The organism is Paenibacillus sp. FSL F4-0100, assembly GCF_037993005.1.
In the GTDB taxonomy this organism is placed as follows: domain Bacteria; phylum Bacillota; class Bacilli; order Paenibacillales; family Paenibacillaceae; genus Paenibacillus_AQ.
Genome location: NZ_CP150303.1, coordinates 4490040 through 4547710 on the forward strand (window position 1 = coordinate 4490040; position 57671 = coordinate 4547710).

Annotated in this window: 52 protein-coding genes and 2 riboswitches (2 of these 54 cut by a window edge); of the genes, 18 read left to right on the forward strand and 34 right to left on the reverse strand. The window is 50.2% G+C overall.

Annotation, left to right across the window (positions count from 1 at the left end; translation table 11 throughout):
* A protein-coding gene (locus MHH48_RS20215) for an S-layer homology domain-containing protein (protein ID WP_076321709.1) crosses the window boundary here: on the forward strand, positions 1-835 show its 3' portion. The gene continues 134 nt to the left of window position 1, outside the view; 835 of the gene's 969 nt are visible here — the last part of the coding sequence; the start codon falls outside the window, past its left edge; its stop codon occupies positions 833-835.
* A 103-nt stretch (positions 836-938) separates the two neighbouring features.
* Here MHH48_RS20215 and MHH48_RS20220 read toward each other — a convergent pair whose 3' ends face one another.
* From MHH48_RS20220 to MHH48_RS20230, 3 genes are all read right to left on the reverse strand, one after another.
* The gene (locus MHH48_RS20220; RefSeq protein WP_076321710.1) at positions 939-1214 is read right to left on the reverse strand and encodes a CD3324 family protein; all 276 of its coding nucleotides are present in this window, start codon (positions 1212-1214) and stop codon (positions 939-941) included.
* Between the two features lie 219 nt (positions 1215-1433).
* Entirely contained in the window at positions 1434-1994 is a 561-nt protein-coding gene (locus tag MHH48_RS20225; protein ID WP_076321711.1) for a DUF3471 domain-containing protein, read from the reverse strand.
* A 23-nt stretch (positions 1995-2017) separates the two neighbouring features.
* Positions 2018-2338, reverse strand: a complete 321-nt coding sequence (locus MHH48_RS20230; protein WP_076321712.1) for a serine hydrolase domain-containing protein — start codon at positions 2336-2338, stop codon at positions 2018-2020.
* Positions 2339-2574: 236 nt separating this feature from the next.
* On the opposite strand from MHH48_RS20230, the gene MHH48_RS20235 reads away from it, so the two are divergent.
* Together MHH48_RS20235 and MHH48_RS20240 are read left to right on the forward strand one after the other, a co-directional pair.
* Positions 2575-3855 (forward strand): transcriptional regulator, encoded by a 1281-nt coding sequence (locus MHH48_RS20235; protein ID WP_076321713.1) that lies wholly within the window; start codon positions 2575-2577, stop codon positions 3853-3855.
* 249 nt (positions 3856-4104) lie between these two features.
* Positions 4105-4518, forward strand: coding sequence for a hypothetical protein (locus tag MHH48_RS20240; RefSeq protein WP_076321714.1), 414 nt, complete (start codon positions 4105-4107; stop codon positions 4516-4518).
* Positions 4519-4558: 40 nt separating this feature from the next.
* On the opposite strand, the gene MHH48_RS20245 is transcribed toward MHH48_RS20240, so the two are convergent.
* Positions 4559-5662 (reverse strand): beta-eliminating lyase-related protein, encoded by a 1104-nt coding sequence (locus MHH48_RS20245; RefSeq protein ID WP_076321715.1) that lies wholly within the window; start codon positions 5660-5662, stop codon positions 4559-4561.
* A 262-nt stretch (positions 5663-5924) separates the two neighbouring features.
* Here MHH48_RS20245 and MHH48_RS20250 point away from each other — a divergent pair, with 262 nt between their 5' ends.
* Both MHH48_RS20250 and MHH48_RS20255 read left to right on the forward strand, forming a co-directional pair.
* Complete coding sequence (locus MHH48_RS20250; protein ID WP_076321716.1) at positions 5925-6848, forward strand: cation diffusion facilitator family transporter; 924 nt, start codon at positions 5925-5927, stop codon at positions 6846-6848.
* A 155-nt stretch (positions 6849-7003) separates the two neighbouring features.
* On the forward strand, positions 7004-7210 hold the full coding sequence (locus MHH48_RS20255; protein ID WP_076321717.1) for a hypothetical protein: 207 nt from the start codon (positions 7004-7006) through the stop codon (positions 7208-7210).
* Between the two features lie 51 nt (positions 7211-7261).
* On the opposite strand, the gene MHH48_RS20260 is transcribed toward MHH48_RS20255, so the two are convergent.
* From MHH48_RS20260 to MHH48_RS20275, 4 genes are all read right to left on the reverse strand, one after another.
* Complete coding sequence (locus MHH48_RS20260; RefSeq protein WP_076321718.1) at positions 7262-9049, reverse strand: ABC transporter substrate-binding protein; 1788 nt, start codon at positions 9047-9049, stop codon at positions 7262-7264.
* 116 nt (positions 9050-9165) lie between these two features.
* The gene (locus MHH48_RS20265) at positions 9166-10449 is read right to left on the reverse strand and encodes a histidine--tRNA ligase (RefSeq protein WP_076321719.1); all 1284 of its coding nucleotides are present in this window, start codon (positions 10447-10449) and stop codon (positions 9166-9168) included.
* A 258-nt stretch (positions 10450-10707) separates the two neighbouring features.
* A complete protein-coding gene (locus MHH48_RS20270; RefSeq protein WP_076321720.1) occupies positions 10708-12777 on the reverse strand; it encodes a catalase in 2070 nt (689 codons plus the stop codon).
* Positions 12778-13013: 236 nt separating this feature from the next.
* Positions 13014-14495, reverse strand: coding sequence for a PLP-dependent aminotransferase family protein (locus MHH48_RS20275; protein ID WP_076321721.1), 1482 nt, complete (start codon positions 14493-14495; stop codon positions 13014-13016).
* A 97-nt stretch (positions 14496-14592) separates the two neighbouring features.
* Between MHH48_RS20275 and MHH48_RS20280 the strand changes: the two genes are divergently transcribed.
* Positions 14593-15507 carry an EamA family transporter gene (locus MHH48_RS20280; RefSeq protein ID WP_076321722.1) on the forward strand — a complete coding sequence of 305 codons (915 nt, stop codon included), beginning with the start codon at positions 14593-14595 and terminating at the stop codon, positions 15505-15507.
* A 115-nt stretch (positions 15508-15622) separates the two neighbouring features.
* Here MHH48_RS20280 and gcvH read toward each other — a convergent pair whose 3' ends face one another.
* A complete protein-coding gene (gene gcvH / locus MHH48_RS20285; RefSeq protein ID WP_076321723.1) occupies positions 15623-16012 on the reverse strand; it encodes a glycine cleavage system protein GcvH in 390 nt (129 codons plus the stop codon).
* Between the two features lie 177 nt (positions 16013-16189).
* A riboswitch (glycine riboswitch) is annotated at positions 16190-16311 on the reverse strand.
* Between the two features lie 186 nt (positions 16312-16497).
* A riboswitch (glycine riboswitch) is annotated at positions 16498-16599 on the forward strand.
* Between the two features lie 220 nt (positions 16600-16819).
* Between gcvH and gcvT the strand changes: the two genes are divergently transcribed.
* The 4 genes from gcvT (at position 16820) to MHH48_RS20305 (ending at position 21878) form a co-directional block, all read left to right on the forward strand.
* Entirely contained in the window at positions 16820-17932 is a 1113-nt protein-coding gene (gcvT, locus tag MHH48_RS20290; protein ID WP_076321724.1) for a glycine cleavage system aminomethyltransferase GcvT, read from the forward strand.
* Positions 17929-19278: an aminomethyl-transferring glycine dehydrogenase subunit GcvPA gene (gene gcvPA, locus MHH48_RS20295; protein WP_076321725.1), complete on the forward strand. Its 1350-nt coding sequence runs from the start codon at positions 17929-17931 to the stop codon at positions 19276-19278. The genes gcvT and gcvPA overlap by 4 nt, the downstream gene beginning before the upstream one ends.
* Positions 19275-20732, forward strand: coding sequence for an aminomethyl-transferring glycine dehydrogenase subunit GcvPB (gene gcvPB / locus MHH48_RS20300; RefSeq protein ID WP_076321726.1), 1458 nt, complete (start codon positions 19275-19277; stop codon positions 20730-20732). The genes gcvPA and gcvPB overlap by 4 nt, the downstream gene beginning before the upstream one ends.
* A gap of 363 nt (positions 20733-21095) precedes the next feature.
* Positions 21096-21878 (forward strand): arylamine N-acetyltransferase, encoded by a 783-nt coding sequence (locus MHH48_RS20305; protein WP_076321727.1) that lies wholly within the window; start codon positions 21096-21098, stop codon positions 21876-21878.
* Positions 21879-21920: 42 nt separating this feature from the next.
* On the opposite strand, the gene MHH48_RS20310 is transcribed toward MHH48_RS20305, so the two are convergent.
* Positions 21921-22373: a nucleoside deaminase gene (locus MHH48_RS20310; RefSeq protein ID WP_340390706.1), complete on the reverse strand. Its 453-nt coding sequence runs from the start codon at positions 22371-22373 to the stop codon at positions 21921-21923.
* A 254-nt stretch (positions 22374-22627) separates the two neighbouring features.
* Between MHH48_RS20310 and MHH48_RS20315 the strand changes: the two genes are divergently transcribed.
* The 3 genes from MHH48_RS20315 (at position 22628) to MHH48_RS20325 (ending at position 25287) form a co-directional block, all read left to right on the forward strand.
* Positions 22628-22957 (forward strand): hypothetical protein, encoded by a 330-nt coding sequence (locus MHH48_RS20315; RefSeq protein WP_076321728.1) that lies wholly within the window; start codon positions 22628-22630, stop codon positions 22955-22957.
* A gap of 63 nt (positions 22958-23020) precedes the next feature.
* Positions 23021-24727: an ABC transporter ATP-binding protein gene (locus MHH48_RS20320; protein WP_076321729.1), complete on the forward strand. Its 1707-nt coding sequence runs from the start codon at positions 23021-23023 to the stop codon at positions 24725-24727.
* 212 nt (positions 24728-24939) lie between these two features.
* Positions 24940-25287, forward strand: a complete 348-nt coding sequence (locus tag MHH48_RS20325; protein WP_076321730.1) for a hypothetical protein — start codon at positions 24940-24942, stop codon at positions 25285-25287.
* 91 nt (positions 25288-25378) lie between these two features.
* On the opposite strand, the gene MHH48_RS20330 is transcribed toward MHH48_RS20325, so the two are convergent.
* Complete coding sequence (locus MHH48_RS20330) at positions 25379-26032, reverse strand: response regulator transcription factor (RefSeq protein ID WP_076321731.1); 654 nt, start codon at positions 26030-26032, stop codon at positions 25379-25381.
* Positions 26029-26856 (reverse strand): histidine kinase, encoded by an 828-nt coding sequence (locus MHH48_RS20335; protein WP_076321732.1) that lies wholly within the window; start codon positions 26854-26856, stop codon positions 26029-26031. The genes MHH48_RS20330 and MHH48_RS20335 overlap by 4 nt, the downstream gene beginning before the upstream one ends.
* A gap of 240 nt (positions 26857-27096) precedes the next feature.
* Here MHH48_RS20335 and MHH48_RS20340 point away from each other — a divergent pair, with 240 nt between their 5' ends.
* Positions 27097-27942 carry a chemotaxis protein gene (locus tag MHH48_RS20340; RefSeq protein WP_076321733.1) on the forward strand — a complete coding sequence of 282 codons (846 nt, stop codon included), beginning with the start codon at positions 27097-27099 and terminating at the stop codon, positions 27940-27942.
* Positions 27943-27984: 42 nt separating this feature from the next.
* Here the strand turns inward: MHH48_RS20340 and MHH48_RS20345 are convergent, their stop codons facing one another.
* From MHH48_RS20345 to MHH48_RS20380, 8 genes are all read right to left on the reverse strand, one after another.
* Positions 27985-28461, reverse strand: a complete 477-nt coding sequence (locus tag MHH48_RS20345) for a GNAT family N-acetyltransferase (RefSeq protein WP_076321734.1) — start codon at positions 28459-28461, stop codon at positions 27985-27987.
* A 75-nt stretch (positions 28462-28536) separates the two neighbouring features.
* Positions 28537-30399, reverse strand: a complete 1863-nt coding sequence (locus MHH48_RS20350) for an ABC transporter ATP-binding protein (RefSeq protein ID WP_076321735.1) — start codon at positions 30397-30399, stop codon at positions 28537-28539.
* Positions 30396-32180: an ABC transporter ATP-binding protein gene (locus tag MHH48_RS20355; protein ID WP_076321736.1), complete on the reverse strand. Its 1785-nt coding sequence runs from the start codon at positions 32178-32180 to the stop codon at positions 30396-30398. The genes MHH48_RS20350 and MHH48_RS20355 overlap by 4 nt, the downstream gene beginning before the upstream one ends.
* Positions 32181-32418: 238 nt before the next feature.
* A complete protein-coding gene (locus tag MHH48_RS20360) occupies positions 32419-32664 on the reverse strand; it encodes a hypothetical protein (protein ID WP_076321737.1) in 246 nt (81 codons plus the stop codon).
* Between the two features lie 443 nt (positions 32665-33107).
* On the reverse strand, positions 33108-33743 hold the full coding sequence (locus tag MHH48_RS20365; protein WP_076321738.1) for a nitroreductase family protein: 636 nt from the start codon (positions 33741-33743) through the stop codon (positions 33108-33110).
* A gap of 123 nt (positions 33744-33866) precedes the next feature.
* Positions 33867-34316, reverse strand: coding sequence for an Rrf2 family transcriptional regulator (locus MHH48_RS20370; protein WP_076321739.1), 450 nt, complete (start codon positions 34314-34316; stop codon positions 33867-33869).
* Positions 34317-34456: 140 nt separating this feature from the next.
* Positions 34457-36460: a Na+/H+ antiporter gene (locus MHH48_RS20375; protein WP_076321740.1), complete on the reverse strand. Its 2004-nt coding sequence runs from the start codon at positions 36458-36460 to the stop codon at positions 34457-34459.
* Between the two features lie 195 nt (positions 36461-36655).
* Complete coding sequence (locus tag MHH48_RS20380) at positions 36656-37414, reverse strand: SDR family oxidoreductase (RefSeq protein ID WP_076321741.1); 759 nt, start codon at positions 37412-37414, stop codon at positions 36656-36658.
* Between the two features lie 225 nt (positions 37415-37639).
* On the opposite strand from MHH48_RS20380, the gene MHH48_RS20385 reads away from it, so the two are divergent.
* Positions 37640-38248 (forward strand): TetR/AcrR family transcriptional regulator, encoded by a 609-nt coding sequence (locus MHH48_RS20385; protein WP_076321742.1) that lies wholly within the window; start codon positions 37640-37642, stop codon positions 38246-38248.
* Between the two features lie 173 nt (positions 38249-38421).
* Here the strand turns inward: MHH48_RS20385 and MHH48_RS20390 are convergent, their stop codons facing one another.
* Positions 38422-38835, reverse strand: coding sequence for an Lrp/AsnC family transcriptional regulator (locus tag MHH48_RS20390; RefSeq protein ID WP_076321743.1), 414 nt, complete (start codon positions 38833-38835; stop codon positions 38422-38424).
* A gap of 170 nt (positions 38836-39005) precedes the next feature.
* Between MHH48_RS20390 and MHH48_RS20395 the strand changes: the two genes are divergently transcribed.
* A complete protein-coding gene (locus MHH48_RS20395) occupies positions 39006-39986 on the forward strand; it encodes an NADH:flavin oxidoreductase (protein ID WP_076321744.1) in 981 nt (326 codons plus the stop codon).
* 140 nt (positions 39987-40126) lie between these two features.
* Here MHH48_RS20395 and MHH48_RS20400 read toward each other — a convergent pair whose 3' ends face one another.
* Positions 40127-40717, reverse strand: a complete 591-nt coding sequence (locus tag MHH48_RS20400; protein ID WP_076321745.1) for a TetR/AcrR family transcriptional regulator — start codon at positions 40715-40717, stop codon at positions 40127-40129.
* Between the two features lie 416 nt (positions 40718-41133).
* Here MHH48_RS20400 and MHH48_RS20405 point away from each other — a divergent pair, with 416 nt between their 5' ends.
* The gene (locus tag MHH48_RS20405) at positions 41134-41355 is read left to right on the forward strand and encodes a helix-turn-helix transcriptional regulator (RefSeq protein ID WP_076321746.1); all 222 of its coding nucleotides are present in this window, start codon (positions 41134-41136) and stop codon (positions 41353-41355) included.
* A 42-nt stretch (positions 41356-41397) separates the two neighbouring features.
* Here the strand turns inward: MHH48_RS20405 and MHH48_RS20410 are convergent, their stop codons facing one another.
* The 10 genes from MHH48_RS20410 to MHH48_RS20455 form a co-directional block, all read right to left on the reverse strand.
* Positions 41398-42408 carry a LacI family DNA-binding transcriptional regulator gene (locus MHH48_RS20410; protein WP_179090608.1) on the reverse strand — a complete coding sequence of 337 codons (1011 nt, stop codon included), beginning with the start codon at positions 42406-42408 and terminating at the stop codon, positions 41398-41400.
* A 149-nt stretch (positions 42409-42557) separates the two neighbouring features.
* Positions 42558-43358, reverse strand: coding sequence for a 5-deoxy-glucuronate isomerase (iolB, locus tag MHH48_RS20415; protein WP_076321747.1), 801 nt, complete (start codon positions 43356-43358; stop codon positions 42558-42560).
* 213 nt (positions 43359-43571) lie between these two features.
* Positions 43572-44603, reverse strand: coding sequence for an inositol 2-dehydrogenase (gene iolG / locus MHH48_RS20420; protein ID WP_076321748.1), 1032 nt, complete (start codon positions 44601-44603; stop codon positions 43572-43574).
* Positions 44604-44627: 24 nt separating this feature from the next.
* Positions 44628-46073 (reverse strand): CoA-acylating methylmalonate-semialdehyde dehydrogenase, encoded by a 1446-nt coding sequence (locus MHH48_RS20425; protein WP_076321749.1) that lies wholly within the window; start codon positions 46071-46073, stop codon positions 44628-44630.
* A gap of 252 nt (positions 46074-46325) precedes the next feature.
* A complete protein-coding gene (gene iolC, locus MHH48_RS20430; protein WP_076321750.1) occupies positions 46326-47339 on the reverse strand; it encodes a 5-dehydro-2-deoxygluconokinase in 1014 nt (337 codons plus the stop codon).
* A 269-nt stretch (positions 47340-47608) separates the two neighbouring features.
* Complete coding sequence (iolE, locus tag MHH48_RS20435; RefSeq protein ID WP_076321751.1) at positions 47609-48505, reverse strand: myo-inosose-2 dehydratase; 897 nt, start codon at positions 48503-48505, stop codon at positions 47609-47611.
* Positions 48506-48694: 189 nt separating this feature from the next.
* Entirely contained in the window at positions 48695-50560 is a 1866-nt protein-coding gene (gene iolD, locus MHH48_RS20440; protein ID WP_076321752.1) for a 3D-(3,5/4)-trihydroxycyclohexane-1,2-dione acylhydrolase (decyclizing), read from the reverse strand.
* A gap of 210 nt (positions 50561-50770) precedes the next feature.
* On the reverse strand, positions 50771-51202 hold the full coding sequence (locus MHH48_RS20445) for a hypothetical protein (protein ID WP_256720462.1): 432 nt from the start codon (positions 51200-51202) through the stop codon (positions 50771-50773).
* The gene (locus MHH48_RS20450; RefSeq protein WP_256720463.1) at positions 51196-51567 is read right to left on the reverse strand and encodes a hypothetical protein; all 372 of its coding nucleotides are present in this window, start codon (positions 51565-51567) and stop codon (positions 51196-51198) included. Before MHH48_RS20450 ends, MHH48_RS20445 begins: the two co-directional genes overlap by 7 nt.
* Positions 51568-52000: 433 nt before the next feature.
* Positions 52001-53041 (reverse strand): Gfo/Idh/MocA family oxidoreductase, encoded by a 1041-nt coding sequence (locus tag MHH48_RS20455; RefSeq protein ID WP_076321753.1) that lies wholly within the window; start codon positions 53039-53041, stop codon positions 52001-52003.
* A gap of 187 nt (positions 53042-53228) precedes the next feature.
* Here MHH48_RS20455 and MHH48_RS20460 point away from each other — a divergent pair, with 187 nt between their 5' ends.
* A complete protein-coding gene (locus MHH48_RS20460; protein WP_076321754.1) occupies positions 53229-54116 on the forward strand; it encodes an AraC family transcriptional regulator in 888 nt (295 codons plus the stop codon).
* 172 nt (positions 54117-54288) lie between these two features.
* On the opposite strand, the gene MHH48_RS20465 is transcribed toward MHH48_RS20460, so the two are convergent.
* The gene (locus MHH48_RS20465; RefSeq protein WP_076321755.1) at positions 54289-56658 is read right to left on the reverse strand and encodes a DUF4962 domain-containing protein; all 2370 of its coding nucleotides are present in this window, start codon (positions 56656-56658) and stop codon (positions 54289-54291) included.
* Positions 56642-57671, reverse strand: the final stretch of a protein-coding gene (locus MHH48_RS20470; RefSeq protein ID WP_076321756.1) for a heparinase II/III family protein. The gene runs 1214 nt beyond the window's last position; only the last 1030 of its 2244 coding nucleotides appear in the window; its start codon lies beyond the right edge, outside the window; the stop codon is at positions 56642-56644. The genes MHH48_RS20465 and MHH48_RS20470 overlap by 17 nt, the downstream gene beginning before the upstream one ends.

Here is a 57671-nt window from a genome sequence, read left to right on the forward strand (position 1 = left end):
TCAATGGGCCGTGGAGCAAGACGTGGTTGACGGGTATCCGGATGGAACCTTCAAGCCGAAACGGACCGTGACGCAAAGCGAATTTTTGACGATGCTCATTCGAGCTGCCAATCCGAAGGTTATCCCTGATGACTCCTCAACGAAAACATGGGAAGAACCCTATATCATGTATGCCCGGAAGTTAGGCTGGAAGGCTACGTCACCGAAGAAGAAGCTTACGCGCGGTTTGGCAGCTCAGTTGTTGGCTAACGCCACCGGCAAAAATTACGATCTAAAGGACTCTATCCAATACATGCTTGACTTAGGCCTTGCACAAGGGATATCAGGAAAAAACATCGAGGGCTATCAAGCAAATCAAGAAATCACACGTGCTGAGGCCGTGACCCTAATCGAGAGGTACTCAATGAAATACAATGAGCTCCATACCGTATCATCAAGCTTGGAGATCTACTCTCATGCTGATTTATTCCACAAGTATACAAACAGCACCTATCACTTTCGACTCGAGATTCCCAAGAGCTGGGACACGCGCTATGAAGTCCGTGACCAATCCATCGGAAACGGCCATCATCTGAACTTCGTCAATACAATGACTCAGGGCACACTGTTCACCATCTCCGTCTGGTCCAAGAGTGACTGGGCTGAGCAGGAGGAAGAAATCAAGGGGCAAATACCGGCAGTACAGGTCGGGGAACGAGGCAATCAGGTGTATGTATTTCACACACCTACTGATGTCCAATACGATCCATCGAATGATAACGCCAAGAACGAGTATCAAGGCATGTTTTTAGACGTACAAAATATCAAAAGTTCGTTCCAAATTTCCGATAAGTAACTTTTCTTAATTTAAAAGCGGCCAGGACAAGTGTCCTAGCCGCTCTTTCCTTCTGATAACTAATGCTATATAACAGTCTTACTAAAATGATCTATGATCTCGCCTATTCTTTCATTCGTTCTGCCCGAATAATTCTACGGATCGATTGCTCTGTTAAATAATATCGTTCTGACAATGTACGGATGGAGTCGCCATGCATATAACATTTGAAAATGTTCTGATTCCGAATATCCAGATCCTTCTTTACCCCGGTTTGCTCTCCCCAGGACTTCCGATTCTCCGACTTTCTCGGAATATAAATATAACTTCCATCAATATATTGTTGAATGGTTTTGACTATGTGTTCAGGCAAAATATCTAGTGCTTTCTCGTATTTCATTCTCCCTGCTCCTATCTACATAGAATCTTGTAAATAGTGAGCAAAGCGGACACATGAAATATTGCAGCTCTAATTAATGTTGAAGAAGGCTCCGAACAAATTCTCTGCTTGATATTTCCGTGCTGCTTTGCCCGGAGCCTGATTTAACGACTTGAACGGTTGTGCTTCTAATGTGAGCCATCATGATTTTCACCTCGCCAAATTTGGATAATTCAAAGTTCACTCGCTTCTACTCTCTATTCTAACAAATTCAATTTCCTTTGCACCAGGCTCGAATAACAAAATAACGGATAAGCGATCCACATTCCCGTTCGAGTCCGTAAGAAAAGTCGCTTTGGTTTTAATATCAAACTCCGTAACATGGAGTTCAAACTGATTCGCATTTTGATGGGTGAGGGGGAACTTCATTGAATTGAATCCTGCCCGAAGCTCTCCATCTGTAAGTTCAACCATCATTTCTCCATACGCTGCATGAACATACGTCCCTGTTAAATCTAATAAGGAACTGGACAACGGAACAATGGGTTCTTTCGCACCTAAAGTTGCCTTACTGTTTGTTGCCGGCTCGTTCGCAACGGTTGCTTCCTTCTTTTGTCCCAACGCTTGCCCACTCCAGTCCTTGACCTCGCCACCGAGCAAAGAATCGAAAATGTAATTGGCTATAAATACAGGAAGCGGAGTACCATTGAGATTCGACAACACCACGACGCCAATCTTCTCCGTAGGAATAAAGGCAACATGTGCGGTGAAGCCGTCAATATTGCCTCCGTGACTCACCATCCGTAAGCCTCGATAAGGTTCGATCAGCCAATCCGCTCCGTTGCAAAAGCATCAAACATTTTGAAATCAGGAAGATACTCCTTCACAGGTGTATCCAAATCCAAGATTTTTTCACCCGCCAAAATTCCGGCTGCCAGTGCAGTAAAAGCTTTGGTGGAGGAACCGATCGCGAACAGCGTCTCACTTGTCACAGGCAGGCTTTGGGCGATATTTCGATACCCGTAACCCTCCATCATGACGATCTCCTGATCCTTGACCACCGCAACGGACACCCCCGGAACCTTCCATGCCTTCATCTGCTCCTCGATATATGTATGGATGCCCTTTAACGATTCTATTGTCATTAAAATCTCTCCCATATGATCCCCTTTCCTTCAACTATACAATTTATGAAACAAAATATATGGGTCCACAACCTATGCATCATACATCATTCGACACTCCAGACACATTTCCTTGCTAACCAACACCACTCTCAAGTGACTAGGTCCTTGTTCCCCTTTTAACCATCAGTCCGGATTGGACTCGCTCGGCATGGTATACTTTTCCCAAAATCCAGTTATAGAAGGAGTCTCCTTTCGTGTTAAAAGAGCGCATTGATTTCTTGTGCAAGAAAAAAGGAAAAGCTCGCAAAGAGCTAGTTGAAGGATTAGTGACAACCACCCATTTTGCGAACATCCTTGCCGAGCGTTATCCACTGGCCGAGGACCTTGCCGAGCATCTGGCACAGCGTTTGCAAGTGACCCCCTCCTACTTAGTCAATGCAGCTAATTCCGATAAGGATACACTCGAGACCGCGGAACGCATCTTTGAAGAATTATCCCAATCGGTCTCTCACATCACAGAGGAGCGCATATACGATCTTCCGGATCGACATGACAGTCTTACGATAGAACTCACAACGGCCTTAATGAAGGCGGTCTATTATCAACAAGTGAACGATGCGGTGTCCCATGAATATCTGCACCAGAATTACCTCAATTTTTATCTGGAAAAATACGGCCGTCCCGATGACGCAGAACTCCCGCTGCCCGCGAAAAAAGCGATGCTGTTCTATAAAATCCAGTTCTATCGATCCAAGAACCGCTATCATGAGGCTTTAAGCCAAGTGAACCGGTTAAGCGAACATGTTCAGATCGGCACCGATTTATGGCTGACCACTCAAAACTTCAAAATGGAGGCCTGTATATTTTTGAAGCAATATGACCAGGCCAAGCAGGTGTTTGAAGGAACGATGAGACAGGTTTATGAAGACCGCTTGTTTCACCGCTTATCCGATCTGTACATCGCGTACAGCGGCTACTGTTATTCCATGGGACTGTATCAGGAGGCGCTGGTTACCCTCTCTATGGCAGAAGCCCATTTGGTCTATGCGGTAAACCAGGGGAACATGGTGTCAACCATCCTGAACAATCGAATCATCATGCTGACGATGCAGGGAGATCATGAAAAAGCGGAAGAAGAAATCAACCGTTTTGAAGGACTACTCGCGCGGGAAGTGGCGGAAGTACGGCAGCAATTCCGTCCAGTCCTATTGATTTACCGATGTGAATTGGCGTTAGCACAAAAGCAATGGGGGCTTTTAACCCAGTATATTCAGGAGCTGAAAGCGATAGAGCTTACAACGGATCAAGAGATGTCGGTTGCCTACTACCAATGTCAGCTAGCCTTAGCACACGGTCATCATGATGAATTTATGGGGCATGCCCTGTCTTGTCTACCATACTACGAATCCAATCATCTTACATTGCGACTTGAATCCTTATATGAAGCATTGGCCGCGGTATCGGAGGAATTAAGGAAATACAAAGAGTCAGCATCTTACTACAAAAAGCTGGTCTATCTGCTTCGAAGTAAATAATTCATGAGCTTAAAAGGTTACAAAAGCATGTTCCACCCGCAAAACTTTTGTCGTTCCCTTCATTTTAATCGCTGTACGACAGGATAAAGAGTGCACAAACCTTTGAATACGGCAAAAGTTTGTGCAGAAGTATCGTGTTGATTTACTCCTAATGCCGGAAGTTTTGTATCCTTGCCAAACCATTGTCTCCTCAGACCCCCACGGGTAACATGGAATTATAAATAATTCTAATAGTGAGGTGCTAAGCTTATGGGATGGTTTGGAAAAAAGAAAAATCCGGATGACGCGCTGGAAAAAGCAGATAAAATGATGAACAAAGGTTTAACCGGCATGATGATGAAAGGTTTTGTTCCGAAAGAGCATCGCAATGCCATCAATCAAAGTTTGGAGCAGGCGAAGCAAGCGCAGATGGCAGCAACCGGAGCCCTGGCATTAACGGCCACCGCTAAAGTACGAACCGTACGGGATACCGGAAAGCTGATCAATTTCGACCCGGTTGTCATCCTGGAGTTGGATGTAACCGAGAACGATGGGAGCCAATATACCAAAACGCTGGAGACCCTCGTTTCGAAACTACAAATTCCTAGAGCCGGTGATATCATTGGTCTTGCCCAGCATCCGGCCAATTCGTCAGAGCTTGTCTATATGGGACCGATTGGATGATTATAGGCAAAATAAAAAGGACCTCATTCAGGTCCTTTTGTCATGTGCTCATAGCTTCCTGCAATTTCTCATTCAACAATTGGAAAGCCTCTTGAATGCTTTCTCTCGGCGTCTTGCCGTACCGTTCCCCAATGTGAACTTCCGTATAACATTGACTTTCCCCTGCTTCGTTCAGATAACTGATCAATCCGATGCCCGTGACACGGAAAACCTCGATAAGAATGGGTTCAAGCTGTTCTTTGTTCAATTCAAAATGGACATGAAACATATTCGATACGGGCACGGCAGGCTTCGTATTCACGCCCTCGCATGAATTAAACAAAGCTGCAAGCTCTTTAGCCTCCTGGTAATATCGGCCCATGTTACCTATTCTTTCCGTGTAATAATAATTTGAGCTGATGATATACGGGTATAGGCTGACCAGATCACCGCCATGACGCCTTTTCCATACTTTAGACTTCGCCACGAAATCGGTGCCGCCAGCCAGAATGGCGCCGGCAATCCCACCTATACCTTTATAGAAGGACACATATACACTGTCAAACAGTGCACAGATTTCTGCCGCGGTTTTTTGATAATAAGGGGTGATCTCGAACAATCTTGCCCCGTCCAGATGCAGCTTAATGCCTTGCGAACGGCAATACGCCGATATCGCTTCCAACTCTTCGTATTCGGGCAGCTGCCCTCCGATTTCACGCTGCGGCAATTCCAGCAGCAAACATGCAATATCGCGATCCAGACGCTGCACGTCTTCAAGCGTAATCAAACGCTCCTTATCGGCAAGAAGAATCGGCTCAATATGATGCAGCTCCTTAAGCCCGTCCTCTTCGTGAATCTCCAGATGGCAGAGGGGATGATAGGCCACTCGTTTCAGCTCCGCATCATCACACCAGATCCGCAAAGCAATCTGCTGCGCCATGGTTCCGCTTGGGAAAAAGACAGCTGATTCCTTGCCCAGAACGTCTGCCATTCGCGCCTGAAACTCCTCAATGATGGCCCCTTTGCCGTATGAATCCCCCATCTGCGACCCATCCACATCTCGAAATGCTTCAAGCAGCACCTCAAGATTCCTGCGGCTATGTCCAATCAATGGATAGGCTGTTTCGCCATAAGCTTCGCTAATCGATTTACGTTGTTCTCCCATGTCGCATATCACTCCTTCTCTTCAACCTATAATAAGAACAAATCATCATACGAAAAATTTAATTTCCTCACTCATCAAGCATACTAGATAAATGAATAAGTGAGAAATCATTTCCACTTCCACAAAACATTCGGAAAAACTTGACAAAAACAAACGGTAAGATTACATTATATATGAGCATATGCTCATATTATATATAACACAAAATGTTTTATGATCTTTGATTACAATCAACAGATGGATCCGAAGGGAGTTTTCGATTATGCATCATCATAACCACCATCATGGACATGACCACAGCCACCATGATCATGCCCGCTCAGGAAACAAAAAAGGACTTGCCATTGCCCTCATCATCACTATTGGCATCATGATTCTAGAGTTTATAGGGGGCTTGCTAACCAACAGTTTAGCTCTGTTATCCGATTCCGGACATATGTTAAGTGATGCCAGCGCATTGCTGCTCAGTCTGGTCGCATTATGGTTTGCTACGAAGCCAGCATCGCCAAATAAAACCTACGGCTTTTACCGTTTTGAAATATTGGCAGCACTATTAAATGGCGTCGCCTTGTTTGTCATCGCCGGTTTTATCGTATGGGAAGCGATTCAGCGCTTTGATAACCCGCCGACTGTCGCCAGCGGAAGCATGATGCTCATTGCGGCCATCGGGCTGTTGGCTAACCTTCTCAGTGCCTGGTTCTTGATGCGGACGGGGGATGTGAAGAACAATGTGAATCTCCGCAGCGCATACCTCCATGTTATCGGTGATGCCCTCGGCTCTGTCGGCGCAATCATCGCCGGGATCGTGATGATTGCCTTCGAATGGTACATTGCGGACCCGATCATATCCATCCTGGTGTCGATCTTGATTCTGAAGAGCGCCTGGAGAATCATACAGAATACCGTTCATATTCTGATGGAGGGCGCACCGGAAACGATTAACTCTGAAGAGGTAACGAAGTCCCTCCTGTCTATTCCTGGGGTCACCGGCATCCATGATCTTCATATTTGGACGATTACGTCCAATTTCGATTCCTTGAGCTGCCATCTCGTCGCCCAGGATGACGCGAACAGTTATGAGATTCTGCAACAAGCGATTGATCTTCTGGACAGCCGATTCCACATCGAGCATTCAACGATCCAGATTGAGAATTCCACCATCACGCATCGTGATCATAAAGTCTAATCTCTTCTCTGCGGTAGTCCTTTAGTTCATGAAAAGGGGAAAAAAGGCGGCCGAGGTTTACACTTTTTACAAATTCTGTTGACCTCCATAATGAGAGTATCAAGACATTCTACTGGCGTTACAGCGAAATCTGAATGTCTGATAGGGAGGTTAACATGATCAACGATGTATATACACTGGAAAAGCTGAACGAATACCAGCAAGCAAAATGGGACGAACTTGATCGTCAAGGAAGATTCATTATTCATGACGAGATCGCGTGTGAATCGCAGCATACCTCAACCCATATTCGAATTCTAGATAAACTTCATGGCTTCTTTCGAAAGCGGAGATCCCGAAGAAGCCGTACGAAATCCTTATAAGTAAAAAGAGCAAGCGCGAATAACCGCGCTTGCTCTTTTTATGGGAAGAAATCATTCTCGCCAAATCTGCTTGAAGTCCAGCCATCCCAGATTATTGATGACAACCCCTTTATAAGAAGGATCCAAGCTTGCGTAAAATCTCGTGTGAGTCAAGAATGAAACATGCGCTTCCTCCCGAAGCCTCTCTTCAATATGGGTTAAAATACTCAAACGCTCCTCATACCATTCGCTGGCAAGCGCATCATCTATGCATTCTTTCACCCAATGATGCAGCGAAGGATCCATGAACTCTTTAACTACGCTTCCCTTCTGCACGTAGTTCTCGATTAAACATACTTCTTCACCTGGAAGAACAAGGCCGTGCAAGATACAATCCATGCTGTGCATCACATCCAGTTGGTGCATGGTATCCATCCTCTCCTCTCGGATGATCAATGGAATCCCGATGGAAGCGCATTGATTCTGAACCCATTCGGCGTCTTTAATATGCTTAGCGAGCGTAGCCATCGTAATGGGAGAGCCGTCATAACCCGACTGTTTCAGCAGTGACTTTCCGAGTTCGGGATCATATCGGTCTTTACGATAAGGCGATTGCTCATCCATAATGAACCCTCTGGCTGGGTAAAGCCGATTGTCACCAAGTTCGCGTATCATCTCCGCACGGTTCAGAATGAGGCTGAATGCCCGGCGAAATTCGATGGACTGATAGGGCCCCGGCTTTTTCATATTCCATGTAATCAACGTCGTGCAGCCTTCGGAGGATTCGATGACATCAACAGCATGCTTCTCGCCGTTATGATCGATATGCTCCGGATTCCGCAGCAGCCGCTCCCAGCTGACCTCGCAATGCTCCGCATCTTCCGGCATCAAGATAATGTGGATGTTGTCCAAATGCGGCCTCCCATGATAATAATGGGGGTTAGCATGAATGGTCAGCCGATCATCGGTCCATTCCTCTACCCGAAAGGGGCCCGTTCCAACAGGTTGCTTCCAGAACTGTTCTTCATGGACGCTTACCAAATGTTTAGGCACGATGGACATGCAAATGGAGCTAAGAAACCGAATGAAAATTCGATTCGGCTTGGTAAGAATAAAACGAACCTCACGAGGGGACACCACCTCTACCCGCTGCAGTTCACGCACGATCCAAGCATTTCGTTTATCCCGTCCCAGGCGTTCCACCGTGAATTTCACGTCCTCCGCCGACAATTCTTTACCGTCATGGAACCGTATTCCTTTACGCAGATGAAAGGTCCAGATCGTTCCATCCTCATTGCTCTTCCAATAATGCGCGATAACGGGGAGGTATTGATCATTTGCATTATCGTATATCACCAACCGGTCAAATAACTGCTGGATCATGTGAGCTTGAAAACTATAGTAGCATTCGGCGGGATCCAACGTTTCAATCAGGCGGTAAACCGGAAGCCGCAGAGAATCCATTGCTTCTTCTTCCCCTTCGTTCATCTCCTTGCTAAAGCCAAAATGCCCGTTCATCCATTCCACGTAAGAATCGTTGGCGTGCATACCTTGGCCATAGGTACGCAGCAGTTCGAAGGCCTGCTTATATTCCCCTCTTATCGCGAGCTGCTGCGCTGCTTCCTTAAGCAGATCTGCTTGATCGGCTACAAAGGTAAGCTTGGAACGGATTCCTCGCCCACGTCCCGCCTTCCAAATAATCCAACCCTTCTCTTCCATCTTGCGTATTACGAGCTTGGCATTCCGCGTTGTGCAATACAGCGTATCGGCGATCTGCTCAAGCGTCACTTCCGTAGCCGTATTGGCTGGAGCGTTAACAGCAAGCTTCTGGTGCAGCATGAAGAATTGTTCGTACAGCATTGCAATCCGCTCCCCCTGGTAAAATCTATACGCTTTATTCTACTTGGAGATCGTTTCGAGCGCGAGTACCTTTTCGGTAGAAAACCATTATATTCGAAAAAGAACAAAGGCATTCATCATTCACAGGATTGAATGATAAGCTCTACCGCTTCCTTCAGAGTCAGTGTAAGCTCCGTGCCCTCGGTCATTTTCTTCAGTCGGACCATGCCCGAAGCCGCTTCATCTTCGCCAATCAGGATGGCATAAGGGATGCTTTCAGCTGAAACGGATGCTAATACTTTTTTCAATTTGCGCCGGTTGCTCGCCAATCGGGTATGAATCCCGCGATTCCGGAGTGCCGCTGCTGCCGTCAACCCTTCCGGGACAGTTTCTCCTATCGGGATAACAATAACGAGCGGCCTGTTCGTTTCAATCGACCGGTTCCGGATCATCTCCATGATGGATTCCATGCCAAACGAAAGCCCCACCGTAGGATAGGCAATATCCTCGCGTCCAACGAGCTGCCCGATAATCGCATCATATCTGCCGCCTCCGCCCAAGCTTGAACGGAAATCGTGCAATGCGTCAAAAATTTCGTAAACGGTTCCCGTGTAGAATGACAAGCCTCTTGACAGAAACGGATCAAATACGCAGATGTCTTGCAACCCGACGCGCTGCAGCATATTTTGCAGGATCTGGACTTCTTGTGCTCCGCGCTCGTTGTCCAGGCTGTATTTGCTCGTTATCTGCTCAAATGTCGGCTCCTTGAGATCAACAAAATCCAGAATTTGACGACAAATCTCCGGAGCGGGTACCTTCGCCGAAAGCTCTTGTCGAACTCCCTCCTTGCCAATCTTATCGAGCTTATCCAGTGTCAGCATGACGGATGTTCTCATCTCTTCCGGTACGCCGATAGCTCCAAGAACTTCACCAAGAAAGCTTCGATTGTTCCACCTGAGAATGATCGGAATCTCAAGTCTCCGAAACACTTCGGCAGCAAGCTGCATTAGCTCAACTTCCGCTTCTGGTCCCGAGATCCCCACCACATCAACGTCGCACTGCAGAAACTCCCGCAATCTTCCCCGTTTGACGGGGCCATCCCGGAATACCTTCCCCATCTCATAACGCTTGAATGGCTGGCTGATAGCGTGATTCAGCGCGATCACCTTAGCGAATGGAATCGTCAGATCGTACCGGAGCCCCAGACGTCGCGTGCCTTGATCCGTCAGCTGGTACATTTCCTTCAGAATTTCTTCCCCTCCTGCGTATTTGGAAGACAACAGGTCCGATTCATTCAGAATGGTTGTCTCCATTTCAGCATAGTCATAGCATTCAAACACTTCACGCAGCGTCGATTGCATCTTTCTTCGGATCGCCTGTTCTTGGCCAAAATAATCATACGTTCCTTTTATATTCTGCATCGCTAACTCATCCTTTCGTTCTATGAAAATAAAAAACGCGCCGGACCTCATGGTCCCGCGCGCTTGATATGCGGCAGGGAGGCCAACGCGAACAGCGTTAGCCCACCCTGTAGAATGACAGGCGTGCTAACGCTGCTTGTGATGATGAAGTTGATTGAATTTAATGTTTATCATATTAGTATCCCCTTCACCTTTTTTAGCCAGTGATTAAGGGGGATTATAGCGCAATCCATTTATTAATTCAAGGGCAATCCATTCTTAGATGGTGCGCGACCAATGGCGATGCGCCGCGATCGCCTCAATGAAGGCTTCGCCAAACGGCTTCAGATCCACATTCTCCTGAGCAACAACGATCCCTTCGCCGCTGGATGAAGGAAGTAAATTAGCCCCTTCGGCGATGGCTGCGATCGGTTTGAAATGCTGATACGCTTCCTTGACGAAATCCAGCACCTTCTGCTCCGCCAGGAGCTCCGATACACTTAACGCGCCGCCTGCGACTAGCACCGCATCGAACAAGACAGAATCCGCCCCCAGCAGCGAATGGTTCACTTCCAGTTCCCCGCCGGCCTTGCCTTGAATTACGCCAAGCTTGGCGCTAACCACTTCGGTGATGATGCCGGCTTGCTGCAGCTGCGTAAGCACAAACGGCAGTTCATCCGTGAATCCGTTGCCTGCCAGTACCGCCACTTTACGGGTTAACGGGAGCTTCACGGTATTCATCATGCTCAGTGCCGGAGAAGACTCGCTGGAAGCGGAGCCACTGGTTTGCGGAGGCATGGTTCCAATCCCCTCCGAAATTCGGGTGGCAAGTTCGCTATCAACGTTCGCGAACAGGTCGACGACCTGCTGGCGAATTTCCTTTCGCTGAACTTTACCAAGCTCGAACTGGAATGCGGCTACGATATGCTGCTTCTCGACCTCAGACATGCTGTTCCAGAACAGGGCTGCTTGGCTGAAATGATCCTTAAAGCTGTCACTGCGTGCCTGCACCTTACGTCCTTCCACCTTCTCGGTGTAATGCTCGTAACCGCCGCTCTCCACTGGAACCGGCTTCGGCGTGTTACCGGCAATGCCGTTCTTGTGGTAGCTGACTGGTCCCTTATTAAGGGTCATACGGTGCATCCCGTCACGCTGATTGTTATGAACCGGTGCAATCGGGCGGTTGATCGGAATTTCGTGGAAATTGGGTCCACCAAGCCGTGAAAGCTGGGTATCGGTATAGGAGAACAAGCGGCCTTGCAGAAGCGGATCATTGGTAAAATCGATTCCGGGTACGACATGTCCCGGATGGAATGCAATCTGTTCCGTCTCCGCAAAAAAATTATCCGTATTGCGATTGAGCGTCATCTTGCCGATGATTTTGACGGGAATGAGTTCTTCGGGCCAAATCTTGGTCGGATCAAGGATGTCAAAACCAAAATTGAATTCCTCATCCTCCCGAATCATTTGAACACCAAACTCAAATTCCGGATAATTCCCTGATTCGATCGCATCCCACAGATCGCGGCGGTTAAAGTCAGGATCCTTGCCTGCCAGCTTCTGCGTTTCATCCCATACGAGGGAATGCGTGCCGAGCACGGGCTTCCAGTGAAATTTCACGAAATGCGCTTGTCCTTCTTCGTTCACGAAACGGAAGGTATGGACGCCGAAGCCCTCCATCATTCGGAAGCTTCGCGGAAGCGAGCGGTCGGACATCGCCCACATAATCATGTGCGCGCTTTCCGAATTGTTTGCGACAAAATCCCAGAACGTATCATGGGCGGATTGCGCCTGCGGAATCTCGTTATGAGGCTCAGGTTTAACAGCGTGAATAAAATCAGGAAACTTCATGGCATCCTGTATGAATAAAACCGGCATATTGTTGCCAACCAGATCATAATTCCCTTCTTCAGTATAAAACTTGGTTGCGAAACCGCGTACGTCCCTGACGGTGTCCGCTGATCCCCTGGAGCCCGCAACGGTGGAGAATCGGACAAACACCGGGGTGACGACGGAAGGGTCCTGCAGAAATTTGGCTTTTGTATAATCTTTCATGGATTCATATAGCTGAAAATAACCGTGAGCCCCAAAACCGCGGGCATGCACAATCCGTTCCGGAATCCGCTCATGGTCGAAATGCGTCATCTTCTCTCTGAAATGGAAGTCCTCCATCAAGGTCGGACCGCGCTCTCCCGCTTTAAGCGAATGTTCATCCTCAGAGACCTTAAGTCCCTGATTGGTTGTCAGTTCCTTAGCGTCATTGTCTACCGTGAATTGTTCCAGCTGTTGGTCCTTGCTCGTCTTGTTGTAACTGCTGTTAGCATTCGAATTGGCGTTTGAATTGTCCATTTGTCGGAACCTCCTGGTATGTAGGTAGTAGATGAGTGTCTGACGAAGTTGCACTTGGTAATAGATCCGCTTGCGAACCCGAAATGTAATTACCCTGCAAAATGGAATACGAATCCAGCTTCAAACTTCCTTCATGAAAAGCTCATCTAACCGTTCGATTGGGTTTCGCGCCTGCATCTCCTGTCTCCAGCAAAAAACAGCCCCCCTCCCTGGAGGCGGACTGTTTTGATTGTAATTCAATGATTGTCCAAACATATGCTGCGATTTTGCACATAACACACCCGTTCCGATATCTCGATGAGACGACGGATCCCTTCTTCCAGCTGAATCTCGCTGATATACGAATAACTCAGCCTGATCCACGAGTCCATCTGATCCAGCGGGTCGCAGATACGCCCCGGCACAAACGCTACCGATTCCGCCAGGCATTGCTGCAGCAACGCATCCACGTTGACGTTTTCCGGCAGCTGTATCCACAAATTCAAACCGCCGCCGGGGCTGTTCCATCGCCATTCTGTAGGCTCAAGCAGCTTCTCCATCCTCTCTTTACGAAGCTCCAGCGCAATCCGCAGCTTGGCCACATGCTCCTGAAGTCTGCTCGAGAAGAAATAGTGCTGGAAAATCTTTTGCGTCAGCAGCGGCGTCCCGTTGTCCGACAACGCCTTGATCGGAAGGATGACATTCATCAGTTCCGGACGGGCAGCCAGCACCGATATCCGCAAGCCGGGGGCCACATATTTGCTGAAGCTTCGAATGTGAATGACATAGCCTTCGGTGTCGTAGTAAAAAAAAGGCAGCGGCGGCGGATCTCCAAAATAAATGTCGTGATACACCTCATCCTCCACCAGAATGCACTGATATCGCTCCGCCAGTTCCACCAGCGCCTTGCGCTGTGTGATCGGCACCGTGTATCCCGTCGGATTCTGAAACGTTGGGTTCATATAGAACAGTTTCGGTTTCTCCGCTCGCATAAGACCTTCAATTCGTTCAAGGTCGTACCCTTCCGGTGTAATCTCAATTGGAAGCAGTTTGACATTTTGCTGCACAAAAACATCGATCGCCGGACTATACGTCGGCCGTTCGATCAATACACAGTCTCCGCTTTTGACGAGCGAACGCGAGATCAGGTCGATCGCTTGCTGGGATCCCGTTGTAATGAGCAGCTCTTCCGGATGGACCGTTATGCCTTGTTTGTCCATAAAATAGCGAGCCATCTCCTCGCGCAGCTCCAAATCTCCGGACACGGAAGAATACGTGCTTAATACTTTCGGATACATGTCAAATACTTGTTTCACGTGATTGGACAAGAATGCATTTGGCAGCAGCCCAGGATCAATCAGCGCTTCCGACATCTGGTATTCGACCTGATGCCTGTGAATGTCGGACAAGCGGCTGCGATTGACATACACCGATTTGGCCTGATATGCCCATCGCGGGCTGGTTGTAAGGGATTCCGGTAATGTGTCTTCCGTCTTACCCGCTACGAAGTACCCTGATTTATATTTCACTTCCACGATCCCGTCCTCAAGCAGCAGCTGATAAGCCTTCAGCACCGTTAATCGGTGAACGTTCAAACGCTCCGCCATCGCCCTCACGGATGGGATTTTGTCAGTCTCCTTCCACTCTCCCCGAGCTATTCCTTCCAGTATCGTGTCATAGACCGACTGCTGTAATGTTCGCTTACCTTGATTTTTGTCGTCCAGCGTTGATAATTCCATCTGCTCCTCCCCAATCCACATAAATCATATCTGTTCTACCTATCACCAATCTGTTCTATTAACTACCTATTATAGTATAGAAAAAGGAGGATGCTACATGATTATTTTTAACTACTTGCTTATGTGCGCCATTTTCAGTACGACGTTTCTCGCCATCAAGATTGGCGTTGAAGCAGGACTGCCGCCGTTTCTCTCAGCGGGGCTTCGATTTCTTCTGGCGGGCGCCTTCATCTTCCTATGGATGATATGGCAGCGGAAGGCAAAACCGAGCCTTCTCCTGCGAAAGGAATTCCTTCTAATCGGGATGACCAGCACATTCTTGACGTTTGCAACGCTGTATTGGGCCGAGCAGCACGTGTCCTCAGGGATCGCCGCCATCCTATCGGCAACAGGCCCCATGATGATTCTAATGATTCAATCGGTAGTGATGCGGAAAAATGCCCGGCGCAGTGATTATTGGGGGTGCGCGGTCGGTTTTGCGGGGGTATGTTTGCTCATTATGCCCGAGCTAGCGATGGGGAGCGATCTCATCTGGATTCTGAGCTGTATCGCAATTCTTATAGGCGAAATCGGTTATAGTGTGGGCTCCCTGGCTACCCGGAAATTGTCCTTTGACATGCCGAATGTCTCACCGATTACGATCAATGCGGTGCAGATGATGTATGGCGGCGCAGCCCTATTGCTGTTATCCCTGTTCAGTGAACAGGTACAATGGAATGGTATTCTAACGTTGCCAGCCATCGGATCTGTCTTGTATTTGACGATGGTTGGCTCGATGCTGGGCCATAGTCTATATGCCTGGCTGCTAAAAGCAACGAATGCCTTTTTCCCGTCCACCTGGCTCTTTGTTTCTCCAATCATCGCGTTGGGGCTGGGCGCATTTCTGTACGACGAAGCAATTTCTTCCTATTCCATCATTGGCAGCATGCTCATCATCGGCGGGATTCTGATCGTGAATCTGCCTGAGCTTCGAGCACGCCGGACCGCGCGCCGTGTGGCTTCAAGCACTTGATATCGAACCTGCAAGGCTCCAAGGATTAACGCAAAAATTAAAACGGCTGCAACTCGTAAACCTCATCACGAGTAGCAGCCGTTATGTTTCATTATTTAAGGTTATGATTCAATACTTAATCCACTTTGGCACGATATGCCTCTGCGGTGAGCAGCTTTCCGAGTGCCTCCTCCAGGTCACCTTCCACCTCAACCTCAATGATCCATCCGCCTTCGTACGGCTCTCCGTTCACAAGCTCCGGCTGATCTTCCAGGGAAGTATTCACTTTCGTGATGGTACCGGATACAGGGGAATACAGTTCCGATACGGTTTTGACCGACTCAATCGTACCGATGCTGTCACCTGCAGCAACGACAGCGCCCGCCTCGGGGAGTTCTACGAATACGATATCGCCCAGTTGGCATTGCGCATGATCAGAAATACCGACGCGCACCACATTTCCATCTACCTTCAACGCCCATTCATGATCGTCGCTGTACACCAAATTCTCTCTGATTTCACTCATTACGGATACTCCTCTTTTCTTAAAGAAATGAAATTAAGGTGAATAAATGAAAAAAAGGACGCGAAAAAAGGCATTCGCCTTCTCTCTGTCCTCGGTACCTGAGAGTTTATGATCGACCGCTTCATGTTTTTCGGTTCGACCTTTCCCCTTGGGTGGCTTGCGCACTCTCCAGAGCTGCGTCAGATGGCGGTTCGTTTACCTGAGAGATTACTCGTCAGCCTGGCAGGCGTAACGGTTTGCTCCTTCGGTGCCGCCAAGGTTTGAACCTTCTCGTGGCGGTCTCTCCCATCCATCATCATTCGCATATTCGGTTGGCTTATTCTCCCACAGAATAAAACAGGGATGCAGTGATGTCAAGATATCTGACAAAAATTTTAAGAATGAAAATATTTTGGTGAAATAAAGGTTGACACTTTATGGAGAGGCACGTTTATAATAATCACAAGAACGTAGAAAGATCTGACAACTCAATAATTTTCACGCGGATGATGGTAGCGGGAGAGATTACCGACAAGATTGACAGGTAGCGCCGAAGGAGTAAGCCGTAACACGGTGAATCTCTCAGGCAAAAGGACCTTTACCGGACGCACCTCTGGAGAGAATTCTGAATGTAGAATCACCCACGGGGAAACTCACACACGCTTGACATTATACTTACATGACATGTGGGGTAACTCTCAGGTACAAAGGACAGAGCAGAAGGATTACGCAACGAGCGGGCTTTTTTTAGCACGGCTTGTTATCCTTCTGTCTGTCCTTTTTTGGTGTTTCCCCCAATTGATCATGCCAATTAGAAGAGGTGAAGAGATGAGTTCATTACAACGTACACCGCTTTACCCGCTTTATTCCGATTTTCCTTCTGCCCGCTGCATCGACTTCGGCGGCTGGGAACTGCCCGTGCAATTTTCCGGCATTGTTCAAGAGCATGAAGCCGTACGCAAGCAAGCCGGCCTGTTCGACGTCTCCCATATGGGTGAATTTATCGTCACCGGACAAGACGCTGAAGCTTTTATCCAGAAGATGACCACAAATGATGTAACCCGCATATCGATTGGCCAGGCCCAATACACGTTAATGTGTTACGACAACGGCGGTACGGTAGATGACCTGCTTGTGTATAAACTGTCGGCAGATCGATTCATGCTGGTTGTAAACGCATCCAACATCGACAAAGACCTCCAGTGGCTTCAAGATCATCTTGCAGGTGATGTCACCATCCGTAATGTGTCCGCTGAGACGGCTCTCATTGCACTTCAGGGACCTGCCGCCGTGAACATCATGTCACAGGTAACCAATGAGGCGCCAAGCGAACTCCCTTCCTTCCATTTTATTCAGAACGCACAGGTATGCGGCTGCACCGCCCTGCTCTCCCGCACCGGTTATACCGGAGAAGACGGCTTTGAAATCTATTGCTCCGCTGGGGATGCTCCCGCAATTTGGAGAGAACTATTAGCTGCCGGAGAACCACATGGTCTTGTTCCAACCGGACTCGGCGCCCGCGATACACTCCGTTTCGAAGCGAAATTGCCCTTGTACGGCCAAGAGCTCTCAAACACGATCTCTCCGCTTGAAGCCAGTCTCGGTTTCTTCGTGAAGCTGGACAGCGGCGATTTCATCGGTCGGGAAGCGCTTCAACAGCAGAAGCAAGACGGTGTACCGCGTAAGCTGGTCGGCATTGAACTCATCGATCGCGGAATTCCGCGCTCCCACTATCCTGTATACAACGATGAAGGAGAACCCATCGGTGAAGTGACCAGCGGTACCCAATCCCCTTCACTCAAGCGAAATCTCGGATTGGCCCTGATCGAAACCTCATATACGGGTCTCGATACCGAGGTATGGGTCGAGATCCGCGGTAAGAAGTTAAAAGCCAAAGTGGTAAAGACACCATTCTACAAAAGAGGAGCTGCCTTAACATGAAGCATCGTTACTTGCCTATGACGGATCAGGACCAAGCCGATATGCTTGCTGCGGTCGGCGCGGAAACGATCGAAGATCTGTTTGCCGATATCCCACAAGCGGTCCGTTACAACGGCGTCCTCCCCATGTCAAAACGGCTGGGTGAGCCTGAGCTTCTCAAGCATATGCGCCGCCTGTCAGACCGCAATGCCGATTTCGACCGTTATACAAGCTTTCTGGGGGCTGGTTTGTACGACCACCACATTCCTGTCGTGCTCAATCATGTGATCTCCCGCTCTGAATTCTACACCGCGTATACACCGTACCAACCGGAGATCAGCCAAGGCGAGCTGCAAGCGATTTTTGAATTTCAATCCTATATCTGTGAATTGACCGGCATGAAAGTTGCCAATGCCAGCATGTATGACGGTTCCACGGCACTTGCCGAGGCTGCGGCGCTCGCCAGCGGCGCAACCAAACGGAAGAAAATCGTCATTTCGCGTGCTGTCCATCCCGAAGCCCGTGAAATCGTTCTGACTTCGGCCCGCGGACTCGATCTGGACGTCGTGGAAGTCGGCATCGTCAATGGCATTACCGACCAGGATGCACTCGCTGCAGCCATAACGGATGATACCGCCGCCGTGCTGCTGCAATCACCAAATTTCTTCGGCTGCATCGAAGACGTGAAATCGATCGAGCCGATGGTTCATGAGAAAAAAGCACTGCTTGTGCTGAGCGTAAACCCGCTGTCCCTCGGTTTACTGGAATCCCCTGGCGTGCTTGGAGCCGACATCGTTGTCGGCGATGCCCAGCCGCTTGGCATTCCGGCATCTCTCGGCGGACCGACCTGCGGATTCTTCGCGGTATCCGAGCCGCTGATGCGCCGCATTCCTGGTCGTATCGTGGGTCAAACCGTCGATCAGGACGGCAAACGCGGATTTGTACTGACACTGCAGGCGCGGGAACAACATATTCGCCGTGAAAAGGCAACGTCGAACATCTGCTCGAACCAGGCGCTGCTCGCGCTGTGTGCGTCCGTATATATGTCTACCCTAGGTAAAGCCGGCATGCAGGAAGCAGCGCTGCTGAATGTGCGCAAATCCCATTACGCTGCCGACCGTGTCGCAAACGGCTCCCTCTCCCTCCCGTTCAGCTCGCCGTTCTTTAATGAATTTGTGGTGAAACTGCCCGAAGGAACGAATGTGAAGGAAGTCAACTCAAAGCTTCTGGGTGCAGATTATATCGGAGGTTATGATCTTGGCACTGTGTACCCTGAGCTTCAAGGATGCATGCTGATCGCCGTGACCGAACGGCGGACGAAGGAAGAAATCGACCAATTTATTGGTGAATTGGAGGCGATCGTATGAAACCGGAAAAAGCCTTGATATTTGAACTCAGCAAGCCCGGCCGTGTCGCCTATTCCCTGCCCGAATGCGACGTCCCGGAGACCGACGCCGCTTCATTGATTCCGGAGGGCCTGCTGCGCAGCAAACCGGCCGAACTGCCGGAAGTATATGAAGTGGATGTCATCCGTCACTATACGGAGCTGTCGCGGCGTAATTTTGGCATCGATAACGGCTTCTATCCGCTCGGCTCATGCACGATGAAATACAACCCGAAGATCAACGAGGATGTTGCCCGTTTTGCCGGCTTTGCCAAGATCCATCCGTACCAGCCCGAAGAAAGCATTCAAGGCGCTCTGGAGCTGCTCTATACCCTGCAGAATGATCTCGCTGCACTGACCGGCATGGATCAAGTAACGCTTCAGCCCGCTGCGGGAGCGCATGGGGAATGGACAGGGCTGATGCTGATCCGTGCTTACCATGAAAGCCGTGGCGAGAAGCGAACCAAGGTGATTGTTCCCGACTCCTCGCACGGTACTAACCCAGCCAGCGCAACGGTGGCCGGTTACGACACGATCACGATTAAATCCAATGAGCGCGGCATGGTGGATCTGGATGCCCTTCGCGCTGTCGTTGGTGACGATACGGCGGCTTTAATGCTCACAAACCCTAGCACACTGGGTCTGTTCGAAGAGCAGATTGTGGAAATTGCGGAAATCGTGCACGAAGCCGGCGGCCTGCTGTACTATGACGGAGCCAATTCCAACGCCATTATGGGCATTACCCGCCCAGGCGACATGGGCTTCGACGTGGTCCATCTCAACCTGCATAAAACGATGAGCACGCCGCATGGCGGCGGCGGTCCCGGTGCTGGCCCAGTCGGCGTGAAGAGCCTGTTGATCCCGTTCCTGCCAAAACCGATCGTGTCCAAACGCGAGGACGGCACTTTCTATTGGGATTACGACCGTCCACAGTCGATCGGGCGCGTGAAGGCGTTCTATGGCAACTTTGGCATCCTGGTCCGGGCCTACACGTATATTCGAACCTATGGACCGGAAGGACTTCGCCGCGTCTCGGAGCTCGCCGTGCTGAATGCCAACTACATGATGCATCGTCTGGCTCTATACTACGAAGTAGCCTACCCAGGGCTGTGCAAGCATGAATTTGTGCTGTCCGGCAAAAAACTGAAGGAGTACGGCGTGCGCACCCTCGATATTGCCAAGCGGCTGCTTGATTTTGGTTATCATCCGCCAACCATCTACTTCCCACTCAATGTGGAGGAATGTATCATGATTGAGCCGACCGAGACGGAGAGCAAAGAAACGATGGACGGTTTCATCGACACGATGATTCAGATCGCCAAGGAAGCCGAAACCACGCCGGAGGTTGTCATAGGCGCCCCTTATACCACGGTCGTGAAACGACTCGACGAAACGACGGCGGCACGTAAACCGGTTCTGAACTGCACCTGCGGTTAATATTGAGTTGATCTATACTCCTTAAGAAAGGGTGTCCCTCGCCGTAGGATCGGCGGTAAGAGACACCCTTTTTTGTGCTGGACAACATAGGGATTTAGTCACCTGTTTAATGACTATTTCAGCAGCAGCCAACTTCCCCTCTTACGATGGGACTAACTCCCAGGATAAAATTGGGTGGTCATTCCCATTCCAGCCCAATAAACCTATGGTCATTCCACAAACTATCCATGCTATCCATTAGCAGAGTCCCTTCCGCCTCCTTCTTGTTCTCTATTAGAAAGCCCAAATATATGATATAAAGTATATAATTATATACGGCTTACTTCTACCAAGCTGACCAAAGACGAAAGATGCGGTGATCGAATGAGTAACCCGATACATGGCCTGGACGCAAACCAATATCTTGAGCGTATTGGATACACGGGCCCGATTGTAAACAGCGCTTATATGCTCGCCAGATTGCAGGAACAGCATGTGCATACCGTACCCTATGAAAATCTCTATATCCTTGATCGAATTCCACTTTCCCTGGATATCCCCGATCTTTACGATAAAATCGTAACCCGGCATCGCGGCGGCTACTGCTTCGAGCTCAATGCGCTATTTGGCTGGCTGCTGCAGGAACTGGGATTTAAGGTCACTCATTATTTCGGACGCTTCTGGCGTGATGAAACCGATACGCCTGCTAAGCGTCGGCATCATATTCTGCAGGTAGATATCGAAGAACAGCGATATATTGCCGACGTCGGTGTCGGAGGAGCCGGACCGCGCCACCCTCTGGAATTGGTTGATGGCCTTGTGCAGACTCAGGGGAACGAGACCTACCGGCTCGTCCAAACCGAAGCGTATGGCTGGATGCTCGAAGAGTGGAAAAAAGAAGCCTGGGATCCCGTCTTCTCCTTTACGGAGGAACCTAACTTACCGAGAGATTTCATCACCACTTCATTCTGGTGCGAGTATGCCCCCGATTCACCCTTTAATAAAACGGCTCGGGTATCCATACGTACAGCGGAAGGCAGAAACACCGTGGATGATGACGAATTCAGAATTTACAAGGCCGGCGGCGTCCACACCTTTAAACCGGGCAATGCACAGGAATATGCCGAAGCGCTCTATACATATTTCGGCATCCCTATCCATAAATAAGAATAGACCGGGCTTTCCCATGCAGGAAGCCCGGTTTTATTATTAATATTCGATTTTGCGCTCAGCAGAGCTCCACGCTTGAAATGGCAGTAAATAATCCTCTGTTTGAACCTGCTTCATAGGGATGGAGCGCTGGTCCAATGGCATCGCAATTTCATCGTATATAAAATGATCATCGAATCCGATCTCAGCCGCATCCTTCTTCGTGCTTGCATAATAAACGGCATCGGGCCTGGACCAGTAGATGGCCCCCAGACACATCGGACAAGGCTCGCAGCTGGTATAAATCGTACAGCCTTTTAATTGGAAATCCTCCAGGTGCAGACATGCTTCCCTTATGGCTTGCACCTCGGCATGAGCCGTCGGGTCGTTCAGCGCGGTAACCAGATTCCGGCCCCTGCCAATCACTTGACCCTCCTTCACCACAATCGCTCCAAAAGGACCACCCTCCACAAGTTGAACGTTTCGATGGGCCTCTGCAATCGCTTGACGCATCCAGTACTCATGATGATGTTCACTCACAGTGTACAGCTCCCTTCCCATGTTCATTCTGATCCCGGTGTGCGTATTCATCATCCATGACAATCTCCTGGGACAGCTAATTATCATCATAGCATATCTTCCATCGATCTCCTCAATTTTTCCAATCCAATGGAGAAAAACAGATTGACGAATCGTATACAAATGTATACAATCACTTTAAGTGGTATACAAACGTATACGTTATTATCGTTGAGGAGGTTGATATTATGCGCCAAGAGGAACAGGATACATCGAGTCAAGAACGGTCGGAGCCACGCGACCGGGATAACCATCGGCACGGCGGGAGACACGGAAGACGGCGTGAGGAAGGCCACGGCGGCAAGATGGCGCAGACGTTCCGCCGGGGGCGCGCGCTTTCTTTTCTCGACAATTTGGTTGTGAAACGAGAGACCTTGAAGAAGCAAGTCAATGACCCGGACTTTGAAGCCATCAGAGAAGTGGTCAGCGGAGAGTTGAAAGCAGTGGACCAGATTATTCAGGAGTACATTCAAGCTTTTGAGCTGTATGATACGAAACCATCGCAAGACAGCCCTTAATGGCTGTCCGCTAATCTTAACCCAATAACCCTGACAGAGGTAGAACCTGGAGTGTGATAATTCTTGATCAAAAAGTTTTTTTCGTACTATCGGCCGTACAAGGGATTGTTTATTTTGGATTTTACATGTGCCGTTATTGCCGGACTGCTGGAGCTTGCTTTCCCGCTTGCCGTCAGCAAATTCATTGACGATCTGCTGCCAAGCCAGGATTGGCCGCTTATCCTGATTGCCTGCATCGTCCTTCTCTCCATCTATGCGCTGAATACCGCGCTGCAATACATCGTGACTTACTGGGGGCATATGCTCGGCATTAATATTGAGACGGATATGCGGGAGAAAATGTTCTCCCACATTCAGAAGTTATCCTTCCGTTTCTTTGATAATAACAAAACTGGACATCTTATGGGGCGCATCACGAATGATCTTAATGATGTCGGAGAAGTAGCCCACCATGGACCGGAAGATGTGTTCATCGCTGTTATGACGCTGCTCGGTTCCTTCTCCTTAATGGCTTACATCAACCTGGAGCTAGCTTTGCTCACCTTTATCATCGTGCCGCTGATGGCATGGCTGATCATTAAATTCGGCAGCAGAATGACCACGACCTATCGTCAACTGTTCCGTAATGTAGGGAATTTCAATGCCCGCATCGAAGACAATGTTGGCGGTATCCGTGTGGTCCAATCGTTTGCAAACGAAGAGCATGAGAATAAATTGTTTCAGGAAGAGAACAAGCAATTCCGGGCCACCAAACTGCTGGCTTATAAAACGATGGCAAAAAGCTCATCCATCAGCTACATGCTGATGCGTTTGATCACGGTATTTGTCATGATCTGCGGCGCGTGGTTCTTCATTCAAGGCAAAATTGAAATGGGTGAATTCATGGCCTTCCTGCTGCTCTCCAACATCTTCTTCCGTCCGATCGAGAAGATCAATGCCGTCATTGAGAGCTATCCCAAAGGCATTGCCGGCTTTAAACGCTACCTGGAGATTATGGATACCGATCCAGAGATCGCCGACGTGCCTGACGCCGTATCCCTGTCCTCCGTCCGAGGAGATATCCGCTTTGAAGGCGTTACCTTCGGATACGAACCTTCCCGGACGATACTGAATAACATACATCTCACGATCCGTGCTGGAGAAACGGTCGCGTTTGTCGGACCGTCCGGTGCGGGAAAGACAACCATCTGCAGCCTTCTCCCCCGCTTCTATGATGTGGATCAAGGCAAGATCACAGTGGATGGAATCGATATCCGGAATATCAAATTGCAAAACCTCCGCAAGCATATCGGCATCGTGCAGCAGGATGTGTTCCTGTTCTCCGGTACGATTCGCGACAACATCGCTTATGGCGATTTACATGCAACGGACCAGCAAATCTGGGAAGCCGCACGGCGTGCTTCGCTGGATGAACTGATCCGAAGCTTGCCGGACGGTATGGAAACGGTGATCGGGGAACGTGGGGTTAAGTTGTCTGGCGGTCAGAAGCAGCGCTTGTCCATCGCGAGAATGTTCCTCAAGAACCCGCCAATCCTGATCCTGGACGAGGCCACGTCGGCACTCGACACAGAGACGGAAGCGCAAATCCAGAAGTCCCTGGCTGAGCTGTCCGTCGGCAGAACAACGCTGGTAATCGCTCACCGACTGACCACCATTCAGAGCGCGGACCGAATTATCGTCGTCAATTCCGATGGTATTGCCGAGCAGGGAACGCACCAGGAATTGATTCATTCCGGCGGTGTGTACAGCAGACTTCATCAAGCTCACTAACGAAGCCAACGATCCAATGTTATACATGGATATTAAACTGAAAGTCATGAAATTCCGCAACAAATATGTAAAAGGATGACTCCGCACGGAAGGGAGTCATCCTTTTTTTCTATAACAGGAGAGAACTTCTGTCGCATTGTCCTTGGATAAAAAAGTTGCCACGCGGAAACATTAATGGCGTACTACAATGACATCGTTTCAGGAGGCGCTTTATGTTTTATATCTACAGTGTCGGTCTACTTTTTGGCGGGCTGTCGATCATCAACCTTGTCTTCTCGTACCAAACCAAGCATATCCAGCATTTGTTCTGGCCAACGCTGCAGTTTCAGTTATTCATGCTTCCTCTGTTTCTCATTGCTAACATGTGCATCGGATACGGAATCCGTTATGGATATAAAGCCACCGAACAGTTAGGCTATACGTTGATCTTCTCCAAATGCCTGGAAATCCTGATTTCGTTAGGAGTGGCTTACTTGTTCCTGAAGGAAGTTCCAACATGGAAAAATTGGGCCGGCATCGGTATCATTGCGCTGGGCATATTCCTTGTTAAACAGAAATGAACGCGTGCGTACACTCCCTGGACGTCTCTCTCGCTCGCTTAAAGTCATTCTTTAATATTATCTTAGCGGATAATTGACACGGGCGTGACCGTTATCTCTTCCCCATCCACCCTTGTTCAAAGGCATAACGGGTCAGCTGTACCCGATTTTCCAAATGGAGCTTTTGCAAAATGTTCTTCAGATGGTTCTTGACCGTATTCTCGGATATACACAAGGCAACCGAAATATCGCGGTTAGACAACCCCTCGGCTACGAGTCCCAAAATTTCTTTTTCCCGCGCCGTTAATGGACTATTGCTTGGATTCGGCTTGTCATGCTGCGAAAACTCCTTCAGGATACGGAAAGCAAGCTCCCTGCTCATCGGTGCTTCGTCCACGGCAATGGCTTTGAGGTACTCGTGCCATGATTCGGGATTCAGATTCTTCAGCAGATAGCCTTGCGCTCCACGTTTCAGGGCGTCAAACAAATGAGCGATATCGTCGGACACCGTAACCATGACAATTTTAACGTAAGGAAACTTGTCCTTCACTCGCTTGGTCGCTTCCAATCCGTCCATCCCAGGCATCTGAATATCCATCAGGATAATATCAGGCATCCATATTTCGGTCAGCTCCAGCGCTTCCTCGCCGCTTTGTCCTTCAGCCACAACCTCAAAGGTCGGGTCGCTGCTTAGAATGGTGCGAATTCCTTCTCTCGCAAGATCGCTGTCATCGATGATTAACACGCGAAAAGGCTGCTCGTTCATGCGGTATTCTCCTTCCGAATGCTGATTATCGTCTTGTTGTTATGTCTTTCTACCATGAACTTCCAGCCCATGGCCTCGGCCCGGTCCTTCATGATTTTGATTCCATACCGGTTGCTGCCGAGCGGCTTGTCCAAATCAAAACCTTTGCCATCATCACTGACAGAGCAGTGCCAGCTTGAATCCGCCGCTGTCGCGGTTATCTTCACATGGTTCGCTTCGGCGTGCTTATGAATATTCAACAAGGATTCCCTGATCGAAGCCAGTAGTTCCACCTTTTCTTTGGCGGACAGCATGGCATCCGGGATTTCCCACTGAACGTCGAAATGCAGATTGGTCTCCTGCTTGATTTCCTCAATTAAACTGTTCATGCTATGCATCCACGGAATGGCCTGCGGATCTGCCGGATACCGGAGATTAGCAATGGCTTCTCTAACGTAGGTATTGGTCCGGTGGACACTTTCCTTAATTTCCTGGTATGGAATTTCTCCGGTTACTCCCGATTTCTGAATTCGATCAATTTGTGCGTTCAGCAAAAACAAGGATTGGGCGATTCCGTCATGAAGCTCCCGGCCAATCTTCTCCCGTTCATGCATCGCGGCTTGCAATGCCCTGGATTGGTTCAGTTCCTCCTGATTGCGTTCAATCAATGCGAACAATTGAGTAAGAAACAGTATGGAAACCAAGAACACGATAACAGGTGCCAGCAGGTTACCAAGATCCATCGATATATAAGGCAGCAGGAACTCATGCCGAACATACTCCCAAATGCCAATCGTCAACGTAGGAATGATCAGAATCAACCATTTCATTTGTTTATAGGACATACCTTTCCTCCTATTTCAATCTAAAACTTGAATGTGCCCGCCTCTTTACCTATCATGTTACCACTAGATATCCCTTCATTGTAATCAAATTTGGCCATGAACGGAATGACTCTAAAGAGCTACTGACCTTACCGGTTTCACCCGTTCTGTAATAACCTATTTACAATTCGACTATAAATCGCGTATAAAGAGTAAAAGATATCCATTCATTCCATTTCCGATGAAGGGAGCTGCAGTTAGATGAAGCAAAAAATTGCAGTGATCATTGTACACGGATTGGGAACACAAAAGAAAGACTATGCGGATAAATTTATGAAAAAATTAAGAGAGACTTTCTCTCAAACCTCCGGTATTCCGCATGAGCAACTAGCCATGGAGGCTGTTCATTGGGCCGATGTATTTGCGGCACGCGAGTCTGAGTTAATCAGCAGCAGCATTAAACCTTACCGTTTACGTTATCAGCACCTTCGGCAGTACGTGATCCACAATCTGGCGGATGCCGTGGCTTATCAGCCCGTGGAAACCGAAGATCAGAACTATGAGGCCGTTCATCGGACGATCAGTGAGGCGCTCCACCGACTTGCCCTCTCTGCCGGCCCCGAGGCTCCATTATGCGTGATCTCTCATAGCCTGGGATCTGTAATCGCCAGCAATTTCTTCTATGATCTGCAATTCTCCTCCCGCGGGCATCGTCTGGTCGTTGACCCGAAAGCTCCGCTGGAGCGCGGAGAACTCCTGACCTTATTCTATACGCTGGGAACCACCTTACCATTGTGGAGCATGCGGTACCGCGATTTTGACAAGCCGATCGACGTCCCTTCCGGGCAACTGAAGCACTATCATGATCAACTGCTGGGGGAATGGGTCAATTTCTATGATAAAGACGATATCCTTGCCTATCCCCTTAAAAGTATAAATGAAGAGTATGACCGCACGGTGCGTAACGATATATCCGTTAACGTGGGAAACTGGTTAACCAGCTGGAATCCCTTGTCCCACAGCGGTTATTTCTACAGCAAACCGATTCTGGAGTATATTGCTTCAAATTTGGAAGCTACCTGGCGGAGCGTCAACCAAGTAAAATAAAGCAATGCCGCAAAGACCAGGTGTCTTTGCGGCATTTTTATATCAGATGGCTATATTCATAACCCATTGTTCTCCCGTTGGCCCGATCCTTCTTCTGCCCGTATCTTCGAAACCAACCCGTTCATACAGCTGCTGAGCCGGAACATTCTTATGGTTCACGACCAACACCACTTCATCGCAGGAAGGAAACTGACTTCGAATGAACGATGGCAGCGCAAGCATCCCTCTTCTGGCATACCCCTTACGCTGCTGACGATGGTCAATGGATAAGGTAGTAAGCAGCATGGCATGAGAATTGCTTGTATACTCCTTGACGCGCTCCGTGGCGTGCAGGATAAAGAAGCCGACAGGATGATCATCAGCTAAAATGACGATGGGAAACTGACCTTTCACTAGGTTTAATGCTTCTTTCGGATGAGCGGTAAATTGGACTTGATCATCCGGAAGCTCGAATTCATTCAAGATAGGCAGTTGTTCTGCCGAACGGAATTCCAGCTGAATTTGTTCCGCTTTTTGCATGGGGGGATATCTCCTCTGTCTATGGTGAAATGGATACATCTTTTACTCTATCGATTGCAATCTTGATCTTACTTATTATCCTGTTTCTTCGCCATACCACAGCTGCCGGAAACTTTCGCTTGAAGCCAGCAGCTGTTCTGCCGTGCCTTCAGCCTCAATCTCTCCGCCATTCAACACGATGATATGGTCCGCATGGTGAAGTGCTGCTTTTCGATGTGATACGACAAGGCAAGTCGCCCCGCCGCGCTCGCTGAACAGCCGCTCCCATAACTTACGCTCGGTCTCAACATCCAATGCGCTGGATAAATCGTCAAATACATACAGCTCCGCGTCCCGTACCAGCACCCTTGCGGCCGCTGTCCGCTGAGCTTGACCGCCGGACAGCTTGACTCCTCGTGGTCCTACCATCGTCTCCAGGCCATGCTGTAGATGCTTGATATCTTCTTCCATTACAGCCGCATGTAGTGCGCGGTCCAGACTGCCCGGCTCCTCGATTATACCTAACAGTATGTTGTTACGCAGTTTATCACTGTACAGCCTGGGGATCTGCGCAGTATACGCACTCTGTGGAGGTATAAAGAAATCAGCGGGTTCTGTTATCCTCTCACCGTTCCACCGGATCTCGCCCTTTTCAGCTGGCAGTAAGCCCAGCAGGGTGCGAACCAGCGTCGTTTTACCGCTGCCGATCATCCCTGTAACGACAGTAAAAGTACCACGCTTCAGTGTCAGATTAATATTCGAAATACCGCGTCCGGTTTCGGGATATTGATACGACAGCCCTTGCGCTTCAAGCAGTGAAAGAGGTGGCGCCTCGATATAAGCCGTTTCCACGCCGTCTTCGGCTGCGGAAATGGCGGAAGGATTGTATCCTCCATTCGTTAACAAATCTTTCTGAGCCCTATGATGAGGATTAGCACCCTTCTCTGTATTCTGTTTGCTCTTAACCTTTCCGATACCGATATAATTGGCTGCCGTAAGCAGTGAAGCCGGTGCCCCTTGCAGCATGGATTGGATCCGCTGAAAGCTGACGCCCATCTGCTTGTAATAGGTCATGAAGTTGCCTACGTTCGATATGAGCTGCGTGACAAAAGTTAAATAATATACAAAGAGCGACAAGTCCCCAACCGTAAAATCGCCATTTCGCATCTTAAGACTCGCAAGCACGAGGATCAATCCTGTGCCGAGGTTGACGGAGTTGGTGAATACGGAAGATAAAGTTTCCGTTAACAGCTTATCCTTCACCATGGATTGGCGCCGTTTCTCACTAAGGCTTACAAACCGTTCCACTACACGTTTCTCAGCCCCTGCGACTTGGATGGCCTGTACGTTGGCAAACATTTCGCTGATCGCCCCGGTTACCTTTGCCGTCGATTCCCGGCTTGCCGCCCTGTATTTCTGGATGCGTGCGGTCGCAATCTGGGCTGCGGTGACCACGAGAATCAAAGGAACGAACACGAGGATCGTAAGCTGCAGATCGATGGATATAAGAATCCAGCTGGCAATAATGACGAAACCGATAAGTCCTAACGTATCTACGGACCAGCTTGTCGCTTCTTCGGCCTGATCGACGTCATCCCGAAAATTGCTGATGGCTTCACCTGGGGAGCAAGGTATCGCCCGAGCTCCAGGCTCCTTCATGACATGGGACAGCATATTGCGGCGAAGCAAGGTGCTGATCCGGAAGCGAAAATGCACGTCTGTCATGAAACCGCCGAAGATCAGCGCAATCCGGGCTAAAGCAGCGCCAATGAGCAGCACGGCAATCGCCCAAACGCCGTAGGGAAAAGCATATGTACCTTCCAGATGGTCAAAGAAAGCCTTGGTTAACAGTCCGGGGATCAGTGGTGCCATATGGATAAGGGACCATGCCAGCAGGTTGATCAGATACAAGCCCGGCCGGTACAGAATCAACCGCCAGAAAAAATGTCTTGTTTTCATGCCAGCACCTCCTCCATTCCAACGGCCAGCATGCGGCTAAACCGTGATTGCGGGTCTGAGGCAAGCTCTTCCCGGCGACCACTTTCGAGCATGCGACCATTCTCCAGAATAAGAATCCGGTCGGCACGTTGAACCGTAGCCAAGCGGTGGGCAATGATAATACACGTCTTCTCCTGCAGCAGACGCGTAATGGCTGCTTCAATCCGGTATTCCGTTAACGGGTCGAGGCGGGATGATGCTTCATCAAGGATGACGAGACCCGGATCCGTCAGAAAGACACGGGCAAATGCCAACAGTTGGGCCTCACCAGCCGACAGGCTCCCCCCGCCTGAGGCCAGGTTCGTATCGAGCCCTTCCTGAAGCGAAGCATACCAGTCCCCAAGCCCAAGCTCCTCGAGCACGGATATGATTCGGCTATCCGCGATACCTTCATCAAACAAGGTCAGATTATCACGAACAGTCCCTTCCAAAATCTCAATATTCTGCGTAACCATGGCGACCTTGCGCCTCAGTTCATGAAGCTTGAAGGCCCGGATATCCGTTCCTGCAAGCGTGACGCTACCCTCTTGAGGATCATAGAAACGCAGCAGCAAGCGGGCGATCGTCGTTTTGCCGCTGCCTGTACGCCCGAGCAGCCCTAGAGTCTGGCCTGGCTCGAGCCGCAGCTGCAGATTTTCGAGCGTAACCTGCCCCTCTTCATATGAGAAGTTTAGGTTGCGGAATTCCACCGACAACGGACCTGATGGAAGCGGAGCTCCAGGTCCGTCTTTGATCTGGGGCTCGGTTGCCAGCAATTCCCGGACCCGCATCAAGCTGGCATCTGCCTTTTGTAAGTCCTCTAATTGGGTACGGATCTTCTCAATCGGCTTGGCTAACAGCTCGGTATAATAAAATACTAAATAGATGGAGCCGATCGTCAAACCGCCATGTCCATTCTTCCACAGTATGGCGCAGACGATAAATGCGGCCGCATTGCCCAGCGCAAACACCAATATTGTTGTGCTCCACATAAGGAAAAATCCGATGAATGCACGAACTCGAACCGGCAGCATGCGTCTGGCCATCTCGTAGAATCGATTCATGACATATCCAGCCGCTCCGTTGGCACGCGTATCTTCAGTGCCTTCGAGGTGCTCGCCAATGAATCCATAGAAATCCGCATTCAGCTCACGCCAACGCTTCCAAACCGGTATCGCAAATCGACGGATATGCTGAATGACGTAGATGCTGCCGATAACAAACACCGTCATGACAAAACCAATCCAGAAGTTCTCCCGATATAGAAGAGTCAGGATTCCGATCATAAGGAGCAGATTGCCGAATAGATGAATAATAAAGCTGGAGAAAAAATTCGCAAGCGCATTCACATCGCCATCGACCCGTTCGATTAAAGAGCCGGACGTGTGGGTTTTGTGAAAGCTCATATCCAGCGAGAGGCAGTGCTCCGCTAATTCAGCCCGAAGCTTGTTGGTTGTCGTCCAGCCCAGATTCTCGCTGTAGTAAGCAGCCGCAATGGAAACGCCTTGTTGGAGTAAAGAAAATACGATAAAAAAACCTGCCGCATAATAAAGGGATGTCAGATTTCCCTCTCCTTGAGCCGTATCGATAAAATACCGGATGATCTGCGGATTAATCAGTTGCAGCCCGATTGAAAATAATAGCAGCACCGTTAGGGCTGCCAGCAGTTTCTTATGCGGGAATACGTATCGGATTAACATCTCCCGGTACATGCCGATCCCCGTGGTCTTTCGCTTGCTGTTTAACGTGTGATCGCTTTGCATTCGTCTATAATCCCCCCGCTTCAGGTTAACCCTCTTGATAATAATAAGCTTCCTGGGAAGATATGACAAGAACGTGGGTTCCTGTTTTTAAAATAATTTACAGCCGATTGATTAGCGACACATCTGCCAGCAAATTCGCTCTGATTAAGAACTCTTTTGAGCCCACGCTAAAAAGACCAGCCCCCTGAGTATGGGACTGGTCTTCAAAACCGTTTACGTATAGAGAATCAACATGATCTTATGTCTCTGCCACTAATTTTAAGAATTGATTAATCATTTCGGGGGTGATTTCCTGGTTCTCGGGCATTTTGACTGCCGAGCTCTTATTAACGGATTGGATGGCCACATTGGATCTAGCTGCACTTGAAGCGATACCGGATCTGGCTTGTCCATCATGCACATTGTCATGGTTAGCTAACATCATCATCAGAAAAGCACTTCCAAGTCCTAACGACCACATACTCATTTTGTTTTTCTTGTTCATCTGCGTTGCTCCTTCCATCACTTGTAGTGACATACTTAGTATAAGGTCCAAACCTTAACGAGAGATGAAGGCAACCTAAAATCCAGTTAAGTAAAGTGAGGATATGATTATATCCATGAAATTCCAACACCTTTGCAAAACGACCTATATTTTTTTATTGGCAGACGCCAATCCTCGGTTTACATAATATAAATTATGTGATATTCAATGTGGAATACTTCCAAATTTGATCGAGCTTATCCGAATAGAAAGGAATCGTACTTCCATATCCAAGCAATGCGCCGCATCGCTCGGGATCCTTCAGTCCGGAAGAGATCCCTCTCCCTTATATTACCAGACTCTGTTCATGCTCGTCAAAATCGGCAACAACCGCCCTCATCTCTTACATAACCTCAAGATGAGGCGGTGTCACAAGAATTCCTTATTTCGTTACGATTTAGGTTTTAGATTTCATTCCAGAAAGCAACGTCTTCAAGCGGCAATCTTACCGTTGGCCGACCTGGAGCGGCTGCTTTGCCGATGGCAATCAACATGACGCTGCGGTAATGGGAAGGAATATTGAACTCTTCCACGAACTGAACTTTGTTATATCCGCCCATCGGTACGGTATCATACCCTCTGGCACGTGCACTCAGCATCAGCTGCATGGAGATCAATCCGGCATCCACATCCACGATGCTTTCTTTTACGGATTGATCCATATTCGCATAAAGATTTTCGGCCGTATAGATAAAGCGCTGCTTGATCTCTTCGGTCATATACCCCGCTTCTTCAGACATGGAATATATCTTCTCGCCCTTCTCATACCACTTCATATCTCCCAGCACAGCAATGATGGCTGAGGCTTGAAGTACCTGCTCCTGATTATTGGCAATGGGATGCAGCTTCTTCAAGAGCTCAGCATCATCGATCACAAGAAAGCGCCATGGCTGCAGGTTGCTTGAAGAAGGTGCCAGTGTAGCGTCCATCAGGATCGCTTCCATCTCTTCTCTTGGAATCTTTACCGACGGGTCGTATTGACGAACCGAGTGGCGCTCCTGAATCACGGTTTGAAAATCGGGTTTTGTTATGGTAGACATGGTTTATCCCTCCAAAATTATATTGTGCATTTTTTTGCACAGTTTAGATCGCAAGTTAACTGTGTTATTTAATGCACAGTATATAGCAGACTGAAATTCTTTGTCAACAACATTTTGAAAGGTTCACTGAGCGATGTCCGCAATCGTGCGCGATTCCAGTATTTTCAAGGTACTGTCCTCAATCTCGGATAAAATGCCAACAAAGGATTCCTTGATTTCCTCAGCAAAACAATGACCGGAAGCTGCGTCCAGCATACTGTCGCTGATTGAGCTGTGGACCTGGAGAATCGAGTACACTTCAGCCAAAGTAATATCGCAGGCGTTCTTCTTCAGCCGGTATCCACCATCTCTTCCTTCACGCGATTCAATCATATCGGCTTGCGCGAGTGTTTTCAGTACGCGTCGAATCAACGTCGATTCCGAATGCAGATACGAGGCGATATCGCCGCTTGAGCATTTGCCGGAGTGACGTTCAAGCGTCACAAGCGCCTGCACGGCGAGACTGAAGGTTTTATAGGTGGAGTGGCAGGCCATTGTCGACTTCTTGGAAGCCACTTCTTTATTTACGCTCATGTTCCTACCCCCTTTTTAAGAATGAGATTGCCTTTAAACCTTTAATAGGTGTTCTGCAGCAGAAGCAGATGTTCCCATCTTAGCTTTTCATTATTGTATCGTAAACCTGACACTCCATCAAGCACAACAAGGACCATCATCTAATGGCCCTCGTCTTCAACCAGTGCTTGGGACTCATACAAATTCGCCTCTCGGTAATTCACATCCATTCTCAGATGGCTCGCAAGTGCCCGGTCAATATCGCCACGTTCGAACATGCTTTGAATCTCGTTACGCTCTGACTGAATGGCTTTAAGTTCCAGTTCCCTGCGTTCACTGCTAAGCTTCTGCTTTCTTCGGCTCCATACACGATCATTCTGAAGAAAATGCTCCATTGCACGATAGTCTGCAATAACCGCTTGCAGGACTTCCTGCCTCTGCGCCGGCTTCACCGTTCGGATCTCATGGATTGCTGTACGAATGGCCTCCAGCTTCAATGCCTTATACATCTCCCAATCCGGGTGATCCGGAGACATGGGCATTTCTTTGGACTCGTTTTTTTTCAACAAGCGCTTTAAATTCCGCCATAAATTCTTCGTGAGCAGCCTGAACTTATATCGGCTGGTCAGCAGCATCTCAACTTTGTTCAGCGAGGACAGGAATTGCTCCGCGACCCTTGCAGAAGCTTTATGTTCCTTAAGCCATGTTTCTGTAACGTTCCGTTCCGCAGTAAGTCCGATTTTTCTAACGGTGATCGTGGCTTCCCAGAACTCTCGCATGTCGCTCTTATCCGTTATTTGAGATTGCTGAAGCCGCTTGGTATACGCATAAATAAGCTGAACCGCCTCCTCCCTGTTTTCATCCGTCATTTCTTCCCGCACGGTGCGTATTCCCGCTTGCAGCATATGAAGCCGTGCTTCTTTCTCACGATCAATCACCGCGGCCGTATTCACAGGTTTCTCACGTGTCAGCAGCGGAAGCAGCACGCTCGCGATGACCAGAGTTAACAGGATGACACCCGCGCAGATGAATAACATTAAGCTTCGCTCTGGAAATGGACGATGGTCCGCAAGGGTGAGCGGGATGGAGAAAGCCGCAGCCAGCGTTAATGCCCCCCGCACGCCCGACAGTGCAGTCAGCAGGGAAGACTTGAACTGGCGGTTCGTTGAAGCCCATACCCATATGAACCGCAGCAATATCAGAACAGCCGTTATTAGGAATATATAACCGAGGACTTGTCCATTGTTATAGGCAGGATCACGCCATATTTGATTGACGACCCCCGGGATTTCATGCCCGAGCAGAATGAACACCAGCCCGTTTAACGTGAACAGGATTACAGACCAGGTGCTGTCCGATACAACTCTAAGTTTAATGGATGCTGATCGCATACGATCCCTCTCCACGGCATGGGTGACACCCGCCGCAACGACAGCCAGAATCCCGGACAAATGAAATTCCTCGGCTATAAGGTAGATGATAAATGGCGTCAGAATGATGATCAGCATATGAAGCGTGACGTCCTCCATACCGAGCCGGCGCAGCAGCATTCTGAACCAAATCACAAGAAACCCTAGAAGCGCCCCGACAACGATGCCTCCAATTGCAATGACAAAAAAACTGCCGATGGCTTTCGTTAAAGAAAAATAACCCGTCACTGTAGCTGCAATCGCAAAATTAAACGCAACGAGACCGGACGCATCATTCATAAGCGCTTCGCCTTCAAGTAAATGCATGATTTTCCCCGGCAGCTTCACTCTGCCTGACAGGGAGCCCACCGCAACCGCATCGGTTGGCGAGAGTATCGCAGCCAACGCAAAGGCAGCTGATAACGGTATGGTCGGAATAAGCCAATGAATGAAAGGTCCCGCGATCAGAACGGTTGCAAATACGAGACCTAGCGCCAGCAGCAGAATATTGGACCTGAGCTTCCACAACTCGCTCCGTGGGGTCAGCTTCCCATCATTAAACAAGAGCGGTGCGATAAACAGGACCATGAACAATTCCGGATTCAGTGGCACGTGATGGAACCCGCGGATATAGGCGGCGCCGATCCCAAGCGCAATCTGGATCAACGGGACAGGAATGAATGGCAGAAATCGATTGATGATGTTGGAAATACCGATAAGAACCAGAAAAATAAGTACCATAAGAAATATTTCCACAGTGCATCTGCTCCTTCCTCGAGAAGAATAACTTATGTAACATGGGCATGTCTGTCAATAGACTGATTTAGGTTGTGTAGAATAGTAAAGGTTTATTTATGAGCTGGAAAAGTTTCAACCTTCATGCCGCCACAAAAAAACAAGGCTTCCTAAAGGAGATGTCCTTTAGAAAACCCTAGTGCTTACAAATGCTTATTAATAGGCAGTCCAGCCTGCATCGGCTGTAACAACAGTACCGTTTACAAAGCTGGCTTCATCTGAAGCCAGGAACAATACCACTTTTGCGATCTCTTCCGGTTCCCCTGCCCGTGGGTTCAGGTTGATACCAGCCATAGCTCTTTCCATACCAAACGAATTCGGCGCGTTTAGAGTGGTGCCGATATTCGTGCTGACGCCGCCTGGAGCAACCGCATTACACCGGATTCCCTGCGTTGCATATTGAAAACCGACATTTTTGGTTAATCCGACAACAGCATGCTTAGCGGCCGTATACGCTGCACCTGCTCTGGACCCCATAAGCCCTCCAGCAGAAGCAATGTTGACAATGACCCCGCTCTTTTTCTCCAGGAAGATTGGCAATGATTTACGAATAGTTCTCATCGGTCCTGTTGTATTGATGGCAAATACGCGATCCCACAACTCATCCGTTAGATCCGCAGCCGGTACGAAGTTGTCCATAATGCCGGCATTGTTGATCAAAATATCAAGCGTTCCATATGCATTAACAGTAGCATCAACCAACTGCTGCACATCTTCTTCCTTGGCCACATTCGCTACCAGTGCCAGGGCCGTGCCGCCTTTTGCTGTAATTTCGTCAACAACGGCTTGCGCCGCCTCAAGACGCAGGTCAGACACGACAACTTTTGCGCCTTCGGCAGCAAACAGTTCCGCTGTCGCTTTTCCCATACCGGAAGCAGCACCTGTAACAATCGCAACTTTACCAGATAATCTCACGTTCCATACCCCCATAATAGGTTGTGATATCATTTTGGAAATCAGGGACAACAAATCAACAGCTGTACAATACACGACATATGTCAATTCTAGTATAATCGTAGTATGATTTAGGTCACAATGATTAAATAGCGTGGAATTGTACGATACCGAACAAAAAGCGTAAATTTGTTTAGATTTTAACTATTAAATTCGTTATATTTTTAACCGAAAGGACTCGAATCTATGCAATCGAGCAATAAAATGACCGATCGTCGCATCGTCCGCAGCAAAGAAGCTTTAAAGCAAGCGCTTCTATCACTCCTCTCGCAGAAGAGCTTTTCCAGCATTTCCATTACGGAAATCGTAGAGTTAGCCAATTACAATCGAGGAACCTTCTATACCCACTACGAAAACAAAGAGGCTCTTCTGAATGATATTCTGACTCCCTTAATGGAGGAGCTAATCGCATCCTTCAGGGCTCCTTACGGGGAACTCGACGTGTTTCATATCGATGAGCTGCCTGCCAATGCGGTAAAAATATTTGATTATATTCACCAAAATGCAGACGTATATACGGCCTTATTCAAAAGCGATGTTCTACCGCTTGTCCGGGATAAAATGTTCTCGGCATTAAAACAAATCGCCATGGAGGATTTGGACTATCCCAGGGGAGAACTCAACCATGAACTACTCATCATCTACAACATGCACGCCTTACTCGGCCTGGTATTCCACTGGATCGAGAACAATTTCCAATACCCCGTCCCTTATATGAGAGATCAACTGGTTCTCATGATCAACTGGAGGCCGAGAAGCGTAAGAACACAGATTAAGCGCACGGACCTTACTTGAAATCAATGAGCGGATAACGTAGAAAAAATAACGTAGAAAAACCATCAACCCGTTCAAAACGCAAATTGAACGGGTTGATGGTTTTGGTTGCTGAATTAACGGTTTTTCTTACAAAGCCCCCTGCCGCCGATCCGGTCCAGATCGTGAACCAGTCTTATCTCCCGCGGATATTCTTATTCTTGTTCCAGAGGAGTGGAGAGAACCGTCATGGTCGTTGTATGTCCATACTCGCTGCAATCATAGATGAAGGCTTCGAGAGACTTCATGGAAGCAGTTTCGATTTTCATAAGAAAATTGTATTGTCCGCTGACTTGATAAATCTGGGTGACCTCCTGCGACTGTTTGGCGAATGCCGTCAGCCGGTCACAATGACTGGCTTGAATCAGGATGAAGGCCGTTACGCCCTTCCCCATTTTGTCAGGAGATAGAACCGCACGATACCCCGTAATTACGCCCTTCTCCTCCAGACGCTTCACACGTTCGGATACCGCAGGCTGCGTCATATTGACCTTTCTCCCCAATTCGGAGAAGGAGATTCTTGCATTATTTTTTAACAGCTCCAAGATTTGAAGATCAATCTGATCCATGATTACACTCCTCTGTCTTACCCAAATTCAATTTCAAAGTTGGATGTGCGAAACGCTTATAAATTCAAAGTAATACGGTAGGGATTCCTTGGGTTTCATCTGTAACTATAGGGCTATGATTTATACAATAGAGCTAGGTTAACAAGCATTCATTCAAGGAGGAATATACAATGACAATCAACCTGCACGATCCTATACAAATCGGAACGGTACAATTGAAGAACCGGATGATCATGGCTCCTATGCAGCAAAATCAGGGAACGCCGGATTCTTATGCAACCGATCATCATGTGAAATTTTACAGTGAACGGGCAGAACATGTCAGTTTAATCATTATCGAATCTACCGTGGTGTCCGCAAATGGCCGTCTGTTCCCGGATGATATCGGGATATATACCGAACAGCATACGGCTCCATTACGCAGGATTGTCGATGACGTCCATTCAAAAGGAACGCCAATCTTCATCCAATTGACCCACGCCGGCAGAAAAGCATGGCCCAGCGTCACCGAAAAAAGATTAGCCCCTAGTTCGATTGCCTACGACGATGAATATGGACTGCCACAAACGATGTCCCAAGCCGACATTAACGCAGTCATCGAACAGTTCCGGATGGCTGCTCATCGAAGCCTGCAGGCTGGCTTTGATGGAATCGAGCTTCATGCCGCCCACGGCCATCTTCTCCACCAGTTTCTCTCTCCGCTGTCAAATCAGCGAACAGACACATATGGAGGAAGCCTGGAGAACAGAGTCCGATTGATCCAAGAAGTTCTGGGGGCCATCCGAACCGAAGTAGGGATCAATTACCCGGTGCAATTGCGGGTTTCTGCATCCGACTTTGCCGATGGCGGCCTGACACCAGCAGAGGTTGCACTCGCCTTGACGTACCTGGAATCCGAACTGGATGCCGTGCACGTATCTTCGGGCGGTCTCGTTCCTGCTGCACCTTTAGCCACACCGGAGGGCTACCAAACACCTTATGCTGCAGTGATCAAACAATATGTAAAAATACCGGTGATCGCGGTCGGCAATATCCGCACCCAAGCGTTCGCCAATTTCATTCTAGCAGATGAGATGGCAGATATGATAGCCATCGGCCGCCCATTGCTGGAAGATGCAAATTTCGGTGAACAAATGCTGTCCTTAGCTTAATACTCCATCTCAAGTGACATATATTCGTTTATTTGCGCACTTCAATAAGAAAGTCAAAGGCCGCATCCACAAAGGTAGGTAGGTTTGAACCACCCTTGGATACGGCCTTTTCTTTAATACCGATCAATTTCATCTATAATCTAGAAAATAACGTCGAGTGTACTTTCGACGATTCGATCGGCCAGCTCGCGATTCATCGTAGCGGAGTTCATCACCCGCAGTCCATAGTAGCTGCTTAAGAATAAGCTAGCCAACTGCTTCGCAGAGCGTTCAGCCGGAATTTCCCCCGATTGTATCGCCTCTTCCATCACGCTGATCAAGTCTTCCTCAAGATCATAAATATATTGCCCGAATATCCGTTCAACCATCGGGTCCCGCCCAGCCCGTTCCATACTGATATTAACCGCCATGCAGCCGCGGTGGTTCGGGTCCGAAAAATCCATGCCGATTGCCCATTCAAACAAGGCGCGCAGCCTATCCTTAACCGGGATGGACCGGCCCAGAATCTCTCTGGATATCTCCAGGCCTTCATCATTGTAACGTTGAAGCACCTGCTCGAATAACTCATTCTTGCTGCCGAACGCATTGTACAGGCTCCCTTTACCCAGCCCTGTCTTCGCGCACAGCTCTTGCGTGGAACTCGCTTCATAACCCTTGGACCAGAATACGTCCGTGGCGGCATCAATGACAGCTTCCTTCTTGAACTCACGCGGTCTTCCGTTCGTGGTCATTCCCCTCATCCCTTTTGAACATGATCTTTGTTACCTAAAAGTATAGGGTTTATGTACCACTCAGTCAAATATTATCGGGTTCCCCCGAAAAGATTCGTCGAACGGTTTCATACGCCAGCTTCGGATGACGATATTCATCTACAATACCTTTGCTGTTCCGCGTGCATGAACGATTCAGCAGCCATCCAAGCCCTTCCGTCACTCGGCAATCGCTAAATTGCCATATAAACATCCCGGATATGTATTCGCGCTCCATGTATGCCCTCAGATTGCTCGCGATAATCTCGGCCTGCCGTTCCTCAGAGCCTTTCTCCCGGTTCGGACTGCGGAATCCGTAGAACCCGTCCCCTGAGGCATATCAGCGGATTAAAACCGACATCGAGGACCATTACGCCGATCCGCTTCATATTGGAGCGTTGGCTAAGAAACATGCCATTTCGGAGTCGTATTTGCGAAAGCTGTTCATGAAGCATCTGCATGTTTCTCCCAAGGACTACCTGACCGACATCCGTATGCGCCATGCAGAGCGTTACTTGGCATACACGTCGTATACCCTAAGGTTTATCGCTAACGCATGCGGATTTCATGATGAATTTCATTTCAGTAAAGCATTTCACTCTGTTGTCCGTTTTAACTAGAAAATGATTCTTTTTTGTAACCTATTGTCTCCAGAAGATTTTTTATCCCGGTGGCGGGGCCGTGGATCGGCGGATGATCAACTCCGGGGGGAGCACAATGCGCTGTACAGGTTCTCCCTGGCTGGCCAGATTCCTGACCACAAGGTCCACCGCCAGGCGGCCCATCTGTTCCATCGGCTGGGCAATAACAGTGAGCGGCGGATCTGTTACTCGGGCCAGGATCGTATCGTCAAAGCTGACGACCGAACAGTCATCAGGAACGCGCAGCCCGAGTTCGCGAATCGCCTGTAGGGCGCCGATCGCCAGCATGTCGTTGCAGCAAAACAGCGCAGTAGGCGGTTCCTCCAGCTCCAACATAACTTTGGCTCGTCTGAATCCGTCCTCGATCTTATGGTCACAGGCCGCAATATATTCGGGGGAAAGCCCTAAACCGAACGAGGCGGCAGCTTCGACAAAACCCCTTACCCGCTCATTGCTGCTCGTCACCCGTTCATGCTCGGCAAGTACGGCCAGCCTGCGGTGACCGAGACGAAGCAGATGCTCAGCAGCGAGACGGCCCCCTTCCAAGTCATGCACCCGAACGCTGCTGGCTCCAAGTGCCGGATTGTCCCGGGCGATAAGCGCTATAGCCAGCGAATGCTCCTGAAACGGCTTGAGCAGCTCACCATGGGATACGCCCGTACCGATAATAACGCCATCCACCTGCTTTTGCCTCAGCAGGCTGACATAGCGTTTTACCTTCTCTTCCTGGTTGTCCGTGCTGCAGATGATCACGCTGTATCCAAGCTGATGCCCGTGATCCTCGACCGAGCGTGCAATCTCGGCAAAAAAGGGGTTGGAGATGTCGGGGACGAGCAATCCCAGGGTATAGGTTTTTTTGCCGGCGAGGGCTGAGGCAATCGCGTTCGGCCGATAATTCAGGCGCTGCATGATATCCAGAATCTCCTCACGACGTTCGCGACTGATCTTGCCCTTGCCGTTCATGACATGAGAGACGGTAGCAATGGAAACGCCGGCTTCGCGCGCAACGTCATAAATAGTCGCTCTTATCATCCCTTGTGCTCCATTTGTTTAATTTTGGAATTTCAATTTATTATGGGCTTTCATCTCGTTTAACGCAAGGCCGTTTTGTCGTTAATACTGCCTGCAGACATGCACACCTAGGATCCTGGTCCATAGCACGTTCCCTGACTTAACTTGCTTTATCTCATAAGCCAATCATGATCCGGATCATTGCGGAATTTCCATATTCGCTTCGGCCCCGCCATGACGTTCAGGTAGTACACATCATACCCGGGAGGCGCGGATACCGGATGATAGCCCTCGGGCACCATTACGGCCTCGCCGTCTTTGACCGCCATCGTTTCGTCCAGCGAACGGTCATCGGTATAGACCCGCTGAACGGCAAAACCGCACTCCGGCTGAACCCGGTAGTAGTAGGTTTCCTCCAGCAGTGATTCCTCCGGCAGCTCATCGCGGTCATGCTTGTGCGGTGGGTAGCTGGACCAGTTGCCCCCATCCGTAAACACCTCGACCACCAATAGGCTATCCGCCGGCTTTTGCTCCGGCAAAATATTATGCACCAGACGCGACATGCTCCCGCTCCCGCGGTTCTCCACGCCGACATCTTCCGGCGCGATGAGACGGGCCGGGTGAGTACCTTTCCCCGGGGCAAGACACACGGCCAGCTCCATTTCGGTTAATGCCGTGACCTCGAACTGTTTCTCTGATGGCACATAAACCGTATAGGGAGGCGTCTTTTCAAACACGCTCATGCGCTTGCCAATGTTGTCCCAGCTCTCTCCCCCTGCCTTCACGTCGGCTCGCCCGGTTAACAGAACAAGAGCCGCTTCTTGATCTCCCGTGGTTCGGCTCAGCGTCTGTCCTTTCCTTAAACGAAATACTTCAAAGCCCACATATGCCCAGCCTGCGCTTTCCGGCGTAATGGACAGCACGCGCCCGTCCAGGTCCGGCGTCGTTATGGGTACAATTAAGTTCGGCATGGTGTTCCTCCTCTTTTATGGATTTGGTCTGTTAATGATGTAGTTTCAATAGATACGCTCTCCCGTTTGAGCAAGATATTCCAGCGCTTGGGCAACAGCTTCTCATATACCGATTTCAAGCAGATACTTAGCGAATACAAACGGTTATATCTTCTTGTTCAGCCAGCTTAGGCATCTCCCTACATCATGCTGCCAATTACAGCCTCTCCAGATTTAGCCTGCCGAAATGCCGGTGGTGAGCTCGGCTAGCTTTACCGGGCGGCCCTGCTGCAGCGAACGCTTGGCCGCCAGGGCGATCAGCTCTGCTTGAAGGGCGTCATGGCCGCTGACCGGCACCGGGGTGCCGTTTTGCAAGCTTTCGATAAATTGCCGTGTCTCGTTCATGTACGCTTCCTTGTACCGCTCCAGGAAGAAATACAGCGGTTTATCGCGGGTGACGCCGTCCGGACCGCTGATAACAGCGGTGCTTGGATAGTCGTTATCGGCGGATACGCTGCCTCCGGAGCCAAACACCTCGATCCGCTGATCATAACCGTAGACGGCCTTGCGGCTGTTGTCGATGACGCCAAGCGCTCCGCTTTCAAACCGCAGCGTTGTGAGGGCGGTGTCGATGTCGCCCAGCTCTCCGATGACAGGGTCCACCAGTACCGCTCCCTGGGCGTACACTTCGATCACCTCGCTGCCCGATAGAAAACGGGCGATGTCGAAATCATGAATGGCCATATCCATAAACAGCCCGCCGGACACTTTAATGTAATCCGGATGGGGCGGGCTAGGATCGCGCGAGGTAATCTTAATCAGATGCGTTTCCCCGATTCTTCCCTCTGACACAATCTCCTGAACCCTGCTGAAGTTATGGTCAAACCGGCGGTTGAAGCCGATCTGCAGACTTACGCCGGCCGCTTCCACGGCCGCCAGCGCCTCGCGGGTCTGATCCACGCTCATGCTGACCGGCTTCTCGCAGAAAATATGCTTGCCGTTCGCCGCAGCCTGCTTGATCAGCGGGACATGCGTATCCGTCGAGGAGCAGATCAACACGGCATCGATAACCGGATGTTCCATGATATCGTTACTATTAGTCGTAACCATAGGAATGCCGCGTTCCGCGGCCCAGGCCCTCAGCTCGTCGCCGGCGAACAAATCGCTGATGGCCGCAATTTTCGCACCAGGCGTGCGCAGCAGATGATCCGCATGGATTTTGCCGATTCGTCCAACACCGATAATGCCGATATTAATAGTTTTCATATGAACGTCTCCTCTGCTTAAAGGCTACCAGCGCGCTGTTACCATTTTCTTGCGGGTATAGAACTCCACGCCGTCCGTTCCATTCGCATGCAGATCCCCATAGAAAGAATTTTTCCAACCGGAGAACGGAAAGAACGCCATCGGCGCTGGAACGCCGAGGTTGACTCCAAGCATGCCGGCATCGATATGCTCACGGAACTGGCGCACGTCGCTGCCATCCTGCGTGAACAGGCAGGCCCCGTTCGCGAAGTCCGAGCGGTTGGAGATTTCAATCGCTTCCTCCAGCGATTCCGCCCGCATGACGGACAGCACCGGGGCGAAAATTTCGTCCTTCCAAATCTTCATCTCGCTGGTCACCTCATCAAAAATCGTCGGTCCGACAAAATATCCGTCACCGCTCATAGCCTCGTCGCTCCGTCCATCGCGTACCAGCTTGGCGCCTTCTTGCTCGCCCGCCTCGATATAAGAGATCGTACGATCCTTGTGAGCTCGCCTGATGACCGGTCCGAGGAAGACGCCTTCGTCTGCTCCATTGCCGATGGTAATCTCATCGGCCGCCTGCTTCAGCTTCTCCATCAGCGGTTCCGCCACGTCGCCCACGGCCACGACGACGGAGCAGGCCATACAGCGCTCGCCGGCAGAACCGAAGGCCGCGCTGACGATCTGGGTCACGGCCCCATCCAAGTCCGCAGTCGGCATCACGATGCTGTGGTTCTTCGCCCCTGCCAAAGCCTGCACGCGCTTGCCGTGGGAAGAAGCGGTTTTGTACACATATTCCGCCACCGGCTGGGAGCCAACGAAGGATACGGCGGCGATGCCGCGATGTTCCAGAATGCCGTTGACCACATCATGCGCCCCGTGAACGACGTTCAGGACGCCGTCCGGCAGACCGGCTTCTGCGAACAGCTCCGCCAGACGCTGAGCCAAGAGCGGCGTGCGCTCCGACGGCTTCAGCACGAACGCATTGCCGCAAGCGATGGCGAGCGGGAACATCCAGCACGGTACCATCATCGGGAAGTTGAACGGCGTGATGCCCGCCACTACGCCGATCGGATACCGGTACATGCCGGACTCCAGGTTGGTGGCGATGTCGGGAAGCTGCTTGCCCATCATCAGCGTAGGCGCACCGGCGGCAAACTCCACGCATTCGATGCCGCGCTGTACCTCGCCGTAGGCTTCGGCATAGCTTTTGCCGTTCTCCGCCGTAATCAGGCGCGCCAGCTCCTCCCAGTGCTCCACGAGCAGCTGTTGATACTTGAACAGAATGCGCGCGCGGCGAGGCACGGCCGTCTTGGCCCAGGTACGTCCCGCTTTGGCGGCCGCCTGTACGGCCTGATCCACTTCCTCTTTCGTGGATAGCGGGACGTAAGCAAGAATCTCTTCCGTTGCCGGATTGTATACGGGATCGGTTGTTTCGGATCGGGATGGAACGAATTGTCCCCCGATATAATTGCTCAGGGTTTGCGTCATGGCTGGTTTGCCCCTTTCGATTGGATCAGTAAAGATAGAAAAAATGAATGCTTTGCTCTACAAGAAATGAAGATTAGCAAAATCACAAGAAGGGGTGAAATTTCTAGAAAGAATACACTCTCAAGAACAAGAGTAATCTCACGAACAAGGGTAATCACAAAACAGGCCTTATCTCAAAAGCACGAAATCTTATGAACGGGCGAAATCTCAGTATTGATAGATCCCAATAAAGATCCTGAGCATGGACTAAACTTAGGTATTGGCAGTAATCTCGCCTCGCTTGCAGCGCTCGATATAATCGTGAACCGCCGCGCTCGTCGGCATCGCATCGGAGCAGCTGTGGCTGGATATGACGATGCTAGCCGCCGCGCTGCCGAATTCCATGCAGCGCTCGATGGGCCAGCCCTGCATCAGGCCGTACAGAAAGCCGGCAGCGTATGAATCCCCCGCCCCGAACGTCTTGATGACTTTCGCCGGAAAGCTCCGAGCCGTATGGCTGGCACCGCCTGGGGTATATGCGATGGAGCCTTCCTTGCCGTGCTTGATAATCACGATCTTGGCGTTATAATCAAACCATTTGGCCGCCGTGATGCGATCACTGCGCTCCGGATTGCCTCCGAACTGCTCCATCATGTCAAACTCTTCGCGCGTACCAAGGATAATATCGCATGTTTCGGCCGCTAAATTGTAATAGGTTGCCGTCTCCTGCGGGGATCTCCATGTGTACGGACGGTAATCGAGGTCAAACGCGATCACGGCACCGTGGCGCTTGGCATAGTGCAGAGCCAGAAACACGGCCTCCCGGGAAGGGCTTGCCGCGAGCGCGGTCCCGGAAATGAGTACCATTTTGGCGGATGCGATCAGCTCCTCGCTCACATCTCCCGTCTCCAACAGCAAATCCGCGGCGTTGTCGCGATACATCAGAATGCTGCAGTCGGTCGGGCTCTTGATCTCGGTAAAGGCCAGACCCGTTACGGCTCCCGTACGGTCGATTGTCACGCCCTTCGTTTCTATCCGGTTATCTTCGAGGTACTTTGTAATAAAACGCCCCATCTGATCGTCCGCCACCTTGCCGATGAAGCCTGTATTCAGGCCCAGGCGGGCCATCCCGATACAGATATTGGCGGGTGATCCTCCGACATATTTGGTAAACGTGGTCGTTTCCTCCATCGGCCGGTTAATCTCATTGGCATTCAGGTCGATGCACAGCCTCCCTACAGCCACAAAATCCATCGGTTTTGCGTTATTGAACGTGATTTCACTCATGGATAAACCTCCTTGATCAGATCGGCCGCGGCTGAGCATTCATATGACTGCATGACTCCGTTCGCTAATGGCCGTAATCATTTGCAGCTCTCGTAATACTTACAGTTCAAAAATACTTCCAACCGGTAGACACTCCCAGATCGATCCGCCCGCACTTGAATGAGTTTACTTTTGTCCGATAAGTATGTTACGATTCCACCCTCGAACTCAGTCGCATCGCCTTGAGCCTGGCTCGACCCTCGAGCCGTGGCTTCAGCCCTGCATCTTCGTCAGGTCCTCCGGGCGTCCAGGTATTCAATCGCCCGTTGAGCATACTCTTTGGCAGGATGCATCTCAGGATCCTGCTCTCCCTCCAGCATCGCCCAGCCGTCATAGCCGCGTTCAACGAGCTCTCCGATAATCGGCGCAAAATCGATGCATCCGTCGCCAGGAACCGTAAACACGCCCCTGCGGATGCAGCTTACGAAATCGCAGTTGTCCAGGCGCGCCTGTTCCAGCACATCAAGCCGGATATCCTTCAGATGGATATACGCGATCCGGTCATAATGCTTGCAGAGCAGCTCCAGCGGGTCGTTTCCCCCGTAATAGGCATGACCGGTGTCGTACAGGAGAGACACCAGCGAAGGGTCAGTCATGGACATCAGCCGGTCGATCTCGTACGGCTGTTCCACAACCGTGCCGCCATGATGATGATAAGCCAGCTTCATGCCGTAGCTTGCCGCAATCTCTCCAGCCTGGTTCAGTCCTTCCGCCAGGCTTTCCCATCCGGCGTCATCCAGACGGAGAACGATGCTCTCATTCGGCGTCCGGCGGGGATCGAAGTGCAGTGATCCCCCTACCTCCGCCGTGCTGATCACCTTGCTGCCGAACCGGGCCAGAAACTCCGCGTGCCGTCGGTAATCCTCCAGCTCCTGCCTGCGATAATCGGGATCGGAGAACAGCACCGACTTCCACTGGGAGACCAACTGAATGCCGCGCGCATCCAGCTCCCGTTTCAGCACTGCCCGATCCTTGGGGAATTTCCTTCCCATCTCCGTACCTGTCAGACCCAAAGCCGCAATATCATCCACAATCATCTCAAACGTCGTGTCGTCTCCATGCTCCCTAACGTCCTCGCCAACCCAGTTAATGGGATGAATCCCTAGCTTGAACAGCCTGTCACTCATTACCATCGCTCCTTTGCTTTGTTTAGCAGGGGTTTGCTTCCTTGTCCAGATCCCTCAATCGAACCAGCTTCCTTGCTCGAGGCACTTGTATAGCCATTCCTTGCCCCGGACTTTTCTTGCCTCGAGCCGGCTCCATATTGCCCCTACTCCGGTCGTTAGCAAGATCTTACTTGCTTTGTGCTGCAGTCGTTAGTAGGGCCTTGCTTCCTTGCTTCGGGCCGCCATCTGGCGCTGCGCTTCGGCCACCTTGCTTGAGGCCGACACCTCCGGCACCTCTACGCGCCACCAGGACTCATAACCGTCGGTGTTCGTTCCCGGAACGACCGGAATCTCGATCAGCGTCGTCACGTTTTCCTTCAGCGCCAGGAGCAGCGCTTCATGCAGTGCCTCCGGCGTGTTGGCCTTGTAGGCTTTAGCGCCGAGCGCACGCGCGTGCGCGGCAAAATCAATCGGGATGTACTCTCCGGTCAAGCGACCAGTCCCCTCTTCGCGGCGTCGGAACTCATTGCCGAACCCGTCGCTGCCGTTGCTCCGCTGCAGATTATGAATGCATTGGAAACCGTGGTTGTCGAACAGCAAAATCGTTATCTTCCGCCCTTCCTGCAAGCTGGTGACCAGCTCCGAATGCATCATCAGATAGCTGCCGTCGCCGACCAGCGCATAGACCTCACGGTCCGGCTCCGCGAGGGCCGCACCCAAGGCGCCGCTCACCTCGTACCCCATGCAGGAGAAGCCATACTCCAAGTGATACGTCTTCGGTTCGGAAGGTCTCCATAACCGGTGCAGGTCTCCTGGCAGACTGCCTGCCGCACAGACGATGACGGAAGATGGGGAGATGACCTCATTGATGACGCCAAGGGCTCTCGTCTGCGACAAGCCGTCCGGATGCTCGGCAGCGTACAAGCGGTCCACCTCGCTGTCCCACTCTGCTTTCAACCCGGCAAGCTCGCTATCTTCGTAACCCGCTTGATAGCCGTCCTGAGACAGCTTCTGATACAGCGCTTTCAACCCTTCCTTCGCATCGGCAATCAGTGTTTCACCGCCGAGCTTGGCGCCGTCCGCGCTGTTGACATTCAGATTCAGGAACGATACGTCCTCCCTTTGAAACGCCCATTTGGAGGACGTTGTAAAGTCCGAATACCGGGTGCCGACGCCGATAATCAGATCAGCAGACGCCGCGACGCGATTCGCCGCTAGCGAGCCCGTTACGCCCATGGCCCCGAGGTTCAGGGGGTGTTTCCAGGAAAGCGCGCTTTTCCCGGCCTGCGTTTCAGCAACCGGGAGGCCGAAAGCTTCCGCAAATGCAGCCAGATCCTTGGCAGCATCGCTGTAATGCACGCCTCCTCCGGCAATGATGAGCGGACGCTTGCTGGCTGCAATCCGTTCCGCCGCACGCTTCAGTCCTTCGGCCGACGGCGGGCGGCGGTCGATGACGTGTACCGTTTTCTCAAACAGCGAATCCGGATATTCGTACGCCTCAGCCTGCACATCCTGAGGCAGTGCCAACGTAACCGCCCCCGTCTCCGCCGGATCGGTCAGCACACGGATCGCCTGCCGGACGGCCGCGATAAGCTGCTCCGGCCGGGAAATCCGGTCCCAATACCGGCTCACCGGCTTGAATGCATCTGCGGCCGACACGGTGTAATCCGACGAGGCCTCAATCTGCTGCAGCACCGGATCAGGCTGGCGGCAGGCAAAGTTGTCACCAGGCAGCAGCAGTACCGGGATGCGGTTCACCGTTGCCGTAGCTGCGGCGGTGACCATATTGAGCGCACCGGGTCCGATGGACGAGGTGCAGGCCCATATCTGCCGACGGTTTTTTTGCTTTGCGTATGCCGCGGCGGTATGCACCATACCCTGTTCGTTTTTGCCCTGAACATAAACCAGGTCTCCCGAGCTTCGTTCCAAGGCCTCGCCAAGACCGGTTACATTCCCGTGTCCGAATATCCCCATCACCCCGTGCACGAATTTCGTCTCCACTCCATCAACAGAAATATACTGTGCATCCAAAAACTTCAGCAGTGCTTGCGCCATCGTTAATCGTGTCGTCGTCAACCGGTTCATCTCCTTTTCAGCTTTTCATCGTCGTTGCATCCTATGGATAAAGCTTAATGTGAATTAAGCGCTTAATCTGTTGGATCGAGGCGCTTAACCATCTAAGAGTTAAGCGCTTTACAGAAAGTGTATGCCTTACTGGCCGCCCAGCATGCCTTTCAATTTTATGATTTCCACGCCCGCCAGCATCATGATGCCGTCCCGTGATTGTCATTCACCACCATGAGCAGATCCTGCTTGTAATAATCCCCGGTAAAGGAATAACGGGACCCGCTGCATATCCCGTGCACGCTCCCGCGGCGATCGTTGGCTTTTCCGGTCAGCCCCTACCATGCCCGAATGGCGATATCGGCGAACGCTGGAATCCAGAATTTTCAAAAAGGAAACGCTGTCATTTATTATCAGATTAATCATCTGCTCCAACCGATACAATCTGACGTTTATCACCAGCAGACCCTGGCTTCCAAAGGGGAGCGGCAAATTTTTGTACATGGAGACGACCTGCTTCGGTTCGTTCTCCCCCAGACCCGTCATGGAGCGTACGGCCGACGAACCCCGATAATCGTGCTCCTTCGCGGCGTGCTCGATAAAAGAACGGTCCGGAAACGATGAGAGGGAACTCTGTCCGCTGGTGGTCAGCACTGATTGATCCGAATGACAGTACAAATAGATTGATCAATCAAGTCGCTGTCCGTTTGCAGCACGCGAAGTCGTTTCACCAGCGAGTACATCAGATTCTGGTCGGATGACGGGGTACTGAACAGATAGCTTGAGTATAGGGAACTTGCCTCCACTTCGTTCAGCACGTTCATCTCAATCGCATGGATGGAGCGGTCAAGGTCTTCCATAATAAATCTGGTGGATATACCGTTCGCCTTGGCCGCCTCTTCGCGTGAGGCCTTGTTAAACATAATAAAAGAAAGAAACACGATAAGCGTAATGGTGATAAGGAAAATGGGGAAATAGGAAAGCAGCTTGCGATACCAGTTTTGCTGCAAAGAGGTCATTACTTTCTCTTCCAGGTTAAGCGTTTTACTTATGCTTGTGCTATATTGTAGCACGGCTTTGTCCCTCAATGGAAGAGCGGTGACTCCAAAGGAAGGACTCCTGAAAGGCATCTTTTACCTTACACCATGGTCATTCTGATTCGAGAAACCAACTCAGACGATGTTATTAGTGCAAGATTTTACGAATACTGTCCTCTACATCTCTAACACTTGAATGCAATTGGTTTCTTCCTGCTTCATGCATCATTCGCACCGAAAAAGCAGCTACAGTCTATCATCTTCTCAACACGGTACTTAAAACAAAAAAGCCGCGAATCCGCGGCTTCATTTACCCTATATGTTTTCGTCCCCAACAACACCTGCATGAGCAGGCTACCGTCCAGCCAAGGCCAAAGTTGTATCAAAATGTCCTAAGGCTACTCTCTCGTTCCCTTCAACCCTTCATGAACTCCGAAATCATGACTTTTCGTCCCGTCTTGGCACTCTCCAATGCAGCCAGCACCATCGCCATGCTGTAGACGTTGTCGCTGCAATCCGTCTCCGGCTTGATGCCGGCTTCGAGAGCATGAAACATATTTTCCAGGCAGCCGTGATGTCCGGTCTTCTCCATTTCGGGCAGCGTACCCTCAATCCGTTCATACTTCCGGATAAAGTTTCCTGATTGATCCCCTTCCGCCACGATCTCCGCATAAATATCATCATGGCCGTCCCAGATCGCCGTTCCTTTCTCTCCCGTTACGCGCCATGCGGCTTCCCAGGAGGTTTGGGCTCCTTCGGCGCACCAGGAACCGCGGTAATTGAACACGGAGCCGTCCGACATTTCATAAATGCATATCGCCATCGCGTTTCCGGCATACCAGGAACCCGGCGGGTTAAACTCCTGACAGTACACGGATACCGGATCGGCACCGCTGATCATTCGGGCCTGATCGAAGGTGTGAATGGCCATGTCAAGCAGCAAGGGACTGTCCATCAGGTCCCGAAACCCGCCAAAATGGGCGCCAAGGAAAAAATCCGCCCCTATGAACCCGGGCTTTCCAATCACTCCACCTTCAATCAAATCCTTGTATGCCCGAATTCGCGGATCAAATCGGCGGTTTTGCATGACGGCATGGGTTCTGCCTGCCGACTCTGCGAGCCTCACGATATCCAGGCATTCCGTCATCGATTCCGCTAACGGTTTTTCGCTGAATACATGACACCCGTGCTTAAGCGCTGCCGTGCTAATCCCATAGTGGCTGGCGGGAATGGTCACATCAAAAACGATATTCGCTTCGCTTGAAGTAAGGGCCTCCGTAATATTGGTATATAGGGGACAAGAAAGTCCATGCCGATCGGCAAATGCCTTTGCAAATTTCTCTTGGATATCCACGAGGCCCACGATTTCAACGTCCTCTCGCCCTTTCGCATATTCCGCCCATGTATTCGCCATACTGCCGCATCCTGCTATCACAACTTTAAATGTCGTGGTCATGCTAACTCCCCCTGAATACGTCATAATGTTGTAAACCGCTTACAATTTCACATCCTAACCCGTTGTCATCATTCCAATATTGGCTTAATGTAAATGAAGCAACTTCATTATAATGGCGAAACTCAACAATTTCTCTATACAACCTTGTGCATTACCACTCTTATCTTGCGGTCCGAGGTGAATTCACATGTCCAATCCAAAAGAGCTTCATGAAAATACGAGACTAGACTATAAAGCCTATCCTGTGCAGGTATTTAATAACTTCTGCTCCCATGCCAAAACGAAAGACTGTATCCTGTATCTCCACTGGCATGAACACTTTGAGATTATTAGCATGCGCCAAGGGCACGCGGTATTCCATATTGATACAACTCCGTATGACGTAAAGGCTGGAGAAATGATTATCATCCCCGGCGGCAGCCTGCACGTGGGATATGCCCTTGAAGATGGCGACGTGCGATTTGATTGTGTCGTGGTGAATGCATCCCTCTTTAACGATTTCCTCCATGATCCGATTCATGTGCGTTATGTCGCTCCCTATATGGAAGGCCAGCTCCGTTTCCCGGTCAAGCCTGCCGAGAACCACCCTGCTGGCGCAGACTGCTATCCGCTGCTGGATGAAGTGATTGAAGAGCTTGTTGCCCGCCGTCCGGCCTATGAGCTCATTGCCAAGTCCAAGCTGTACACGGTGATCGTTCTGCTGGCACGTACATTTATGCCCACACAGTTCACGGAGAAGTCGGCCGAGCCGTATTTTGCGAATCGGGATCGTTATAAAAAACTCATTCAGCACATCGAGAGCAACATCGGTGAGAAATTGTCGGTAGAGACCGCTGCTGCAGAGGTCGGTTTGAATCCGTTTCATTTTTGCAAAATGTTCAAGCGTTTAACAGGGCGCACATTCGTCGATTACGTCAACCTGACCCGGATGAATGAAGCAGAGAAGCTGCTTCGTGAACGGTCGTTGACCATCACGGAGATTGCCGGCATCGTCGGCTGCAGCAACCCGAATTATTTTACCAAGCTGTACAAACAGTACAAGAGCATGACGCCTTCTCAGGCTAGGCAATTATAGATCCGGGTTCCAGAACACTCCTTAACGAACGATCTGCGGCCATGACCTGTACGAAACGCCAGCTGAATCATAAGCATGGTGACGAATATGCATAAAAAGACTCCACATGCAGCAGCTTTCGCTGAAGTAGAGTCTTTTTGTGAATTCTGGATCGAATCAGCGCCTCTAAGACCTAATATGCCTTAGGCACTTCGACCTTTCTTGTGTTCCCGTCTTCATTGGTGAAATAGATATGAACCCCATGGTCCTGATCGTCCAGAAAATACGAGACGTATTTACTCTCATGTGCCCTCATGGGAACCAGGAGGGTCGCGATGCGATGGCTTGTGGCTGATTTCGTTTCAGCATGCAGATGCCACTGGTTATCCAGCCCTTCAATCTCTTCGGGATCGACGTCAGTGAATTGATTATGTTGATTCAGCCATAGATCGCCTGATGAGCAGTACACGAATCGCCCTTCCATTTCCGCTTTGCTGCCCATCACCCGAAACGTCTGCCCGGACAGCTTCATCCGGTTCAGGGTATGAAACAACCACTCGATGCTGGCTGGCTCGGCAAGGTCCACCGTATCCACGATGACAAAATAAGATTCGTCAAAAAAATAGATCTCGCGCACATACCGCTCCAGATTAGGGACATTCTCCCGATAGGCCTGCGTAGCGTTCATACGGGCGTACCCATAACCCGATAACGCATCTACTTGCTCGACCTTTCCGCTGGCTTCGATGCAAAGCACCTTATCTTTTCCCGCATACTGACCATGGCCATCAATGAGAATATTGTTCGTGGAACGCGTCTGCCTGCGCCAATTCATATGCATCGTGCTTCCAAAAGCGATGTAATATCCACTTTCAATTGCGAGAGGTTCACCATACGCGTGCAGCAGGAATCCGTTCTGGTCACCGTGACTGTGGCTCATGGAACCGTAACGGCTGCTCTTTGCAAGCAGCATAATGTGCTCATCCGGATCATCCATGCGGTGATGCATCGCCACCCAGTCAATATCGCGGAACCATTTGACGGCTTGGATGGTTCCATCCTTCGCTTCCGAGACGTTATCTATAGAAAACAGAACTGTAACAGAAGGAGAAACAGCTTCCACCTGAGGGTAATCATGCCGATACAGCATATCGTCAAAGCGGAAATCCCACCAGCCGTAGTTGTAAAACTTGGAGTCGGCGTCCGTATCCGCCTTAGCTACTTGTTCATAATACCACTGATATAATCCATTCCCTGTAATGCCTGCAAACTGGCGAATATTGAAAGCCGTCTTCAGACTGACGGGTTCGCCGAGATAGGACTGGTCCCCGAAGCTGGCCCGGATCGTATCCGGACTGCTGCAGTAGAGTGGGAAATCGCCCGTGCGCCCAAAGAACGGCCGTTGATAGAAATCGATGGATACGTAGTTGCGAATGAGATTGAGCGCATCGATCACAAATGCCATGCCCGTTGTCCAATAGAGCGGCCCCTCGGCCCAGCCTCCATCTTCTCCGCCCCAAGGCGAATAGAGGCAGGCGTAGTATTCCAGCGTGTAATCCAGCCATGTCTGTGCCTCAGCCTCTTCATGAAGCATGGCAATACAGGCCGGAACAAGCACGGAGGACAACGAACGAACAGCATGGCTGTCATAAGGGACATGATGGATTTTCGAGCGCTCCATCACATGGAAGGCCACCTGCTCCGTACGTCGCAGAAGAGCTCCCCTGACGAGATCAATCTCCTCTGCGCTGAGGTAATCGTGGAGCCAGTCGTATCCCCATGCAAGTGCACCCACCATCCGAAACGCGGCCTCATCGTTATAATCTCTGGATGTTGTTCCCTCCGTATCCCACCGGGCCGCGTGGAGCAGCCAAGTCTTCGCTTTGGCTATTAAAACATCATCCTGCAAAATGACCCCTGCCACGCTTAAGTGCCGGATAACATACAACGTTTCTTGGCAATCCATGTACATTTTTCTCCACAGCTTGGCGACACGCTTATTGCCGGGATAACGTTCCGGTTCCGGAATTAACGGCTTATCCAGCCACGGAAGGACCGATTTCTCGTAAAAAGCGCGCCAGCCGCAGTAATCATCATCCTTTCGGAGACCTTCCCGGAACGCCTCAATCCCCTGTTCGTCCAGCCATAACCGAGGATGACCGGTATGCGTGCGTTCGTACCTTTCCTCTCTGCCAGGCAGGGGAGTCTCGGGCAGCCCCTCCGGGACATGAAACATTCGGGATTGGCTCCAAGAAGAACGGTCATGGTCCAAGTCTGCCGTATCCTCCACTTGCTCCCCGGTCAGCAAGGCATATCGCCAATAATAAGTACCCGGCTCCAGCGGTTGCTCCGGAGTGTATAAGTTATAGGGAATCGGCGATATCGTTGTTGTCGCTTCCGTTTCATACGAGGGCGAGGTCGAAATTTGCAGCATATAACGGTCGTTATCCAGCTGTCCCGGCATCCAGGTGAAACGAGGAGGATTCTCAAGCAGCTTACTCTCTTCATCCGGTTGATATGGCACGGACAACAATCCGCTTTTCGGTTCAAACAAGGTTTTCATCGAGTACCCTCTCCTTCAACCCGTTGTTGGTCATCGTGAAGCTTCTCGCGGACCTTCCATCGGACAGGCTGAGCCAATCCCCATCTCCCGACCGGTTCCATTCCAATGTGAGCGGCTCGGTGCCGGTACGGTAAACGGCAATGAAGCGGGCTTTCGAATCTAATCGGTGAAGCCGGATTCCTTCCATGAGGCGGCCGGGATCGTGAGCAAGCCCAGGTGACTCCACCTGTGAGCATTCCATACCCTCGAAGGCGATAAATGAGATTACCGCCAGTGGCTCTGATGCATTGGCAATGTGGAGATTGAATTGCAAGCCATCCTGGGACAAGACGTGGGTGCACCTCTCTTTTACATATGCGTATCCATCTTCGTTTCCAAGATCCGTTTTAACGCGGCCCTGATCAGCATTTTGAAGTCCGCTCAGCTGTCCCATGCCAACGTAATGGAACCACCAATCCACGACTGCCGGTTCATCCAATTCCACTTCAAACCAATCCAGCAGCCACTCTTCCGTCAATATCAAATGCCGGTCCAGAATGGCTTGATCGTAGGCCTCATCGGCCCGAACCCAAATATAGGAACGGTTTGAAGCGGATTCATACCGTATGCATTTGCCTTCTGCCGGATTCTGGGAACGGCCTCCAACCGAGACGGTATTGTGGCATGCTGTATGGGGATACCAATCCTTCTTCAGGATCGAACCGTACGGTACGGTTCCACGGTCTGGTGAAAGAGGCTGGTTCCCGACATGAATCATCAAATTCAGTTTATCGAAGTGACCATGTGATCCTCCATGAGGGCCAAAATCGACCAACGCCTGAAGCCCATTCGAATGCTGCGACTTTAACAGGGCGAATCCACTGTGAGGAAGAAAGACGGAAGGAGTACACATATGGGGCAAGTCGTTCTCGTTTCTGCCTTCGATGTCCGATGCTTCATTACCTTCAAGTTCATGACCTGCTTGGTTTGCATGTTCTGCATCGCCTGCTTCTTGGACTTCTCGTGTAACTCGT

Bases quoted from the DNA above. Each gene is read 5' to 3' on its own strand.
- MHH48_RS20220 (WP_076321710.1), bottom strand. From the start codon at position 1,214: ATGAAATACGAGAAAGCACTAGATATTTTGCCTGAACACATAGTCAAA.
- MHH48_RS20225 (WP_076321711.1), bottom strand. From the start codon at position 1,994: ATGGTGAGTCACGGAGGCAATATTGACGGCTTCACCGCACATGTTGCC.
- MHH48_RS20230 (WP_076321712.1), bottom strand. From the start codon at position 2,338: ATGACAATAGAATCGTTAAAGGGCATCCATACATATATCGAGGAGCAG.
- MHH48_RS20240 (WP_076321714.1), top strand. From the start codon at position 4,105: ATGGGATGGTTTGGAAAAAAGAAAAATCCGGATGACGCGCTGGAAAAA.
- MHH48_RS20245 (WP_076321715.1), bottom strand. From the start codon at position 5,662: ATGGGAGAACAACGTAAATCGATTAGCGAAGCTTATGGCGAAACAGCC.
- MHH48_RS20250 (WP_076321716.1), top strand. From the start codon at position 5,925: ATGCATCATCATAACCACCATCATGGACATGACCACAGCCACCATGAT.
- MHH48_RS20255 (WP_076321717.1), top strand. From the start codon at position 7,004: ATGATCAACGATGTATATACACTGGAAAAGCTGAACGAATACCAGCAA.
- MHH48_RS20260 (WP_076321718.1), bottom strand. From the start codon at position 9,049: ATGCTGTACGAACAATTCTTCATGCTGCACCAGAAGCTTGCTGTTAAC.
- MHH48_RS20265 (WP_076321719.1), bottom strand. From the start codon at position 10,449: ATGCAGAATATAAAAGGAACGTATGATTATTTTGGCCAAGAACAGGCG.
- MHH48_RS20270 (WP_076321720.1), bottom strand. From the start codon at position 12,777: ATGGACAATTCAAACGCCAATTCGAATGCTAACAGCAGTTACAACAAG.
- MHH48_RS20275 (WP_076321721.1), bottom strand. From the start codon at position 14,495: ATGGAATTATCAACGCTGGACGACAAAAATCAAGGTAAGCGAACATTA.
- MHH48_RS20280 (WP_076321722.1), top strand. From the start codon at position 14,593: ATGATTATTTTTAACTACTTGCTTATGTGCGCCATTTTCAGTACGACG.
- gcvH (WP_076321723.1), bottom strand. From the start codon at position 16,012: ATGAGTGAAATCAGAGAGAATTTGGTGTACAGCGACGATCATGAATGG.
- gcvT (WP_076321724.1), top strand. From the start codon at position 16,820: ATGAGTTCATTACAACGTACACCGCTTTACCCGCTTTATTCCGATTTT.
- gcvPA (WP_076321725.1), top strand. From the start codon at position 17,929: ATGAAGCATCGTTACTTGCCTATGACGGATCAGGACCAAGCCGATATG.
- gcvPB (WP_076321726.1), top strand. From the start codon at position 19,275: ATGAAACCGGAAAAAGCCTTGATATTTGAACTCAGCAAGCCCGGCCGT.
- MHH48_RS20305 (WP_076321727.1), top strand. From the start codon at position 21,096: ATGAGTAACCCGATACATGGCCTGGACGCAAACCAATATCTTGAGCGT.
- MHH48_RS20310 (WP_340390706.1), bottom strand. From the start codon at position 22,373: ATGCGTCAAGCGATTGCAGAGGCCCATCGAAACGTTCAACTTGTGGAG.
- MHH48_RS20315 (WP_076321728.1), top strand. From the start codon at position 22,628: ATGCGCCAAGAGGAACAGGATACATCGAGTCAAGAACGGTCGGAGCCA.
- MHH48_RS20325 (WP_076321730.1), top strand. From the start codon at position 24,940: ATGTTTTATATCTACAGTGTCGGTCTACTTTTTGGCGGGCTGTCGATC.
- MHH48_RS20330 (WP_076321731.1), bottom strand. From the start codon at position 26,032: ATGAACGAGCAGCCTTTTCGCGTGTTAATCATCGATGACAGCGATCTT.
- MHH48_RS20335 (WP_076321732.1), bottom strand. From the start codon at position 26,856: ATGTCCTATAAACAAATGAAATGGTTGATTCTGATCATTCCTACGTTG.
- MHH48_RS20340 (WP_076321733.1), top strand. From the start codon at position 27,097: ATGAAGCAAAAAATTGCAGTGATCATTGTACACGGATTGGGAACACAA.
- MHH48_RS20345 (WP_076321734.1), bottom strand. From the start codon at position 28,461: ATGCAAAAAGCGGAACAAATTCAGCTGGAATTCCGTTCGGCAGAACAA.
- MHH48_RS20350 (WP_076321735.1), bottom strand. From the start codon at position 30,399: ATGAAAACAAGACATTTTTTCTGGCGGTTGATTCTGTACCGGCCGGGC.
- MHH48_RS20355 (WP_076321736.1), bottom strand. From the start codon at position 32,180: ATGCAAAGCGATCACACGTTAAACAGCAAGCGAAAGACCACGGGGATC.
- MHH48_RS20360 (WP_076321737.1), bottom strand. From the start codon at position 32,664: ATGAACAAGAAAAACAAAATGAGTATGTGGTCGTTAGGACTTGGAAGT.
- MHH48_RS20365 (WP_076321738.1), bottom strand. From the start codon at position 33,743: ATGTCTACCATAACAAAACCCGATTTTCAAACCGTGATTCAGGAGCGC.
- MHH48_RS20370 (WP_076321739.1), bottom strand. From the start codon at position 34,316: ATGAGCGTAAATAAAGAAGTGGCTTCCAAGAAGTCGACAATGGCCTGC.
- MHH48_RS20385 (WP_076321742.1), top strand. From the start codon at position 37,640: ATGCAATCGAGCAATAAAATGACCGATCGTCGCATCGTCCGCAGCAAA.
- MHH48_RS20390 (WP_076321743.1), bottom strand. From the start codon at position 38,835: ATGGATCAGATTGATCTTCAAATCTTGGAGCTGTTAAAAAATAATGCA.
- MHH48_RS20395 (WP_076321744.1), top strand. From the start codon at position 39,006: ATGACAATCAACCTGCACGATCCTATACAAATCGGAACGGTACAATTG.
- MHH48_RS20400 (WP_076321745.1), bottom strand. From the start codon at position 40,717: ATGACCACGAACGGAAGACCGCGTGAGTTCAAGAAGGAAGCTGTCATT.
- MHH48_RS20410 (WP_179090608.1), bottom strand. From the start codon at position 42,408: ATGATAAGAGCGACTATTTATGACGTTGCGCGCGAAGCCGGCGTTTCC.
- iolB (WP_076321747.1), bottom strand. From the start codon at position 43,358: ATGCCGAACTTAATTGTACCCATAACGACGCCGGACCTGGACGGGCGC.
- iolG (WP_076321748.1), bottom strand. From the start codon at position 44,603: ATGAAAACTATTAATATCGGCATTATCGGTGTTGGACGAATCGGCAAA.
- MHH48_RS20425 (WP_076321749.1), bottom strand. From the start codon at position 46,073: ATGACGCAAACCCTGAGCAATTATATCGGGGGACAATTCGTTCCATCC.
- iolC (WP_076321750.1), bottom strand. From the start codon at position 47,339: ATGAGTGAAATCACGTTCAATAACGCAAAACCGATGGATTTTGTGGCT.
- iolE (WP_076321751.1), bottom strand. From the start codon at position 48,505: ATGAGTGACAGGCTGTTCAAGCTAGGGATTCATCCCATTAACTGGGTT.
- MHH48_RS20450 (WP_256720463.1), bottom strand. From the start codon at position 51,567: ATGACCTCTTTGCAGCAAAACTGGTATCGCAAGCTGCTTTCCTATTTC.
- MHH48_RS20455 (WP_076321753.1), bottom strand. From the start codon at position 53,041: ATGACCACGACATTTAAAGTTGTGATAGCAGGATGCGGCAGTATGGCG.
- MHH48_RS20460 (WP_076321754.1), top strand. From the start codon at position 53,229: ATGTCCAATCCAAAAGAGCTTCATGAAAATACGAGACTAGACTATAAA.
- MHH48_RS20465 (WP_076321755.1), bottom strand. From the start codon at position 56,658: ATGAAAACCTTGTTTGAACCGAAAAGCGGATTGTTGTCCGTGCCATAT.